Source organism: Agrobacterium sp. RAC06 (assembly GCF_001713475.1).
In the GTDB taxonomy this organism is placed as follows: Bacteria; Pseudomonadota; Alphaproteobacteria; order Rhizobiales; family Rhizobiaceae; genus Allorhizobium.
In genome coordinates, this window is record NZ_CP016500.1 from 229,785 (window position 1) to 287,455 (window position 57,671).

Here is a 57,671-nt window from a genome sequence, read left to right on the forward strand (position 1 = left end):
TTTGACGATCAGGCCGCCGAGTTCGATCTTGTCGCGGGTATCGCGCTTTCTCGCTTCAACTGTCTTTAGCCTTTGCATCCGCTCAGTCCTCGATATCTGGGCTTTGAGCCGGGAAAGCACTGTGTAGCTCGGGCGCTTTGGCTTCGGGGTCTGCTCCTCTTGCTTTGTTCTGGGCCCCTGCCCTTTGCTGGGGCCATCCCATTTGCTCGGGCTCCTGGCATGCGCTGCGAAAACGGTCTGCCAATTCTTCGAAGGCGGCCTGCAATTCGCGTTCGTCGACGACGACCTCACCGAGCCCTGCCTTCAGGGCGATGCGTCCGATCCGCTCGGCGTCTCGCGTTTCTGCCTGTCTCAACTGCTCCTGCAAACGTGCCAGGTCTTCTCTGATTCTAGCGCTGGTCTTCTTCATCGGATGTCATCTCCTCGGGATATCGATGATCACGCAAAGACAGGTTCACGGATTTTCTCGCATGGGGCGAGGTACAAATTTGTACCTCGCCCAAGACCGATATCTGGCCAATGATCCCACCGCTCGACGAGAGCGGTTCCGAAGGGCGCAATTATACGTCGCTGACGCGACGTTGATCCTCGAAACCCAAAGCCTCTGCTTTCGTTTCGGCGAAGCTATTGATTTTTATGGAGGAAGAAGGGGTCTCCGATGGCCGTTCCACATTTTTCCGTCAGCATTGTCGCGCGCGGTTCTGGCCGCAGTGCTGTGATGTCGGCAGCCTATCGGCATTGCGCCCGGATGAACTTCGAGCGGGAAGCCCGACGGATTGACTACACCCGAAAGCAGGGCCTCAGGCACGAGGAATTCGTAATCCCTGCCGATGCACCGGACTGGCTCTGCAAAATGATCGGCGATCGCTCCGTTGCCGGGGCATCGGAAGCCTTTTGGAACCATGTCGAGACCTTTGAAAAACGCGTCGATGCACAGCTTGCCAAGGATGTGACAATTGCGCTCCCGGTCGAGCTATCAACTACTCAGAACATCCAGCTGATGCGGGAATTCGTCGAAGCGTTTATCACCTCGAAGGGCATGGTCGCCGATTGGGTCTATCACGATGTGCCGGGCAATCCGCATGTGCATCTGATGACCACCTTGCGTCCTTTGACCGAGGATGGCTTCGGTGCGAAGAAACGGACTGTTTTGCTGCCGGATGGACGGCCGCTCCGGAACGATGCCGGCAAAATTGTCTATGAGGTATGGGCTGGAGGCACTGAGGACTTCAATGCCCTGCGCGATGGTTGGTTCTCCTGTTTGAACCGGCATTTGATGCTGGCCGGGCTCGACCTGCATGTCGATGGTCGCTCCTTCAAGAAGCAAGGCATCGAGCTTCAGCCGACACTTCACATCGGGGTTGGCGCAACGGCCGTCGACCGGAAGTCGCAAGCAGTTCACGCGCGAGAAACGGTCGCTCTACCCGCTGGTTTGCCCGTGCCTGAGGCAGCGCCTGCGCCGCTCAGTGCTCCAATTAAAGTCGCAGGCTCTGCAGCGCATCGACGGGAGCTTGAGCGCATCGCCTTACAAGAGGAGGTCCGAGCACACAATCTGCGTAGGATCGAGGAGAATCCTCGTTTAGTTCTTGACCGCGTCACCCGTGAAAAGAGCGTCTTTGACGAGCGTGACGTCGCCAAGGTCCTTCATCGCTATCTCGATGACGCCGCACAATTTCAGGGGCTGATGACTCGGATCATGCAGCATCCCGACATTCTGCGGCTCGACCAGGAGCGGATCGATTTTTCCTCCGGCATGAGACGGCCGGCGCGCTTGACCACACGCCAGATGATCCGGCTCGAAGCCCGGATGGCCAACCAGGCGATCTGGTTGTCAGAGAAGTCCGCGTTTGATGTCGGCCGGACACGTCGTGAGAAAGCCCTCTCAAATTTCCCCAGATTGTCAGATGAGCAGAAGGCCGCGATCAGCCATGTCACGGCAGCGTCACGCATTGCCCTTGTTATCGGGCGTGCAGGGGCTGGCAAGACAACGATGATGAAGGCAGCCCGTGAGGTCTGGGAAGCAGCTGGCTATCAGGTCGTGGGAGCGGCACTGGCGGGCAAGGCGGCCGAAGGTCTTGAAAAGGAGGCGGGTATCGTCTCGCGGACCTTGTCGTCGTGGGAATTGCGCTGGGATGGGGGCAAAAACCATCTCGATCAAAAGACGATCATGGTCCTGGATGAAGCCGGGATGGTGTCTTCCAGGCAGATGGCTCTGCTGGTGCAGGAAGCGACACTGCGCGGGGCAAAGCTCGTCCTGATCGGCGACCCTGAGCAACTGCAGCCGATTGAGGCGGGCGCCGCGTTTCGCGCAATCGCTGACCGGATCGGTTATGCTGAACTTGAAACCATCTACCGCCAGTATCAACCCTGGATGCGAGAGGCGTCACTCGATCTTGCCCATGGCCATGTTGAACAAGCGGTAGCTTCTTACGCAAAACAGGGCCGCGTCTTGGGATCTGAGACCAAGGCAGAGGCCGTCAGACGCCTGATTGCCGATTGGGATCGGGACTATGATCCGGGCTGTTCGTCTCTGATCCTTGCCCATCTTCGTCGTGACGTCAGACTTCTCAACCAGCTTGCCCGGGAACGGCTGGTCGAACGCGGGATTGTTGAGCCGGGTTATCGTTTCAAAACAGAAGAGGGGATTCGTCTTTTTGCCGCTGGCGATCAGATCGTCTTTTTGAAAAATGACGCTGTGCTCGGCGTCAAGAATGGCCTGCTGGCCAAGGTCATTGCAGCCGGACCGGGTTTGATCACGGCAGAAATTGGCGCTGGTGCTGATCGTCGGCTCGTCAGGATTGATGAACGTCTCTACGGCAATCTCGATCATGGCTATGCGACCACGATCCACAAGAGCCAGGGGGCAACGGTTGAGCAGGTCAAGGTGCTCGCCTCACTCTCGCTTGATCGCCATCTGACCTATGTGGCGATGACCCGCCACAGACAAGAACTCAGTGTCTACTACGGGAGACGATCCTTCAAAAAGGCAGGTGGGCTTGGGCGAGTGTTGTCGCGCAAGAACGCCAAGGAAACGACACTCGACTACGAGGAAAACAGTTTCTACCGCGCAGCGCTTCGTTTTGCTGAAGCGCGTGGCCTGCATTTGCTTGACGTTGCTCGCATGCTGGTTCGCGATCGCCTGGAATGGACCTGCAGGCAAAAAGAGAGGCTGACGGAGCTTGGCTCACGCCTCATCGCGATTGCGGGCAGGCTTCGCCAAAAGCAATCGGTCATGGCAGCAGTCCAGACACCGTCTGGTCCAGTCAAACCTATGGTGTCAGGCATTACGGCATTTGCAAAATCGATCAGCCAGGCTGTCGAAGAAAAGCTCGCGGTCGATCCCGGCCTGAAGCAGCAATGGCAGGAGGTTCTGGCGCGGTTTGCCAAAGTCTACCGAGATCCTGAGACTGCATTCAGGGCGCTGCAAATCGACGCCATGATGAAAGATCCGGAGGCCGCGCGCTTGAAGCTTGATAGGGTTGCCAAGGCGCCGGAGAGTTTTGGAGAGCTCAATGGCATGTCGGGGCTCTTTGCCAGCACCCGTCAAAAGCAGGCCCGTGACGTGGCGTTCGCCAATGCACCGGCGCTTTCCAGACACCTCGAACGCTATCTGCAAGCCCACGCAGAGGCAGAATTGCGCTTCAAGCAGGATGAACATGCGATACGACAGCGTGCATCGCTCGAGATTCCCGGCCTTTCTACGGCCGCCATGGAGATCCTGTCACGCCTAGAAGCTCGACTGGATCGACAACAATCTCCCAGAGGCCTCGGCGCTCCCGAAATCGCCGGCATTGTCCGCGCTGAGCTTGAACGCTTTGCCGAGGCCGTAGCCACACGCTTCGGCGAGCGGACATTGTTGTCACTGGCAGCCAAAAACGCCGATGGGGAGGTGTTTCACAAGCTGACTGCCGGCATGAACCAGGCGCAGAAAAGCGAAGTGCAAGCTGCATGGATGGCCATGCGCACGAGCCAGCAGCATTCAGTCGCTGAGCGCCTGACAAAGGGGCAGCGGCAGGTGGAGGGGCTGCGCCAGACACAAAGCAAGGGGCTTTCCCTGAAATGAGCGCGATTGCGGAACGTGACAGGATCGTCCGACAACGACGCTTTGCAGGGAAAGCTCTGTCGGCTGCAATGGTAGCCGTTACAGTCATTGCGCTTTTGGGTCTGGTCGGTGGGTTCCGCCTCAATCTGACCCCGAGTGCCGCCCTTGGGCTCTGGAGGATCGCACCGCTTGAACTCCCCATCACGATCGGCCAGAGCGTCTTTGTCTGCCTGCCCAATAGACCTGCCATGCAAGTGGCACGCGAGCGTGGTTACCTTCGGGCTGGCTTGTGTTCAGGGGGCAATGCACCACTCATCAAGAGGGTTATGGCGCTTGCCGGGCAGCGCGTGGTGATTTCGGATCATCTCCTGGTGGATGGTGTCAGGATCGAGGCCTCGCATCTCCTAAAGCATGACGCCAAGGGTCGTCCGCTTCTCCACGACACTGGCGGCATCGTTCCCCCCGGTATGGTCTACCTGTTTTCACCTTATCCAGGATCGTGGGATTCGCGCTACTTCGGGCCGGTGCCGGCATCTGGCATCCTGGGGCTTGCGCAGGAGATCTGGACCTATGCGCCGTGAGAGCTGGATTTCCGCGAGCCATGCTCTCGGGCTCAGCAGCCTTTCGGGAGCAATTGCAGTCTTCGCCTGGAATGGTGATGCTATCTCACTGCCGCTTGCCCTGATCTTTCCGCTCATCTGGTCGCGGGCAAAAACCCGGTTGGCGGCAGCGCTCATCTCTGCCTCTTACATTTTGGTCGCGTCCCGCGCTTTGCCGCTGAGCGTGGCCGAATATTTTAAAGCTGATGTCCTCTTGGGTCTCGGCGTCTGGATTGCCTCCGCCTTCTCCTTTGTCCTTGTGCATATCCTGCTTTGGAGGCAGGCAGCCGATTGGCGCCGCGCCCTATGCTATGCCCTAATCATGGCTCTCACGGGCTTTCCTCCCTTTGGGATCACAGGCTTTGCCCATCCTTTGACGGCGGCTGGGATTGTCTTTCCCGGATGGGGCTGGTTTGGGCTTTTTGCGACTGTGATCCTCGCCTGTTGTCTGGTCACTAGGCACTGCTGGATGGCGGCACTTGTGCTGGGTGCATTCTGGCTGTGGTCGAGTGCCCCGAACTTGTCCAGCAAGATCCACATGGTCTCTACCAAAGCCTCGCCCGAAATCTTGTCCCCCGCTTCGTCTGAAGCGAGGCCCCTCTCATTGCCAACAGCCGGGTCCGCAGCCGGGCAGACGGCGTTGCCCAAAGCTTGGCCCAAAGCTTGGAAAGGCGTCGAGCTTCATATGGGCATGAGCCTTGGCCGTGATCTGTCACTTCGTCACCAAAGTGAGCTTTTAGCGATCGTCGAAATGGCGGCTGGCCGGGATAAATACTTCATTCTCCTGCCGGAGGGTGCCCTTGGGCTCTGGACCCCGGCGCGGGAACGCTTTTGGACGCAATCGCTTGAGTCTCGGGCCTTGACGGTGATCGCGGGCGCAACCGTGATCAATGCCGATGGCTATGACAATGTGATTCTGGCGCTTAATGAGAACGGCAGCCGGGTTATCTATCGCCAACGCATGCCGGTCCCGATTTCCATGTGGCGACCCTGGCATGCATGGACCGGTCAACCAGGCGGCACGCCGGCACGGTTTTTCGAGAACCCGGTGGTCGAGTTTGATGGGATCACGGTCGCACCACTGATCTGCTACGAGCAGCTGCTTCTCTGGCCCGTCCTGCATTCGATGGCTTACGACCCCGATCTTCTCATTGTCATCGGGAATGGGTGGTGGACGGCAGGAGCTAAGATTGTTGCGGTTCAAAGAGCCAGTGCGACTGCTTGGGCGAGGCTCTTTTCCATGCCGCTTGTCATGTCGTTCAACATTTGATTAAAAGACAATTCAGATGCGCGTTCGAAGGCTAGGTCAGCTCGCGGCAAGGGCGGCATGGTTAACAACAATTTAAATATTATGTTACAATACTCGCTGTCTGTTAATCAGTCTCAGTTCTGATTGCAGACAAATGTATCGGGAAAATCGGCGGGGCTAACGTGGTCAAGCGTTACAACTTCAAGACATCCAAATCGGAGGCTGACCGCCCTTCTGATGAAGCGCTTTTGAGCCTTCTTGAGGCGAATATGCAAAGATTGCCTCTAAACGATAACGCATCCTGGACTGCTCGGGCAAAGCCTTTGGGCGTCGTCGCCTCGATTGGCTCCTTTGTCGCTTATGGGGCTATCCTATTGATGGGCGCATTCATTCTGTTGATTTTCAGGCTGGTGCCAGCGTCGAAAGACAGCGATTATTGATTCCAGCGTCCATGACCCCATCGGTGTGGGGCGATTTCATCATGTTGCGCTTCCCAGCGAGATCGATTGCCCTTCACCTGACCTGACCTGACCTGACCTGATCTCAGGCGTCAACGAGAGGGCGCTGGGCGTCGCCAGTTGGCTCGGTTCTCGAAGCGATCATCGCATGCCGGCCTTTGAGGTCGCGGAAGGTCTGACAATGAAGCATCGTTCCTCACGTTCTGAACTCGATCTGACCTGGCATTCCCTGGCGCGAGCGTTTATCTACAAGAATCTGCGTATTGCGGCGCATCGTAGTTGTGCTTAGCATTAATCATTTGTTAACCACGTGAGCTTCGATCGCAGAGGTCCCGGAAATGAGCGATTTTTATGTCGTGCTGAGTCTCTGCATCTACTTGGCAGTCGCGACGGCCTTCCTGACTGAGACCTACGCGGAAGGCGAGCGTGTCGGCGGGTTTTGGGACCGAGATCGGGTCATAGGTCTGCTGATGTGCGCTGTTTGGCCAGCCTTAACATGCGCTGTCGCCGTGGCTGCCATTTGGTCGTCGAAATCCACCGTCGGTCTGAACATTTCTGCCCAATAGAGAATTTCCGGACCTTTGGCGGCGATTGGTTGCATCCATCGTCAGCGCTGATGTGCTCTTCTTTCAGACGGCGCAATTTCCGTCCGGCTTCCACTTTGCAGTTACGATTGGCGGCATGAGTTCATATCAGAACACTGTATCCTGAAGAGTTGGATCTTTATACGCCGAGCTGCGGAAACAGCATGCATAGCCAGTTGTCCCAAGCACGCTCCATCAAGCTGCGGGGACGGTTCACCCCTCGAAGTGCGTGGGGCGCCACCAGATCGGACCCGGTGACCCTTCGTAAGATTGGCCGATACGCAATTTCTGGATCTCCAAAGCGGTGGCCGATGTGTCACGTTCAGAACGCGGCGAGATGAAGGCAGATGACACGCTGCCGCTTAGATAAGCCCTATGCTCCACAATAGCAGCCACCAGATCAATGCCGACAAAAGCATTGTGGTCAATAGAGCTTTCAGCCTTAAGGTAGGACGCAACATGATCCGTACTCGTCACACTTCAAAGAATCAATTTCGTACCAGCCCGAGCCAAAGGTAGAGCTTTTGGCCAGCCATGTCGGCCCCCAGATCTTGGATTGTGAGAGATGGCCACGAACTCGTGATACCCGCCGGGCTGTGCCTAGCCTCTATAGCGCGCTGCGGTGATGGCTTTGTCTGGTCCTGCTCGTGTTGAGTTTTGATAATAATATCAAACGCCTATGGCTCAACATTCTGAGCGTGCAGGTGCGCGCATAGGGTTGTTTCACCACATCGACCATTCGCGATCTGCGTCTTAGCTGAGCTCTCGCTACTTGCGATCATGTTTTCATATGCGTGAATGAGTTTGGCAGAAATGCCTCTTCATGAGACAGGAGGAGCCGCTTTCGGGGGTAGCGCTTCACGGTTTGAACTTTTCAATCAGTTCAAAGGAGGCCTATCCATCGGCAATCTTTTCGAGTGCGCAGGTTGCCCAGGATCGTGCCCAGAGATGGGGAAGCCTACTCGTGCTGTCTGGGCGCGGAGCGTTCATTCATTAGGTATGGCGCGGTTGATTGAGCATGACTCAGCTTGCGACAGCATCTGTCCCAATGCTGCTGCGGACAAGACGCGCATTTGAACCTGGCTCTGACCCGCGGTTGGTGGCACCAGGCTTGCACCATCCCATGATCTTGCGTGAGGTTAATCGATGTTTAACGAAAATCATAGAATGCTAGCGTCTCGTCACGTCGGGACATATCCATGCTTTACTTCGCCCTACTCCTCTACTGCCTTGTCGGCACGATCTTCCTGATGGAGAGTTATCTTGAGGGTGAGCGCGACGGCGGAGAGTGGGATATATGGCGCGTAGTCGGCCTTGTGCTCAGCCTCGTCTGGCCGCTGCATTTGGTGATCTGCCTGCTCGCTGTCATTTGGTCACGTCGCGTTTCGCCGCCAGTCATCACCCCCAGCCATTAGCGGGAATGACGCGATCATTCACGATCTCGATATGGTCGGCAGTCCCATCAAGCGAAGTCAGTAAAGAGTTGCGGTTCAGCGCGGGTCCGGAGCCCCTGAGGTAACTTCGCCAGTCTCGATCGCTCGGATTGTGTCGCTCAGGATCGATGTCACTTCCTCGTGGGTGTAGCCCATCCGTAGAGCTTCATCCACAAGGGCAGCCATGGCCTCTTCGAAAGAGGACACTGATTTTGGGGTACGCGAGGTATGATCAAAAGGCTCAGGCGCGCTTTCCGCAATGTCCAAGGTCCTTGTCAAATCCCTTGCGAAATCTGGAGCTTTTTTGTTTCCCATGGGGGAAGGATAGGCCAAAGGGAGATCTGTTCAACTTGATGTTGAAGACATCGTGTATAAATGTGGTTACTGGCAACTTTCTAAATCTGGCCCAACGCTGTCGTCGCAGGTGACAAGCCTAAATCTGCGTGCCTTCAACCAAAGATCAAAAGCCCGAGAATGCCAGCCACACCGACGGCGATCCGCCACCAGGCGAACGGCGCATATCCCCGCTTCGAGATAAAGTTCAAGAGCCCCCTGACGACAAACAGAGCCGAGATGAAGGCTGCCACGAAGCCGATGCCGATGATCATGGTGTCGTCGACGGTCAGTGCGTTGCGGTTCTTGTAGAGATCGAGCGTGAAGGCGCCGAGCATGGTCGGCATGGCGAGGAAGAAGGAAAACTCGGCTGCCGAGCGCTTGTCAGCACCGAGCAGCAGCGCGCCGACGATCGTCGCACCGGAACGAGATGTGCCCGGGATCATCGCGACGCACTGGCAGAAGCCGATCTTCAAGGCGAGTGACAGCGGATATTCGGTGACGTCGTGATACCGGGGCTTCAGCGGCAGGCGGTCGATCCAGAGCAGGACGAAGCCGCCAAGGATCAGCACCACGCAGATCAGCATCGGCGTCTCGAAAAGAACCGTCTTGATAAAGTCATGCGCGAGGAAGCCGATCACGGCAGCGGGCAGGAAGCCAAGGAGCACCGCGCCAACAAAGCGACGGCTCTCTGCGCTCGTTGGCAAAGACAAAGCAATGTTGAGCAGCTTGGCGAAGTAGACGCTGAGGATGGCCAGGATCGCGCCGAGCTGGATGAGCACCGCAAAGCTGTTTCCCGGCGATTCGAAGCCGAGGAAATGGCCTGCTAACAGCAGGTGCGCGGTGGATGACACCGGCACGAACTCGGTCAGGCCTTCGATCAGGCCGAGCACAAGCGCGCTGATAATGGACTCATTGTTTTCCATGTTCGCATTCCCCTCTTAACGTCTCGACTAAGCATCTCGTGTGAAATCAAACAGGAACGCTTAATGCGGAACGACTAACATTCAATTGTTGAAATCTCATTTGTTTCTCTGTGAAGGCTGCGGGCTCAAAAGAAGGCGCAAGACTGACCAGACTCTTCTTTGCCGGTACAGTTTGACTGTCACGGGGTTCCGACATTGTTTTGTCTGACGTTTCTCAGTCGGCTCCGTGATCCTGATAGTGCGTATTGTAGGGTGTCTTTCGCCTTCAGCTCGGAGGAGGTTCTGGGCCGACGTCAGCAGGTAAGCGCGATGCTAGCAGTTTCAGCGCCTCCCGAGACGATCAGAAACCGTTAACCATGTCACAGCTTTTTCTCGGCAATTACCACGCCGATCATTGACCGAATATTAGTTCATGAAAATACTCGTTGTGGGCTGTGGGGATTGCGTAGCGTATGGAAAGCACGACTTCGTCTGAATTCTTGGATCTCTGTCTTGCGGTCATCGAATACGGGATCCAAGCGCGAACGATCGGCATGTCACAAGAGCAATGCTCAACTGCGGTTGTTCAGCCAGCATCTATGGAGCTCGAGGATGATTGCCTCGAAGATCTATGTCGCTTTGGCTGGGAAGTGGAAGATGCGTTCAGAAGAGCCGGCCTCGATGAATGTGTCGTCTCCGGTGCCGGCATAATGGTTGTTCGTTCGGAGCTTTTGATCCCACGCCAGAACCCAGCAGCATAAACAGATGGGGCTCACGCCAATGCGATCAGCGTTGGATCCGTTCCCTCACGCCGATGATCTCAAAAATCTCGTCCAGCATGAATTGAACCCGCCTGAGCGTTTGGGAAAGGCTGCCGACGCAGTCTTCTTGTTTCGCTGTGAGGCACTGTGAACTGCAACCGTCATTGCTTACCATTTTGCACTGACACCGCTGGGGCCATCACGATCCGCGTGGAAAATGGTTTGCATTGGGCTGAACGTTCCGTTTCTCTCCGATCCGCTTTCGCTCCTCGTTCAGTCCCGTACGAATTCTGCTTCATCAAACCGTCCCATCCGCAACCTCCGGACATTAACGCCGGGCTCCTCCTCGGTCGCAGTGTAGAAAATTTTCGGGCGTTCCGGATCAATCATTCTCCACTCTCGCTCGAGACGTTCAAACGTAGTTCTGGACACAAATCTAGTCATCTTGTTCCTCCGGCTTTTGTTTCATTTACTAGGTTGGAGTGTTTCTGATCAAATGCATCGTTGATTTAAAGTTACCCGGCAAGGTTAATGGCGAAGGTGGTGATACACGCTCCTGCGAACCCAAGTTAAAGCTATCGTATTTTGATCGAATTGCCTGAGACTGGTGTGCGGCAGTATCTCCGGGCGACAACTCGCCGAAAGCTAAAGCAATTCCAGCGCGCGTTGCTGACATTCCGGCAGGCTGCAGGCCGACGTCCACAGTCCCTCGGGTCCAGATCGTCTGCTTTTATGCGGATGGCCTCCACGATGCTGAGGCTCCTATTTAAGAGTTCATATGCTAAATGGAATCGACAGATATGTGAGAACGCCGAAGTGGTGTTTGCGCTCATGGGCGAGCGCATAACCAATCGATGTTTCCGTTTTGCACGGAACCATATTTGGGTCTCATGAAGCAGCAGCAATTGGATGGCCTGGTTATGCGCATAGTGGATATATGCACCACGTCCGCGTTGAAAGGCCAAAGTTGTTTCTTCGCATCCGCAGTGCCGCTGACAATCGAGCTCTGTCCTTACTGTTTTTTATAGAAAGTATTGTAGTTCGGCTCATACAGCCCTTGAGCGAAAACAACAAAAGACCAATTTTGGGGATAAAAGTGGTTAAAGTCGAAAAGACAATACGTATAGCAGTGTTCCCTGTAGCTGGTCTCGGCACGCGTTTTCTTCCCGCCACCAAGGCGGTTCCGAAAGAGATGCTGACAGTCGTCGACAAGCCGGTCATCCAGTATGTGGTTGACGAAGCCATCGAAGCTGGGATCGAGCATTTCGTCTTCGTCACCGGCCGCGGCAAGGCGGTCATACAGGACTATTTCGATATCCAGTTCGAACTCGAACAGACCCTGAAGGCCCGCAATAAGAGCGCAGAACTCTCGCTTCTCCAGACACTTCAGCCGTCAGCGGGTCAGACCAGCTTCACACGGCAACAGGAGCCGCTGGGTCTCGGACATGCCGTCTGGTGTGCCCGCGACATCGTGGGGCACGAACCTTTCGCCCTTCTGCTGCCTGACATGATTATGCGCGGCGAAAAGGCATGCCTCAAGGGGATGGTCGAACTTTATGAGAAGACCGGCGGCAACATTGTGGCTGTCGAGGAATGTGCGCCGGATCAGGCCCACAAATACGGCATCGTTGACGTGGGTGACGCGCTCGAAGGCGGCTTCAAGATCACGCAAATGGTCGAGAAGCCCGCCAAGGGTACAGCACCTTCCAACTTCTTCATTAACGGCCGCTACATCCTGCAGCCTGAGATCTTCGAGATCCTGTCGACCCAGGAGCGTGGCGCCGGCAACGAGATCCAGTTGACCGATGGCATGCTGAAGCTCGCCAATGACCAGCCGTTTGCCGGTTACCACTTCAAGGGCCAGACCTTCGACTGCGGTTCCAAGGACGGCTTCATCCTGGCCAATGTCGCCTTTGCCATCGAACGCGCCGATATTCGTCCGTCAATCGAAGATGAGCTGAAGGCGCTGCTCGCCGCGCTGAAGTGAAATGAAACCCTGACCGCCGGGCTTAACGCTTGGCGGTCAGGCCCACCAATGCCGTCACCGTGCTGTTGTCGGTCCGCTCTTAGGCACGATCGGCCGTTCATCGAGAGATTTGCTCATCTTCGGGATGAGCCTGGCACGGCAAGATAAGAGATCGGCTTCTAAGGCGCGTCGTCCTTCTGTTTGCCGGCTCAGCCCGACTTCTCACCGCAACGAGAGCTTTATAGAGGCCGTGCGACGTCCGGGATGGATAAACTGTCTAAACTCTCCAGGTTGCCCTGACGCTGGCTCTAGACTTCGTATGCTGCAGCCGGGAACATCTGCTTTTGCACGACAATCTTTTTTTACCGGACTCCGGTGGCAGTGTTCTCTGGCGAGAATGGCTGGTCGTATATTGGCAAACTTCCCTGGTGCGTTGGCCTAATGGGGTTCGAACAGCGGGCATAACAGGCGGATCAAGTCCACATCTAGTAGTGCGCAAGTATGCGTCATGCAGCCGTCGAACCTCGGCCGAGTTGCAAATGCAACCAAGATCACGAAATGGTGAACGATAGGTTGAGCGTCGCACCGCGCTCAAAGAGCATTGAGTTTTCAGTGGTTATGAAGAACAAGGATCTGGTCTCGCTTGTGCAATGCGAAAGCACCGGCTGATTTTGACTGGACACATGTCCACTTGCCGGTGGAAATAGGTTACCGAAGCCTTAAAACGGGAGACTTGGCATGAACCGGTCAAAGCTAGCTAGCGGCACCGCCGTCTTGATTGCTCTTTCGCTTGCAGGCCCCGCCAAGGGAGTGGCATGGGCTTCGTCCACTGACACTGATCAAAATCCAAGTGAGTTGGTAAAAATTGTCAAATCGGAGGCCAGCGCGACTGAGCGCTCTGGTGCTTTGACAAGGCTTGAACAGCTTGCGACGACAGACCCCGACGCAAAACGCCGGCTCGCTGAGCTTTATCTTGCTGGTGAAGGTGTAGATGGCGAGGCCGCCAAGGCATTAACGCTTCTGGAAGAAGCGGGTGCCGAGGGCTCTACGGCCGCCCTACGAAAACTCGCTTCCCTTTACAGATCGGGAGAAGTGGTCGAGCAGGACAGGGACAAGGCTCTGGAGCTTACGAGACAGGCAGCAGAACTTAACGATTCGTGGGCGCAATTGTCCCTTTCGGATACCCTCCGAAAGGGTGACGGGGTCGAGCAGGACATTGAGGCCGCGATCTCCTGGCTCGAAAAGTCTGCAGCCGCAGGCAATGCTAGCGCTCAGCTCCGTTTGGGAGGCTTTTTGGCGGATGGGAAGCTGATACCGCAGGATGAGGCTCGAGCGGTTGAACTCCTGCAAAAGTCAGCCGCCAAGGGAAATGTGGGAGCAAAGATCAAGCTTGCTAATTTGCTCATGCGCGCTGATGCTGAAGAAGCTAACCTAGAACTCGGGGCGCAGCTCCTGCGAGAGGCGGCTGAAAGCGGTGATGACAAGGCAAAATTGCGCCTCGCAGAACTCCTGTTGAGCGGAGAACTGATAGAACCTGACGTTGATCAGGGTACGGCCCTGCTCGAAGAGCTGAGTGCCGGTGGCGATACGGCAGCCACCAAGGCATTACTTGCTCTTCATTCGGGGGGTGAGGTGCCAGAGGATGGCGAACGTATAGTTGAGCTCCAAACACGGCTTGCGGACGCAGGCGATGCTGATGCAATGGTCCGGCTGGGGGAAATCTACCGCGACGGGATCATCGTGCCGGCTGACCTTCCGCGATCACTGGAATATTTTAGGGGTGCAGAAGAAAGTGGCAGTTCTCGGGCCTGGAGGCGTGTTGCCGAAGCGGCTTTCCGCGGATTTGGTGAAGACGCGGATTCTGTCAAGGCTGTTACGATTTTGAGGGCGGAAATCGACAAGGGCAATCTCGAAGCTTCGATCTATCTCGCGGGTATACTTGCCGCGGGAGACTATGTTGATGCAGATCTCGATGCGGCACGTGCGCTCTACGAAAGCGCTGCCGAAGGCGGCAAGGTTAGCGCTCATAAGCAACTGGCTCGCTTGTATTTGGCTGGTGCGTTCGGTGCTGCGCAAAAGATCAATGCTCGAGATCACCTGACCGCTGCGATCGACAAGGGTGATGAAGCAAGCCTCGTGACCCTTGCGACCGCGCATCTGAATGGCAGCTTCGGCCAACAGTCCGATGTGCAGCTAGGGTTGAACTTGCTGCAAGAAGGAAGGCAAAAAGGGATTTCCTCCGCAACAACCACGTTGGCCGAAGTCTATTTCCGCGGTCGCGGCGTAGGGCCCGATGCTGAACAGGCCGTTCGGCTTTTGACCGAGGAGGCGGACCGGGGGGATGCAGCCGCTGCCAGAGCTTTGATCCAGGCCTATAGATCAGGCAAGGGGAAGAGTTTTCCAGCATCGGGACCTCGCGCTCGTGCGGCGTTGGAAAAATACGCTGGCCTTCTGAATGAAGCGCAGAAAACCCGTGAGGTCTTTTTGCTTGACGCTCGTCTTGCTGCAAGCCTCGCTCAGTATGAGCAGCTGGAGGAAAAGATCGCGAGCTTGCCCGTTTCGCAGAGGCGCGGATACATCGAGGCGCTGCGATCCGCCAATCAAAACGCCTATGTCTATGTGGTTCAGAAAGGTTTGAAGAAGGCCGGTCGATATGACGGCCCGATTAATGGTCTTCTAACTTCATCGACGATCAGAGCTATACGCGAAATTTGCGATTCTGGACCGTCAGGAGATCGTTGCCGGATGGGGCCCCTACACAGTGCTGCAGCTAAGGTCGTGTCCGCCCGCCTCGAGGCGATCTACTAAACTGCAATATTTTGCCTATGGAGCTCACAGTGAATCGGTATTGTTTTGTCCAAGCTATTTGTCTCAAATGGGTTCGCAGCTTGAATATTCACAAGGGGAGCGGGTGACCAGCTAAGTGACATGTACGCATTCCAGTATGCGCGCTTTGAAACCAACAACGAAGTCGTTACCCGCCGTGCTGTAATCCGCAATGCCGGGGCGTTTGTGCTGGCCGAAGCTAGAGCAGATCCTGTTCAATCCGGGTCATACCCGGCAGCCCTGAAGTAGTTTTCGCATTCTTTCGGCGTGAAGCGGGGCATCAATGTACCGACTGCGTCCCACAAAGCATCGATCTTTCTCTCCGCCCGAGCCCGCAACATAGCCTTCAGCTTTGAGAAGGCGTTTTCGATGGGGTTGAAGTCGGGGCTGTAGGGCGGCAGGAACATGAGCTTGGCACCCATGCGTTCTATGGCATCGCGCACCCCGGCTGCTTTATGTGCGGGCAAATTGTCCATCACGACAATATCCCCGGGCTGGAGGGTCGGCAGCAACACCTGCTCGACATAGGCCAGGAAGACGTTGCCGTTCATTGCTCCGTCGTAGACAAACGGCGCGGTCATTCCGGTCAGGCGCAGAGCACCGGTGAATGTCGTTGTTTTCCAATGGCCGTGCGGCACGCCGGCTCGACAGCGCTCAACTCGAATTGCCCGCCCGCGCAGGCTGGCCATCTTCGTTGAAAGACCGGTCTCGTCTATGAAGACCAGCTTTTGCGGATCGAGATCAAGCTGCTCATCAAACCAGGCGCGTCGACGCTTCAGGACGTCCGGTCGGTCCTGCTCCAATGCGTGTGCGGACTTTTTTTAAATGTCCACCCGCGACCACGCAGCCAGGCACCGAGTGCGCTCCGGCTGATGCTGACCTGCCGTTCAGCCGAGAGGAGCTCGACTATTTCATCAAGCGTTACGTCCCGGCGATCATCGATCATTTCGACAACAAACGCCTCGTGAGCGTCCAGAACGGAAGGGCGTTTCCAACCCCTGCGGCCGTGCTGTTGGCTCGCCCTCTACTGCTCTTGCGACCCAGCGGATCGCCGTGTAAACCCCAACACCGAACCGACCGGCCGCCTGGCGGGCATACCGGTAGCTGACGCTTTTAAGACTCTGATCCGAAGATCATCGCTCAGTGCTCGTGCCATCATCAACCTCCTATTCGTAGAGAAGTTGAATCAGCTTCACTCGCTCCCGTCACATCACGTTTGATTCATCGATCACAGGATTTGCTCTAGGTGGTCAACTACTAGAGAGAACGTAGGCGCAGAACAGATCGGCCAGACGCCCACATTCGGCACTGATCCGGATCAGTGCTGGCTTGCTGACAAATACTTGGTGCAGATCGCTTGTTTGCCACCCTTGGTCGCACGCTTTCGGCGAGGTTGCTGATCCTTGGACGATAGGGCACTGTCCATCGACCGCAGCGAAATTGCTGGAACTATGTGTCCTAAATGCCAGATCTAGGTCCCATCGACACTGCTAGTCGTTTTGAAACACCTACCCATGTCGTCAGTGACTTGTGTTCGCTTCTTTCAAAACCTTCACCGCGATTTCCGTTAGTACGCCCGCGACCTCATCTCGCGTATAACCTGCCGATAGGGCATGCCGTACGAGCAGGTTTACAGCATATCCTAGCGACATATCGACTTCGAGTGGGCGCAGCCAGGTATCTTCGCCGCCAGGTCCTGCCTTGAGGGAGCCGAGTGCAGCTTCGAGTTTCTCGCTAAAACTCATGGTCGTTCCTTTCAACTCTACATGGTGCGAACATAAAGTCTCTAGTTCTATTTTCAATCTGGATCTTAAATGAGGATTAATGCTTATTATTAACACATTTTCAATAATATCGGAACGTTTTTATTAAAAGCACTTTAAAGTGCCGCTACGCGAGAGCTTGCGCTCAGTATAGAGCGGTGGACCTCACGCAGCCTCGGAGCCTGATGTATAAGGGTTTGGCCGTGGCGAGCTGGGCCTACATGTTCGGTGAGACAACCAGTGTCGACGTTTGATTTCATATGGTCGGTCGCAATCGCTCAAAACGTTAATGCTGAAATCTTACGAAGCGTTGGGTCAGTGTGTTTCTTGACAAGCTGCGCGTAAGCGGCCCATGAAAGGGTATGACAAGCGGCGGTCAGTTTTTCCGTGCTATTCCGTCTGAACCGTCAGCGACGCTTCCCCTCTGCATGGACGGGGTATGGCGTAGTCGATCGAATATATCCGCCAGACAAGTAGCCTGTGCATCCTAGGAGCGAGCCCGTTGGCGACGGCATTGAAAGAGTTCACGATTGCTTTAGGCTTGCTTGCGAGTGACCCGGCTGCAGTCGGACCACAACTGGGTCTCTCTGGTTATGTCTGGCACTTGGTTGACACTCAGCACTGCAAGCATGTCCGAGGGACGGACTGCAGGCTTCTAACGACGAAATGGGATTGGAAACGTCCTCAAATCTTTACTGTCAGCCTTCGTCCCAGACAAAAGAAGGGACGCATCGAGCTCGGGCTTGATTTGGATAATCAAGATCGTACCGATACTGACACGGTGTGCATCATGCTGATTGCGCGAAACGAAGAGGGAACAGTCTTGGGGGGCGGGTTCGTCAGCTTTGAGGTGCCCAGTCAACAAAGACGCTTAGAAGATGTGTCCGTCGTCATCGGCGATAATCGTATGCCAAAGCGGCTTGAGATTGGGTCCAAGCAGTGTGACGAGACTTACAAGAGAGATCGCAAGTCCGCTTTACGTGTACTATCAGGGTCGTAGCTCGGGGTGAAGTCCGTCCGGCGTTGTGCCTAAATGGAGAATTACAGCCGACCAGTCGCCATCGTGCTGGCTGTTGCGATCTGATCCGCGTTGGCGTTGCCCCCCTCCAGGGCGCTCACCGCTGCACTGATAATTGCGAACCAGCACGCAATCGAGAAAGAGAGTGCCACCAGCCCTGTTCTCATCCTCAACGTCATTTTGAGACCTCTTGCTCGTTCGGGCAGCTAGCGCGCCAACGGACTACTACACTCAGTCGCTTTAGCCCTGGCCGTCTTTCTTCGAAAATGGCTGCGATCGACTTCGGGCGCCTCTGGAGAACGCCCCAACAGCGGGGCGGCCGCTGTCTGTACAGCTGACCACCCGCCCCTATTGCTTCACTTGCGGTTAACGTGTCCATTTCAGCGGGTTGCCGCTCGAAACGCTGACATATTGGTATCCAGTCGAGTGGCGCTTCACCACGTTCCGGCGAAGATTGTCGAGCACGAAGTCGCCTGCAGTGGTTTTTACGATGAGCACTGCGTGCCCTTCGCCCATGCGTGTGCGAACGACTGCAACACGGAGGGCGGACGCTGGGATACCGGCTCGGATCAGGCGCTGACGCTTGGTCATTACGTAATCGTCACAATCGCCCTGCTTCACATTTACGGACCAGATATCGCGCTTTTCGCGTCGAGGCTTGATCTCGCGATTGACGGCCGCGTTGATGGAGCGGATGGTTTTCTCAATTTTCGGCGAATAGCTGACGACCTTTGCCTTCGAGGGCTTACAGTCTTGCGGGTTCTGCAAGCAAAAAAGTTGCATCTGAAGAGGGGCATTGGCGCGAGAGGCCTTTGCGTCCAACTGCCGCGCAAATCCGCCTATCTGTGAGGCATAGGACTGAGACGCAGTCGTAGCGCCTACTGCCAGTACCGCGGCGAGTATCATCACAGTCTTCTTGATCATCTCTAAAGTCCCTGTTCGGATTCGGTTCTTGTTCTTGTTCGTCCGGGCAGTCCGTCGATGGGATCAACTTACGAGATGAGTTCCTCAGGCCCCTTTAAGTGGAAAGATAAAATTCTAGCGATTGTCGCTTTTTCATTTTGCCTTGCTGCATTTTGCGCAGGTCAGATCAAATTGGGGTGTAACTTGGCATTGCGTATTCTGCACTTGCGAAGAGCGAAATGCTTTGGTATACGAAGTGTAAAGGTAAGGAGTGATCAAATGAAAAAGTCTCTGATTGGTGCAATGATTGTGGTGGCATCTCTAGCTGGAGGCGCAGGCGCGCAGACGGCCTTTGATGCCGAAATCGATGCCGTTGCTGCGGGTTGCGCGGCAGATTCTGCGGCGTGCGTGCCTTTGGTTGAGGCCCTGATAACCCGGGCTCGGGTTGCTGGTGCTCTGACGCCTGAATTCGTGACGCGCATGACCGTTTCACTGTCAAATTTGACTGGGCCAACTGCGACGCCGGCTCTCCGTGCGTCTGTGGTTTCTGCCATTCAGACTGTTGCGGCTGCGTCTCCTGATCCGGTGCAGGCCCAGCAGGTGGCGCAGATCGCCCAGACGGTGGCGACTGGCGGTGGGATTGATACTGCTGCTATTGGTGGCGCTGGGGCAAGCGCGCTCTGAGCGATCAGACGTTGTTCGTTATTGAGGAGGGTGTGGTATCGCGCCCTCCTTATTTGTGGTTGGGCGCATTATTTGTGCTGCGGACGGGTGGGTCGAGGCGGTGCGAACTTTAGGTCCGCTTTTGGTCGGTGTGGTTGCGTTGCTGCTTTCGTTCTATGCCTTGGCTCGAGAGCTCCCTGTGCTGGCTTATGGCGATCAGCGAAGCATAGACACGACCGTGGCGCTGGTGCAGGGTGATCTAGGGGGGGCTTTTTCCTTCTATGGCCAAAAGCGGCTGATGGCATCATGCGTGCAGGGTATGACAGGCGGATGGAGTGTTTTGGCTCCGTTGGAACAGCGCCGCACACTTGCGCGAAACTGCTTGGGCCACGCGTTGTCTTTCGCCGAGGCAACTCCGGTGGAGGCGTTGACATGGGTGGTCGCATCGCGTGCTTCATTTCTGCTAGGTAATAGCGAGGAAATGAACCGCTATTTTCAGTATGCGTGGCACGCAGGACCGAACGAGCAATGGGTTGCAGGTCTGAGAGTTAACCTCGCTCAGGAAGCCATCGGAGTTCTTTCAGACTCAAATCAGCGCCGTCACGATTCGGACCTCTCCGTTATGGTAATGAGCCGGAACGGCATATCTGCAATCGCCGCCAGGTACTGGTCAGATCAAGTTTTTCGGGATCGCATCACCAGAATCGTCGAAGCTATGCCGCCTGAAGATCAGCGCCGTTTCATAACAAGCGTGAGGCGCGCTGCTATGAACTGAGACGATCTACAGTTTAGCCGCCGCCTTTAAGACAAAGAAGCAAAACGGGAACTCATGACGCGAGCTAAAGTGAATACGGTCTCCATGTGGATTGTTTCGGCAACCGTCGCTCTTACACCCCTTGCGCTTGGCGGCAACCGGCCTTTACTTTGGCCTATTCTGCTCGCAGTTCTGTCATCGACGCTGGTTTTTAATGCCGCTTCTCTGATGAGATTGGGAGCGGCGCCAGCGGCAGCCCTCTCTGTTTACAAGCTAGAAATTGCTATAGTTGCGTTATTCTTTTTGTTCGCCATCTACCAGATAGTGCCCACAGGATGGATCGAGCCACTGTCAGATTACGGTCTCCCTGACGCTATGACCGTGAGCGTAGCGCCCAATGAATCCCTTCTGTTTATCATAACCTGGCTGAACGTCTTTATACTCGGCTATCTGGTCATTCAGTTTACCCGCAATGAACAGCGTTCGATCGAATTTCTAACCATCCTCTTTTGGATTGTGGTGGCGCATGCGGCCCTCGGGTTCGTGCTGTTTCACGAGTTCGAAGACTCGACCATATTGGGTCCAAAGTGGGCATATCTTGGCTCAATGACAGGTGCTTTTGTCAATAGAAACACCTTTGCAACTTTCTTGGCGAGTGGCGCAGTTGTTGGAACGGCACTCGTTCTAAGAGACTTTGCGAAAAGTGGTAGTGGTCTGTATGGCGCAACCACGAGCTCAATGTCTTGGCTCATTAAGATAGTTGGAATCTGTTTGATCGTGGCTGTGCTTTTCGGAACGGGGTCGCGTATGGGGCTTTTCGTCGGCTTTCTCGGCATTATCCTCACCATTTCTCTGATTGTTCCGCGTCAGATTGCCGAGGGAAGAAGGCTGCGGAAAGTGTTGTCGATAGTGTTCTTTGCCGTCATCGCCCTCGCTATGTTATTGTGGGCTTACGGCACGCAAACAATTGAGCGACTGGGTACTGTAGAGCGCTCCGCCGACGTTCGTTTTGCGCTTTATGAGCAAACCTGGAAGATGATCATGGCTCGACCTTGGACCGGGTTCGGCGGGGGTGCATACGAACTGGCCTTTCCCCTTTTTCACCAACCTGATGTCAATGTCGATCTCCTGTGGCAAAAGGCTCACAACTCCTACCTTGGTCTCTGGGCGGATTACGGACTGATATTTGGTAGTTTGCCGTGGCTTGTTTTAGTCGTGCTGATTAGCAGGATGCTTGGTGCAGTCTGGATTAGATCGGCGCCAGATTACGCCGCGATTGCCTCAATCGTCGTTGCAATCATAGCAATGATCCATGCGACCGTAGACTTCAGTCTTGAGATCCAAGGTTACGCACTACTATTTGCGGCGATTATGGGGACCGGCGCCGCTCGGATCGCCATGAGTCAACGGCAATCGCGATGAAGCACAGGCTTGGTTCTTTTTTCAGCAAGAGGCTGGGGCGCAAGTCTGCTGCCCTGCCCCGGCTCTCGCTTGTAAGGCCACCTGCGGTAACCTACGCGATCGGTGACATACATGGATGTTTGAACGAACTTGTTGCTCTTGAACGCAAGATCATCGTGGACGGTGGCAGCATTCAGGGTGAAAAGTTGATTGTAATGTTGGGTGACTATGTCGATCGCGGTCCGTCGTCGTCCTCGGTAATCGAGCATCTGCTCCAACCGCTACCTTCAGGGTTTAGTCGCATCTGCTTGATGGGCAATCATGATCAGATGTTCGTCGACTTCTGCCGTTCCCCTTCGACCAGTTCACCTTGGTTGGGACTCGGAGGCGATGAAACTCTGGCATCCTACGGTGTCTACCTCGAAGATCTAAGCCGGCACCCATTGCCATCGCAGTTACGTGCTCTGGTACCTCAGGATCACCTCGACTTTTTAACTAGTCTCCCTGTCATGCTTTCATTTGACCAATATTGCTTTGTTCATGCTGGAATTGATCCTGGCCTTCGGCTCGATATGCAGGCTGATGACGTCTTGCTGAAGAGCCGACCTCATCAGTTCAACTGGGCTAATTTCGGGGAGAGTTTCACGGTGATCCACGGGCACACGCCTGTTGATGAGGTGGATCTTCGTGGTCGACGCATAAATCTTGATCTGAAAGTGTATGAAACTGGGAGACTGGCTGCTTTGAGAATTGCTGAAGAGAATTGTCAGCTTATCCACACCAGTTAACCAAAACGTAATTTTTGCATTGCCGAAAAGCTCCACACTGGTACATCGGCAATCTAATCCTTCGAAAATCATTGGGGTTTCCAAATGGAACAAGAGATCGACCTGAAGTCCATAATCGGTCTGTTCAGGCGTCAGTTGTGGCTGATGGTTTCGATTGTCATTGCTATTGTCATATTGACTGGAGGTGTGCTTTACACCCTGACCCCTAAGTATACAGCGACCAACAAAGTTATGGTCGACCTGTCCAATAAGGATCTCTTGCAACCAGACGAGCGAATGAATGTGTCGGTCAGTGACGCAAACGCCCGCGTTGAGAGTGAAGTGGCAATCCTTCGGTCAGATAACATCTATTTAGAAGTCGTCCGACGCGAGAATTTGCTGTCTGATCCCGAGTTCGGCGTTCAGCCAGGACGTTTCGACTGGATCAAGTCTTATCTCAATCTGAATTCTGGGACTGCTCCCTCTGGCGAGTTTCTGTTAGGACAAACCCTTTCAAGACTTCAATCTGCAGTGTCGGTTCGGCGCCAGGGCTTGACATATATTATTGAGATCTCAGTGACATCTCGAGAGCCGGCAAAGTCGGCAAGATTGGCCAACGCAATTGCCTCGGCCTATATCGATCTGCAACTGCAGTCGAAGATTTCAAGAACGGTTTCATCCCGCAACATCATTCAGGCCCAGATCAGCCAGGCAAACAATAGCCTGATCGAAAGCGAGAGGGGTTTCGACCGATATCTGAGCGAGAACCTTGACCGCATCGAACAGGAATCTGCGTCGCCCAGGATCGCACAGCTCCGTTCGGAGTTTGAGAGAATCCGGACTGAGCGCGAACGCGTAAGCGGGCTCGCACAAGTCGTTGAGCTAAGCTTGAATGCCGGCGACATTTCCGCGTTGACCGCAAACCTGCAGGCGGATGCAATTCGTCAGTTGCAGGAACGCCAGCAGGAAGTGAATGCTGCCCTCGGGCAGGTGGCTGATGGCAGCCAGAGAGCGCTGAATCTTCGCTCGGAGCTTGAGCAGATCCAGGCGCAAATCGTCGAGGAAGCAGGCCGGGAGCTCACAAAGCTTCAGCAGGAAGTGGCATCCTATGATAATCGTGGGGACACGGTTCGGACCGAGATGCGAACTGCGATGCTGAATAGCAATCTTCCTCCTGAAGTTCTAACAGAAATCTATTCTCTGCAGCAGTCTTCTGAAATCGCGAGAAACCAGTACCAGAGTCTACTTCAGCGTCTTCAGGAGCTCGATGTCCAGGCCCAACTGCAAGTCGCCGACGCGCGGATCGTGAATGAAGCCTCGGCTCCGACATCGGCGTCTTTCCCGAACAAGCGCCTGATACTCGCCATTGCGGCTGTCTTCGCGCTAGGTCTCGGCGGCGCAATTGCCGTGTTGCGGGAACTCTTCATCGGTGGTTTCACGTCGGAGGAGCAGGTCGAGCAGGTTTTGCGAACACCGCTTGCGACCACAATTCCGAGACAAACTGGTTCCTCGAACTTAATGAAGATTGGCGTGGCTGACATGGTTGTCTCGGCACCGCTGTCTGTGTTTTCTGAAAGCATCAGGCGGTTGCGCGTGTTGGTCGAGCGTCGCAAGGCAGACCTGGTGAAAGACAGTTCCGATGAGAAGAGCGGCCTCGTAATCATGGTCACTTCGACAGAGCCGAATGAGGGCAAGTCGACAACGGCACTCGCCCTCGCCCGTACTCTAGCAAGGTCTGGAAAAAAAACTTTGATCATTGACTGTGACTTGCGCAAACCCAGTCTCAGTAAACTAACAGGGGTCAATGCCGCACCGTGGTTGAGCGAAGTGCTGCGCGGCCAAGAGCTGCCACCATCTGTCTCAAAACAAGCGCTGACAGATCCGTTGAGTGATCTTTCGATGATCTTTGGATCACGCGTGTCCGACATTGCCACGGACGACCTTCTGATGGGCGATCGCTTCAACCAGATCTTGAGGACAGCGCGGCGGCATTTCGACTACATTGTGATTGATACCCCTCCCGTTGGCGCCGTTGTGGACGCGCTTTACCTCGCGCGGTTCACGGACATGGTCGTGTTTGTCTTGAAATGGGCAAGCACACCCCAGACCATGGCCAAAAAGGCACTCGCAGCGCTTAAGGAGCAGAGCGGACCGGAGACCAAACACGTTCTTGTTCTGAACCAGAAGGAAAAGCCGTCTGGTGGCAAGTATAGTTCCTACGCTGCCTATTACGGTCAGTCAGAAGGCGATTGACATCATTTTTCCACAGGTAGCTGCAGTTCTTCTTCTAAGCCTTGATTGGCGTGGAGGACGAAATCGAAGGGGTTGCCTTCGAAGTCGGCGATCTCTGGTCGAATGTTCGGGACAAGTGACGCGACCATTTATGGGTGCGTTCACATGCTGACTGGAAGCTTCCGACGCTACACTTTAACCATGAGAATAGATCGATATTGCGGCGCAATAAAAATATGCTTAGGCTAACATTTAGTTAATATTGGCGTCTGCCGTGGTGTGGCCGACGATTGGAAATCCCGCTCTGTTTGTTGGGGAACAAGCCGGGCGACATGTGAAGCAGAGTTTACATACAAACGGTCATGCACTTCGAAGCGCCTCACTCCCAGCGGCGTCGAAAAGTAGTTGAGGGGCAAAGAGTAGAACATGCGTATAGTAATGATCGGTTCGGGTTATGTCGGCCTCGTGTCGGGAGCCTGCCTTGCAGATTTCGGTCATGACGTCATGTGCGTCGACAAGTCGGTCGAGAAAATCGAGGCGCTTGAACGGGGTGAGGTGCCGATCTTCGAACCCGGTCTTGATGCCATCATCGAGCACAATCGTGCGGCTGGCCGAATGAGTTTCTCGCTGGATCTTGCCGGCCCAGTGGCCGATGCCGACGTCGTCTTTATCGCCGTCGGTACCCCGTCGCGCCGCGGCGATGGCCATGCTGACCTTTCCTACGTCTATGCCGCGGCTCGCGAAATTGCCGCTGCCGTCAAGGGTTTCACCGTCGTTGTTACGAAGTCCACGGTACCCGTCGGTACCGGCGACGAGATCGAGCGTATCTTCCGCAGCGAATTCCCCGAAAAGGATATCGCTGTGGTCTCAAATCCCGAGTTTCTTCGCGAAGGTGCAGCAATCGCCGACTTCAAGCGTCCGGACCGCATCGTCATCGGCTCGGAGGATGAGCGGGCAATCGAGGTCATGCGCGAGGTCTATCGGCCGCTTTATCTCAATGAAGCACCGCTCTTCATCTGCGAACGCCGCACATCCGAGCTTATCAAGTATGCTGCAAACGCCTTCCTGGCAATGAAGATCACCTTCATCAACGAAATCGCGGATCTTTGCGAGAAAATCGGCGCTGACGTGCAAAAGGTGTCCAAGGGCATCGGCATGGACAAGCGCATCGGAGATAAGTTCCTGCATGCGGGTCCTGGTTATGGTGGCTCCTGCTTCCCGAAGGATACGCTGGCGTTGGTCAAGACTGCGAATGACTTCGACAGCCCCTTGCGACTGATCGAGGCGACCGTGCTCGTTAACGACAATCGCAAGCGCGCGATGGGAAGAAAGGTCGTTGCCGCCTGTGACGGCAATGTGCAGGGCAAGAAGATCTCTGTCCTTGGACTGACGTTTAAGCCAAACACCGACGACATGCGCGACGCGCCGTCGATCGCCATCATCCAAGCGCTGCTTGACGGTGGCGCTGATGTGCACGTCTTCGACCCAGAAGGCATGGAGGCTGCCAAGGCAGTGCTCGGACCAGTCAAGTATGGCAACAACCCCTATGAGATTGCTGCGGATGCAGACGCTCTGGTCGTCGTGACAGAGTGGGACGAGTTCCGTGCACTCGACTTCCGTCGACTTAAGCAAGAGATGAAGGCACCTGTCATCGTTGATTTGCGCAACATCTATAAGGCGGATGAGATGGCGAAGTACGGCTTCAGCCATTTTCCGATCGGTAAGCGCAAATCGAAGGCTTGACCATGCATTACTTCATCACCGGCACCGCCGGCTTTATCGGCTTCCACTTAGCCCGCCGGCTTCTGTCCGACGGGCATCAGGTGACCGGCTTTGACGGCATGACGCCGTATTACAACGTCAAGCTGAAGCAAATGCGTCATGCGGCGCTGGCGCAGTATCCGGCGTTCAAGCCGGTCATTGCGATGCTTGAGGATCGTGAAGCCGTCGAAGAGGCGATGGCAACGGCAAAACCAGATGTGGTGATCCATCTCGCCGCCCAGGCTGGCGTGCGCTACAGCCTGGAGAACCCACAATCCTATCTGACATCCAACGTCACAGGTTCCTACAACATCATCGAGCTTGCCGAGCGCCACAAGGTCAAGCACCTGATGCTCGCCTCGACGTCATCGATCTATGGCGCCAACCCGACTGTCCCTTTCCATGAGACAGACCGGGCGGACGAGCCGCTGACGATTTATGCCGCGACGAAGAAGTCGATGGAGTTGATGGCGCATGCTCATGCGCATCTCTACAAGACGCCGACCACGGCTTTCCGCTTTTTCACGGTCTATGGACCTTGGGGCCGACCGGACATGGCGCTGTTCAAGTTCGTCGATCTCATGCTGAACGACCAGCCGATCGAGATCTATGGTGAGGGCAAGATGAGTCGCGACTTCACCTACATCGACGATTTGGTGGAGGCGATCGTCCGGATCTCGCATATTATCCCTAATGAGTCCAACCGCGTCGCGGACGACAAGATCGAGACCCTCTCACGCCACGCACCGTACCGCTTGGTCAACATCGGCGGTGGTCAGCCTGAGAACCTGATGGACTTCGTCGAAATGGTGGAGAAGGCGCTCGGAAAGGCGTCAATCCGCCAGATGCTCCCTATGCAAAAAGGGGACGTGCCCCGCACTTACGCAGCGCCCAATCTTCTGCAAGCGCTGACTGGCTATACGCCAAGCACCAAACTCGCGGATGGCGTTGAAGCGTTCGTGCAATGGTATCTCGATCTCACCAAGTCAGAGAGGTTATCATGAAGCGGCTCTTAGCTGTGTCGTCCTCTGGTGGACATTTGGAGCAGATGATGCTCCTCCGCGATTCCTTTGAAGAGTACGAGCAGACATACGTAACCACAATGCACAGTCTGGCTAGTATGGCCAGGATTGAGTCAGCATACTTGGTAAGTGACTGTAACCAGAATACTCCTTTTCGGCTCGTGGTTTGCGCTCTTCAGTTGATTAAAATTATTAATAGGCTGAGGCCAGACGTCGTCATCACAACGGGGGCAGCACCCGGGCTGCTAGCACTGATAGTTGCTAAAGGTTATGGCGCTAAAACGATTTGGATAGACAGCGTTGCAAACGCCGACGCAATTTCGCTAAGCGGACGGCTCGCGAACAGGTTCGCTGATCTGTGGGTCACCCAGTGGCAGCATTTGGCGAAGCGTAACGGTCCAAAATTTCTTGGGAGCGTCCTTTGATATTGGTAACCATCGGCACTCAGCTACCGTTCGACCGTTTAATTAGAGAAGTTGATTCTGTCGCTCGGTGCACAGACGAAGAATTTTTCGGCCAAGTTGGCAGTGGAAAATATAAGCCGGAGAACTTTCCTTATGTCGATAAGCTGTTTCCTCATGAGTTCGAAGCTAAAGTCAAAGAAGCGCGGGCCATAATTGGACATGCTGGCATTGGTACCGTGTTGACTGGTCAGAAATACAATAAACCGGTAATTCTTATGCCTCGGATGAGAAAATTTCATGAGCATCGAAATGATCACCAAGTCGCTACGGCATCTCGCTTGACCGATATTGCGGGGGTGTACATTTTCCAAGACGCCAATTCGTTGCTCAAAATCCTGAAATTACAAGAATTAGGGTCCGCAGTGATGGACCTCCGAAACCGAGACAGCTTTGTAACGAATCTTCGCAGAGAACTGAAGCTCATGACCAAAGGGGACTGAAGCCTATGACCCCCAAGTTGGTGGCCCGTATCGCAAAAGGTGGTTTCGTCGTAGGGTCGATCAAGCTTGCCGGGCTGGTTGTGAGTTTTTTATTTTTGCTCACAATTGCCCGTTATCTTGATCCAGTACGGTTTGGAATTTTTGCGTCTGCCTTTTCAGTTTCGCTAATGTTAGGCGCCATCTGCACATTTGGTCAGCATACCGCCGTGTTGCGGTTTTGGCCAGCGTTTGATGAAGTCGAGGATACCACATCGGCAGTCTATTCGGTACAGCGCAGCCTTGTTCTATGCCTACTGTTATGCATTGTCGCAGTCGCGTTTTCTTTGGTACTATGGCAAGCTGAGTATACGTTTATTAGCTTTGGTGACGATCCACGTATTTGGCTCATGATTGCGGCGCTCGGAACTGCGTTGGCTGTCTCCAATGTTCTAATGAGTGTCTTCCGTGCAATGCACTATACGTTGGTCGCTTTTCTGCCGCAAAACGTTTTCTGGCGCGTGCTGGCGATGCCGGTTGCTCTTTTTCCGATGACTTGGGCGGAACCTGGAACTGTCCTGGCAGTCACGTCAGGAGTGCTTTGGCTATTAAATTTTGCTCAATTTGCAATTTTGGTGCTTAAGATGCCTGCGGTTGCAGATTTTAGGCTTAAGAGGAAGGTTCTGGCCGAGACAAGGCATACTTTACGCGCAACCCAACTGGGATTGTGGGGCAACGCCGTGATTGGCCCCCTACAACAACAAGGTTCAACTGTAGTCGTCGGAATGGCCCTTGGCCCCCTTGAGGCGGGTGCTTTCTTTGCTGCCTTGCGTCTCGCAAATCTGCTTTCCATTGTCGAGGTGGCCGCGAACCAGATCACCGGGCCCATGATGTCGAGGTCCTGGCGAAGCGGTAGACTGGAGGAAGTTAAAGACATCGTCTCCACCGCAGTTGTGTTGTCAACCGCGATAGCGATTGTCGGAATGCTTGTATACGTTGGTCTCGGCGGGTGGATGCTGGTTAGTTTCGATCCAAGTTATGGCTTTGCGTATACTGCGCTTATAATTTTGTGCGGTGCGCAAGTCGTTAACACGTTTTGTGGCCCGAATGCGCTTCTGCTGCTCATGTCAGGCCATCAAAATAGCATCCTCATGATAAGGTCAGCTGCCGCTCTATTAGGATTAGGGCTCACTTACGCACTTGGCATGATTGGAGGAGTTTCACTTGCCGCGTTCGGAACTGCGCTCGGTGTTGCGCTGCTTAACGTCCTCGGAATGATTGAATGCTCGCGTGTGACCGGCGTGTCCACCTCGTTCAACGGTGTACTGCGCAGATTTCGAGATACGAAGTGAGGGGCAAGATGCCGAGCTCAAATGACGGTCTGCCATTGCTAGTTAGCGGTGAAACAAGTTGGCGGCATGATAAAGATAACGGTGGAGCGGCTAAACACAGAAGCTCGAATACTTTATCAGCTGCATTGACCGCTCTATGTTGGCTGCTAGTCGTCTCTCAAGCTAGCCACATGATAGCTCCACCTTCACTCAGTGGCGCGATATCGTCGCTTGCGCAATTTGGTCTTATGCTATGTATGATAGTATTTGTTCTGGCCGCGTTCACTGGAACATCGGGGAGGCATCAGGTAGCTGGGCTAATTTCGGTCTTATACCTGATGCATTTTTCTTTTTCTTCTTCGATTTCTGAAACCTTCCAGCTTTCTGAAGCTTTCCGGCGATTCGCTCCTATTTTTGCTCTATTGACGTTCTACATGGTTCCAAAGCGGACGAACTTTGACCGCATTCATTTCACTGCAGTCGCGTTGGTTTGGCTGTCTCTCCTCTATGTTCTCAATAGTCCCGCCTATTTTCACGAAAGTGAGTTTTTCGCAAATGCTGGCGATAGGCAACCGCGCTTGTGGCCGTTCATCGAGGAAAGCCCTCATTCCACAGGCTATTACATCGGCGCCCTCGCGATAATATGTCTTGTGACGATACCTGCGAAGTCGCGGCAGCCGTACACGTGGTTCGTGGCGCTGACATTTTGCATCTCTATCTACATTTTGCTCGGTCTAAGGTCTTCACAGGCTATATTAACTTTCCTAGCGTTCTGCGCGGGAGCTCTTGTGTCTGACCATCGCGTAGCATTGGTGTGGCGAACTGCAACAGTGGTTCTAGGTATCATGTTATCTGCTTATGTTGTTGCTCGTCAGATTCTCTATAATATAGATCTAATGGGTTACGTAGATATTTATCGAATGGGCTCCGGACGAATTGGTACATGGCTTGGGCGAATAGACGATTTTTCTCATCGATCACTTCTCGAGATGTTGATAGGTAGTGGCCCGGGCTCTGACGTATACAGAGGTGCGATGTGGACCTATGAAGCAACGGCACACAATACATTCATTACATATCTTATCGAGTATGGTCTGGTTGGTTTTGTCTTCCTTTTGGTGACTATCGCATATCTTCCACGCCTATTCGGTAAAATAATTATCCCCGTATTGGTCGCAACGATAGCGTCGTCTTTGATTGGAAATGGGCTACTTATGCGGCCGCTTCCGATGCTTCTTTATTTATTTGCTGGCTATCTATGGTATGCCAAATTTATGCGCGGCAGAATGCCTGAAGTTGCCGAACCAAAAAAATGAACTCTTGGGGTAAAGTGATGAAAGTATTAGTTATGGGACACTCTGCTGGCCAGATTGGTGGGGTAAGTAATTTTCTGCGTATGATGCAGGAGAAGGCCGGTGCGCGCCATCAGATCGACCTATTTACGGTGGGGCCTAGAGATACTGAAAGTGGTGCCCTTGCCCGGTCGCTCCGGCTGTTGTCCGATTATTTTGCCTTTATCGGATTTGCAAAGAAGGACTACGACCTCATTCATGTGAATCCGTCACTTGACAAACGCTCATTCGTCAGAACGCTTGTATTCTTGCTGATATGCATCATGTTTCGAAAGAAATCTGTCGTTTTTTTTCGCGGGTGGGATTGGGACGCCTTTCGGTTCTTCTTCGTTAAGTCCAATCCTGTGGGGAAGATCGCCAGGTGGATACTTTCCAACTCAGCCGGATTCATAGTTTTGGCTCCGTCTTTCAAAACTGAACTTAGTCGTTTTTTCCCGACACACCGCATAGATGTATTGACTACCATGTTTGATGGTAAATACATGCCTGTTTCAAATTTCAAGTTTTACGATAGCCCACGAATGCTTTTCATGTCACGTTTCATAGATAGTAAAGGCGGTATTGCTGCTATCGATGCTTACGTCGAGATTGCAAAGGTTTACCCGGATGCAACCTTAGTCATGGCTGGTGATGGACCGAAGCGTGTCGACTGGGAGAACTATGCGGTTTCGCTAGGTCAGGCTGCGCATGGTGTGAATTTCGTTGGATATGTAAAAGCTGAAACAAAATTGGCGGCTCTCTCTGATGCGAATATCTTTCTCATGCCGACAAGCCATCCAGAAGGGATGCCAAATGCTCTAATGGAGGCAATGGGTGCGGGTTTGATACCCGTCGTAACTGAAGCGGGTGGCACGTTCGACGCGATAAAGCATGGCGAGTTGGGTTATATGCTAAGCGAGCCGTCAGCGAAAGAAATGCTTCATGCTGTAACTTCAATTATGTCCAATCCTACTGGATCGACTGAAATGTCCAAAGCCCTGAGACTGCATGCCTGGGAAAATTTCGAGTCGAACGCAGTTACCTCGCGGGTAATTAATATCTACGAGGAAATTGTCTTTGCTGGCTAATCGTAGCGCAAAAAGTGGCAATCCTCGGCTGGAGCGGAATCAGATGTTGAGTAAAGATCGTAGTAAAAGTGTCGTTTGCTATATCTATTTAAAGACAAATTTTTTAAATGTTGGTGATGCCCTTATTAATAAAGAGTTACTCAAAATACTTACAGAATTTTCCGATGTTGTCGTAGACGTATCTGGTGCTCCAACTGCATTTGTAGACAGCTTGAGCATCAATGAGCTGCCAAACGTGGCGGTCCGTCGGATGGGGCCATTTCGACTGTATATGAGTATGGTCAGGGATAAAATGTTAGGAAAGCGGGTAGTTTACGTGTTGATGCCCGGTGGGAACCGAGGTGAAAAAAGCTTTGCCCTTTATCTGTTAAACGTTCTTTACAACGGTTATCTCGCAATTATGCGTATCTCTGGAGTCAGGTTGGTACAATTTGGCGTCAGTTTCGAGCATCTTGGGCCACGATATGTGAAAATACTTCGTGGGCGTTCGAAATTTATAGACGCTATTTTTGTCCGTGATCAGATGAGTCTTCAGTATGCAACGAAACTAGGTATAAAGATTGCAGGTCTTATGCCAGATCTTGCCTTTAATCTAAATTTTGACAGGTTAGGATTTGCTTCGCGCACAGACGTTGTTCCTACCCCTGCGCGAATTGCTCTATCGTTTCGTACGGACGGTAAGCATGCTTCTGAAGAGGAGGTGACGCTTTTCGTTCACGCTGTGAAGAAGCGTTACCCCAAGAATCCGCTGAGGTTCGTTTCGCAAGTAAAGTCAGATGCACGCTTCATGAGACAGCTTGCCGACCGGTTTGGGGCCGACGGAGACGGCGATGTGGATTTTATGGAGATTGTAAACGACCCGTATGACTTCAGAACTGTTTATGCTGATTGTTCAATTATTTTTTCTAACAGACTTCATGCCTTGTTAATGGCGATGGCTAGTGGGTGCATTCCTTTTGCCGTCCTAAATGATGAAAGTGGAGAGAAAGTACGCGGTGTTTTCCAGGAGATACGACTTGAAGGTAATGTTCTCTGCGTTTCTGATGAATTAAGTATGATTGACATGCGAGAAAGCATACCTCAAGAATCTGTGAAAATCGTTGAGGCCTCAAAGCAGATGCTGAGGAGCGTCATATCTTTGGCGGTGTTGCGTAGTTGAATAGGCCTAAATCACATGTTGTGGTCTGGAGAAGGACTTGGAAATGCCCCTTATGAACAGGACAGGGGTAATATGTTGGTTATGGGATGGCCCGCCCTTCCGAGGACATCGAGTATGATGTCCCTTTCTTGAAGGGAAAGGAGCAGAGCCATGCAGATTTCTATCTTGGGCATCGACATCGGGAAGAACAGCTGCAGTGTTGTTGGGGTAGATGATCGCGGCGCCGTAGTTGTCCGCCGGACGATGCGGCGACAGACATTGATTGAACTCGTTGAGAAGCTGCCAGCCTGCGTTATCGCGATGGAGGCCTGCTGTGGTGCTCACCATTTTGGCCGGCTCTTTGCCGCGAGAGGCCATGAGATCAGGCTGATGTCGCCGGAATACGTCCGCCCATATGTAAGGCGCAGAAGAATGATGACAGAGATGCCGAGGGCATTGCCGAGGCGGCATCTCGACCGACGATGCGGTTTGTCGATCTGAAGAGCCAGGAGCAGTTGGATATCCAGACGTTGCATCGGGTTCGATCCCGGCTGGTTGCGGAGCGAACGACCTTGATCAATCAGCTCCGTGCGGTTCTCCTGGAGAGAGGTGTCATATTCGCCGCGGGCCGCATGAAGTTCCAGTGCGCTCTGGACGGTCTCCTTTCCGAAGCTGATGAGATTATGTCACCGCGCATCCGCAGCCTGGTCATCGAATTGCGGGACGAGTGGCGAATGCTTGACAAGAAGATCGAGGCATTGAACGCTGAGTTCGTAGCACTCGCCAGGCAGAACATCGCGATGCGCCGCCTGACATCGATTCCCGGCATCGGCGTACTCAACGCTACGGCACTCGTTGCCGCAATTGGTGACGCCGGTAGTTTTAAGCATGCCCGAGATCTCGGAGCATGGTTGGGGCTTGTGCCACGACAGTTCACCACCGGAGGCAAGGCACGTCTGCTTGGGATAACAAAGCGCGGCAACACTTATCTGCGAACTTTGCTGGTCCATGGCGCTCGAGCGGCAATGCACACGCTCAGTCAAAGTGACACGCCAATCGGGCAATGGCTCCAGACTATGTTGTCCCGAGGCGTTGAACCGCACCGGGTTTGCCGGAGGCTTCAACTTCTGAGAAAGTGGAGCCATCATGAGCAAGACAACGAACAAGTTTTCACCTGAAGTCCGCAACCGTGCCGTCCGTATGGTGCTGGACCACGAGGCAGACCACCCGTCGCGGTGGGCGGCCGTTTCATCTATCGCGGCCAAGATCGGCTGCTCGGCAGCTACGTTGCATGAATGGGTGAAGAAGAGCGAGGTCGATAGCGGCAAACGCGCCGGCTTGCCGAGCGATGTGGCCGAGAAGATGAAGGCTCTTGAGCGGGAGAACCGCGAGCTTCGTCAGGCCAACGAGATTCTGCGCAAGGCGTCGGCCTATTTCGCCATGGCCCCTAACGGCGAATGCAAGCATTCGCCTGTCGGGTAAGAGGAAGCTCGACCGCCCCTTCAAGCGATGATTTCGTTCATCGACGAATACCGTGGTGTGTTCGGGGTCGAGCCGATCTGCAGACTGCTGCCGATCGCCCCATCAACCTACTACGAGAATGTCGCCAAACGCCCGGACGTGGATCGCCTGTCGATCCGCGCCCGCAGCGATATCGGCCTGAAGATCGAGATACGTCGGGTCTTCGAACAGAACTTCCGCGTCTATGGCGTTCGCAAGGTCTGGCGGCAATTTAAGCGTGAAGGCTTTGAGGTCGCCCGCTGCAGTGTCGCCAGACTTATGAAGTCGATGAGCCTGCAGGGGATCATCCGAGGAAAGCCGATCCGCACGACATCCTCGGACAAGTCGGCCCCGAGCCCGCTTGACCGGGTTAACCGCCAGTTCAAAGCCCCTGCACCAAACAGGCTATGGGTTTCGGATTTTACCTATGTCGCCACCTGGCAGGGCTTCGTCTACGTTGCCTTTGTCATCGACGTCTTCGCTCGTCGCATCGTCGGCTGGCGGGCGAGCCGGACGGCGCATGCTGGCTTTCTCCTCGATGCCCTGGAGCAGGCTCTTCATGATCGGCGTCCCGTTCATAGCGGCGGCCTCGTGCATCACTCGGATCGCGGTGTTCAATACGTGTCCATCCGCTATTCCGAGCGGTTGGCAGAAGCAGGTATCGAGCCATCTGTCGGAAGCGTCGGCGACAGTTACGACAACGCCCTCGCAGAAACGATCAACGGTCTTTACAAGGCCGAGGTCATTCATCGACTCGGACCATGGAGGAGCTTCGAAGCGGTCGAGTTCGCTACCTTGGAATGGGTTGACTGGTTCAACCACCGGCGTCTCCTGGAGCCAATCGGGAATATACCGCCAGCCGAAGCTGAAGAGCGACATTACGCCATGCTGGACGAAGCAGCCATGGCCGCATAGCTTAAACGAAATGGCCTCCGGCAAACCCGTTGCGGTTCAATACGTTCCGCCTTCTTGATCTAAGCGAGAGAGTAGTCGGCCAGGATATCGAGCTCGAAGCCAAACTTGCTCACGGGGGAGGATTGCCCGAGCTTCTGCAGGATCAGGTTCCAATACATCTACTTGAAAACCTGGCGCCGGTTGCCCAAAATGTTATCGTCACTTGTTGCAAAGATGTGTAGCGTTGCTGCATTGCAACATTCTGCTGGTGGCTATCGACCAAAGTTAACTATTTGTTAAGTTTGCTAGTGACTGACCGTTTTGACTGCAGTAAGTGTTTTCTTAGAAGAGGCTAGGCGGTCTTTTCTTGTCCCGTTACGATCAATACATTCAGAGTTTGAGATATGGCAGAGCTGGGCGCCGTTGGTCATAGTCATGCGTTTGGATCCTCGATTGGTGGATCCGGCTTCCGCCGACCTAAGTCTATGGACCTTCTCTTGAAGAGGGCGCTTGATGTTGTGGCTTCACTTTCGGTCCTCATTCTACTGATGCCTGCACTTTTATTGATAGCAATCCTTGTGCGGCTTGAGAGCCCCGGCTCGCCGATCTTTTCGCAGTTGCGCTGGGGAATGAATGGCAAGAAGATCCGTATCTATAAATTCCGTTCTATGCGTGCAGATCTTTGTGACTCCTCTGGCGTTGCACAGACCGTGAAAGATGACCCTCGGATTACCAGACTAGGTGCCTTCTTGCGTAAATCTAATCTCGATGAATTGCCGCAGTTGTTCAACGTGTTGATTGGTGACATGTCGCTCGTTGGACCGCGCTGTCATGCAATTGGCATGTTGGCAGGTGGAATGCTCTATGAAGAACTCGTACCGACCTATCATCAGCGTCACAAGATGCGCCCAGGTTTAACTGGCTTGGCACAGATGAGGGGTTTAAGGGGGCCTACCGACAAGGTTTCGAAGGCGAAAGCCCGCGTCCATGCTGATCTACATTATGTTGAAAATTTTTCCTTCATCTTAGACTTGAAGATTATCTTCGGCACGATCTGGTCGGAGTTGAAGGGTGGCAAGGGCTTCTGAGCACGTTCGCTTCTTTCGGCTCGAGACTCGAGTTCCTGTAGGTGACGAACATTTCAGAGAAGGCTACAGGTTTGGCGATACTTTTGGTAGAGTTACCCCCTAACAACCGGACAGGATCAGGTTTCGGTTTGACGGTTTAAGAACTCATGTGGCGAGCGATACCCAATGCCTTGTGCGGGTGAAGGGTATTGTAGTGTTCGAAGCATGAGGTCAGTTGCGCGATAACGGTTTCGGCGTCAGGTCGAGGGTTCACTGAGACGTGGTCGCGCTTGAACGTTTTGACGAAAGCCTCTGCCATCCCGTTGGATTGGGGGCTGAGAATGGGCGCGGAGTACAGCTCCAAGCCGATATCGATAAGTAGTGACCTGTGTTCTTTGCGATGAATCAGGAGCGTTGTCAGTCAGCCATTCGATTGGCTTTGGAAGGGTGTTGATGAGACCGAAGCGGTTTTCCACAGCCGTAATGACCAGGTCCTGGATGTCCTCACTTTTGATACCCTCTATTGTCGCGACATGGGCAATGGCTTCGCGATCACAGCAATCGAGCGCGAACGCAACGCGGACCTTCTCCTTGTTGTCGCAGCCGATCTCGAAGCCGTCTGAACACCAGCGCAGATTGGATTGCTCGACGGCAACGCGGCCATCGTGTCGACGGGTGTCGAGAGCACCGGTGTGGCGCTGAAGAAGCATGCCGTGAACCTTCATCACCCGGTAGACGCGTTTGGCATTTGGCCACGGTCGGCTTTCGCTGCGGGCTTTCCGATAAAGGATGGCGTGGACCCTGCGATATCCGTAGGTGGGCATATCGTCGATGATGGTCTTGATCTCATACACCAGCTCCCGATCAGCAAGCGGCGGACGCCCTCTGGCTTTGGAGGGACGTTGCTTCACAGATTCCGTGATGTTGGATCGGGCGACATCCAAGGTCTCACACATCTTCGTCATCGCGAACCGTCCTTCGGCAACAAGAGCGAGCGCAACAGGTGTTTTTTGACCCTGATGCGATTTCAAGCGCTTCCTTGAGCGTTTCGCCTTCCATCGTCTTCTTGCCGAGGAGGCGCTGCAGCTCTTTCACCTGGTTCTGAAGCGCTCTGTATTCGGATGCATGAACGGCCTCTTCCTGCGATGCTGTATCCGTCAGAGCACCCTGCGCTGCAAGTTTGCGCCAAGCAAACAACTGGTTCGGCTGAATGCCATCCCGTCGCGCCACGATGCTCACCGTGACATCAGGCTCGTAGGTCTCGTGGACTATCGGCAGCCTCTCCGCTGTCGGCCAGCGACGGCGACGCTCACGGCCGGACAGCACTTCTATTTTGGGGATGTGACTGGTCATAATGTGTACATACTCCTAACAATTTACAAGTGGGAGATCGTGTCCGGGATTTAGCATTCAGTTTTATGGCCATCATACACTTGGGCGGGATTCATTGATCGACGCGGGGGGGGGCTATCTCCGCCTTAACGCAATCCTTGCTAGCGGCCAGAGAGTTACGAGACCTTCAGGCGCAGATTGACATGGCATTCTGGGCTCAGGCTATGTTTTGGACAACGCTCGTAAGCCTCTTTCTGACGGTCATCCTAGCCCGCGCGGCATTCGCGTCTTTCAATCAATCTCGAGAAGCCACTAGAGCACGTCCATTGAAAGCGGAAGCGCGTTGTGGATTCCCTTGGCTACCGAATTTCTGATTCCTTCCCTCCCACTGGTGATTTGGTCGGAGGCAATATGATCCGAGCTTTCAGTGATGATCTGCTTAGCCGCGTTCTGGCTGCGTCACGGGGTGGCATGTCGGCACGCTCAGCAGCGGCCCGATTTGGAGTCGGCATTTCAACGGCCATCGCGTGGATCGCCAGCGCACGGGCGGGTCGGTTGACGCCTGCAAAGCAGGGCCGACGCGGCGGCTCGCGCCTGGATGCTGATGAGGACTTCATCATCGGCATGATCGGAGAAGAAAAGGACATCACGCTTATCAATATGGTTCTGCGATTGCATGAGGACAGAGCCGTATCGATCGGCCGCAGTGCGCTTGACGTCTGGCTGCGAAAGCGCGGCTGGACTTTCAAAAAGAGACCTCAAATGCAATGGAGCAGGACCGTCCTGACCTGCTGAAGCGTCGCCGGGATTAGTTCGACTGCCAGCTCGATCTCGATCCAGCGCGCCTCGTCTTCATCCATGAAACCAGCCTGGGCACAAAAATGTCTCGGCTTCGCGGACGAGCCCCTTGCGGAGATCGATGCCGTTCATCGGTCCCGCACGTGCAATGGAAAACAACGACATTTACCGGCGCGCTCAGGCTATCCGGCATGACCGCTACCATGGTCCTCGACGGTGCGATGAATGGCGTCGCGTTCCAGGCCTATGTCGAACAGGTTCTCATTCCAACCTTGGTGCCGGACGACATCGTCATCATGGACAACCTGCAGGCACATAAGGCGGAGGGCGTGCGTCTCGCAATCAAAGGCGAGGGGTGCCGTTTGCTCTACCTTCCTCCCGACATTCCAGACTTCAATCCTATCGAGAAGGCCTTCGCGAAGCTCAAGGCGGTCTTGCGCGCCAAAGCTGAGCGAACGGTCGAGGGCTTATGGAATACCGTCGGCCAGATCGTCACGCTGTTCGAACCACAAGAATGCGCCAACTACTTCAAATCCAGCGGATATGACCCCGAGTAGAGCGGACGCGCTCTAGGTTGGCGCGCGAGGTCGGCAAATACCAGATCGAGCTGTATGTACTCGCAGAGCGCGTCGCCTGTGGGCAGCGCAATAACATACTGATGTATTGCAATAATGGTGGAGCGACCCCGGCGACGCACTTTAGCATTTGCGCAAAACAAAACTGGTCGGTCTTAATGATATCAAAAACTTAATCTCATTCGACGGCGGTGACTAAAAAGCTGGACGTTGATAGCAACTGGGAACTCCGCCCAGCAGGTTTTTTGGAAGACGAACCAGTCGGTAATCAGTTCAGGAGGAACCCGAATAGAAGTCAGAGACTTCTGAACGGTGATCAGATTATCTACTGCTCTGTGTTCAAACATGAACACCTGACGCAATTCGCTTTTTATATAAATCCTCATCAACCGAAGTTCCTGAAGCCGGCGACTAACACGGTGACCTTCCGCCGCGTGGACAGTTCTATACCGAGCAAGTTTTCTCGGGTGACGCTGGATGACACTCGAGAGGCCGGTTCAGCGGACTGACGTTTTAGGCCCGCCGGGCCGGCGAACCACGCCGCGCCTAGCGCCATGCGCCAAGCAGGAGGTGCGCGAGGCGATCGGGCAAAGGTAAAGGGATCTCGATCAATCGCAGGCATTGAATCGGCGAACACGTGAGGACCAGGAATGGAACTGGAGAGGTCGCCGCAGTCTCTACATCCGAAGTCAAACGGTACAGTTCGCCCCCGCCCCCCCCCCCCCCCCCAATATTGCCGTAATCGTGGGGCGGGTGAGCATTGTGAGTTATTCGGATACTGATTCCATGGAAATATTAGCTGAACACACAGTTGCCCAGGTGGAAGCTGATCAACGACTTGGGGGTGGCCCGTTGGTCAACGTGGCGTATGTGCCAAGACCGCGCGCCGAGGAACACGCACCATCGTCGAGGGACTACTACCCAATCTTGAAGCCTTCTGGTCTCTCGACCTCTCGTACTTCCTGGTTAGGGTTAACGATAGGCGTCCACACAGGCGCAGTATCCTTCCAGGACATGCCATATTCTCTCCAGCAATCGATAGACAAAACGAAGTTACGTTTTGAGCTGCGTGATACGGTCATGGACCGCCGTCCAAACGACCCGGAATATAAGCGCAGAGCAGAAGTTTTCTGGTCCACATTGGTGGGTAACGCCTCGTTGCGTTATGGAACCGAGTACTGGACCGCGATGCAGTTCAAGTTTGCAACCCCGACGGACCCCGTCGGCCTCGGCAGCAGGAACATCGTAATTGATCAGATTCCTGATCAGGATCTCCCCGGCTCCCCAATCCTGAGCACACGTTTCGTAGGAGGCAACCTGCGAATTGTTACGCGAGCGGCGAGTGACAAAAATTTCGGTACGGTGCGCTATGACCAGCCAATATTGACAGACGTCGTCCATGATCTGGTGCGACGCGTTGTGCTTGGCGAATCCGGAAAAATTGACGTATGGCTGGATGGCATCCAGATTGTCGGCCTGACCGATATTCCAATCGGTCAATCTGGGGGATCTTTGCCTTTGGTTCCAAAAATGGGGCTTTACGCACCCTCTGGTGTGTCAGGCATCGTCAGTTGCGAGTTTGCGAATTACGCGTTTTGGGGCACAGTCAGCCTCCAATCTCGCATATCATCTCCTCCAGACTGGCCCAAGGACTGAGATCCTTCACCCGTTTACGATCGCCAATTTGTGCGTGTGAGTTCATGCTGAAGCGCGACTTGCGGGCAGAGCGAAGCTATACGGCATGCCTCAGCTGTGCGAGCAGTTTCTTGCGGAAGACTTCTGCCGGTGTCCTGTATCCCAGGCATTTACGCGGAATCTCATTGTGCTGATTGCAGATCGCGATCAGTTCCGCGTCGGTTACGGATAAGGGCTCGACCTCTCTCGAAAGCCATTTTCGCGCTCGCCTGTTGGTGTTTTCGACCGTGCCTTTCTGCCAGGGCGATTGAGGGTCGCAGAACCATGTCTGCGTGCCAATGCTGGCTTGCAGATAAGGCCAGTCTGTGAACTCTGTGCCGCGGTCGAACGTGATCGAGCGGCGGGCGAGGTGGGGCAGCGCCTGTAGCGCTTGCACAAGACCATCCATAACTGGCCGGGACAACAGTGACCCCACGTTCCCTGACCAGTTTCACAGCTTCACGCTTATACTCGCGGCTGAATATTCGTCTTTGCATTCATGCTCTCCGGTTTCAAAAGGGACACCTTAACTGGATGCCCATGAAACCGGTAGCAGGCCATTCGGCTGGTCCGACCTCAAGATGGCGAACCACTACACGCAGAAGGTGGCACGAAAAGACCTCGCAAATCGAGGCGGGAGAACGGCTGGCGAACAAATTCCAGGTCGCACCTTTAACAAATTCATATAGTTAACTGGGGAATGGCGATCCGCTGTAGGTTTGAGATCGGTCACAAACTTGCCTGTGAGGATTGGTTGCTTTCGACTGGCTGGCAGGTCTTAACTTCGGGGCCGCGATAGCGTCCTTGCTATATCAATGATGTCATCGCGTGCTGCCGTCGGATCATCCTTGCTCCAAGCGACACCAAGCCCGATCTTCAGATCGATCCCTGTCACCTTCTTCAGCACGACGTCCCTCCCCGGCAGCTCTCCCGTCCATTCCGGCGCAAAGGCAACTCCCAGGCCTGAGGAGACGAGCGAGATCAGCGAGAAGGTGTCGTCACAGGTATAGGCGACATTGTCATTCAGCCCGTGCTCGTCGAAGGTCTCGGCGAAATAGCGCTCGGTGAAGGACAGGTTCTGTCGTTTGAAGGCGATGATCTTCTCCGCCCTCAAATCCTCGATCGTCACCTCGTGCTTCGAGGCAAGTGGGTTTCCCATCGGCACGGCCAGCAGGTACCGCTCATGGGCGATCGAGAAGAAGCGCAGCGAGCCGATATTCTCGACAGGCCGAATAAAGCCGAGGTTCAGCTTGCCGCATTCGAGCTGCCGGATGATCTCTGATGTCGAGCCGTTCGAGACATGCAGACGGATATCGGGAAACTTCCGCCCGATCCGGGCGAGGAACGCTGGCAGCACGCCTGTCGTTGCCGGATAGATCGTGCCGATCCTGATCTCCCGCATGGTTCTGCCTCCTGCCGCACGCGCCATCTCTGCTGACAGATCCAGTTCTCCCAGCATTCTGACACAGCGATCATAGAACACCTCCCCTGCCCGCGTCAGTTCCACCTTGCGGGTCGAGCGCGTCAGCAGTTGCACACCAAGCCCCTTCTCCAGCGCCTGGACCTGCGTGCTCAGCGCCGGCTGGGCAATGTTCACCCGCATGGCGGCACGACCGAAGTGCAGTTCCTCGGCAACGGCGACAAAATAGGAGAGTTGGCGGAGTTCCATTTGATCCTCTCAACTGAGATCCGGAATATCTGAATTTAAGATAACTGATTTTCAGATATAATGGAAGTGCTCCTCGCAACTTACGATGGGGCAAGCAGTGAAAACACTCGGAACGAAGAGCCACGCAGCGCTTATAAGCACGCTGATATCCATCCGCGAACAGATGGGGTGGACGCAGACAGACTTGGCGAAAAGGATCGGTGAATATCAGTCCTTTGTTGCCAGACTTGAAAGTGGCCAACGTCGTCTGGATGTGATTGAGTTTCTGGAGTTGGCAACGGTAATGCAATTCGATCCATGCCACATCCTGAGGAAGGTTCAATCAGTCAAGGAATAACGGCTGGCCGAATGTCGCAGTCCCTCAATGGACAGCCTTTCGGGACGCTTTCAATCTGTTTTCTAGATCAATCTATCATCTCATGAATTAGACCGGCTGCAGCCATGACGGCACTTTCTCACTGGGAACAACCAGAAGAAAGTGAGAGCTACCATGGATATGCGTATGCGACGGCTGATCGTCGGTCTTTTTCCGTTGCTTGGTTTTGTGGGTGGTGTGGGTGGTGCCGGCTCGGTGACTGCAGAGCAGCTGGTGCTGAACAGCTATGGCGGGCCTTATGAGGAGATTATCCGCTCTCGGATCATTGAGCCGTTTGAGGCTGAGACCGGCATTCGTGTGGTCTATGATGCGGTTGGGTCTTCGTCGCAGGACTATGCGAAGATCAAGGCGACGGGCGGGCGGCCGGGGTTTGATGTCGTCGTCATGACGGCAGCCCAGGCTCTGCAGGGATGTCAGGAAGGTCTGCTTGCGGAACTGCCGGTTGATGTGATTGGTGAGCTTTCGCACTTGTCCCCGCGCCTTAGCTCTGTTGCAGGGCCCTGTGGGGCTGTGCATGAAGTGCAGTACATGTCGCTGCTTTACCGCACCGATCATGTCGAAGGCGTGCCATCCTCCTGGAACCTCTTGCTGGATCCGGCTCTTGACGGCCGGGTGATCCTGCCGACCTTCCAGAATGTTATGGCGGTCAATCTGCTGCAGGTCATGTCGGTGATGAATGGTGGCGGACTGGTCGATGATCTTGACCCTGGTTTTGCTGCCATGGCCTCTGTGGCACGTCAGTCGATTGGCTTTGAGCAGTCCTCGGCCCTTCTTGAAAGCTATATCAGGGACGGTTCCGTCTGGGCCATGCCGTTCTGGAATGGTCGGGCGCAGCTGCTTGTCGATTCCGGTGCACCTGTTGATTACGTCCGCCCTGCGGAGGGTACGATCCCACTGATTGCGACGCTGAGCGTGCCGGTCGGTGCTGAAAACAAGGACGCGGCCTATCGCTTCATCGACTTCTTCCTTCGGAAATCCAGCCAGGAAGCCTGGGTTGAAGGCTACCGTGTCAGCAGTGCACGCAGTGATATTACTGTGCCGGAGGCGCTTCTGTCCCGCCAGATCAGCGCGGAAGAGCTTGATCAGCTTCTCCTGCCTGATCTGACTGTCATGGCGACACGCATGCCCGAATGGTCCGAGCGCTGGGATCGTGACGTCGTGTCAGCGGCGCGGTGAGGATCAGTCATGAGCAGTCTCTCTCTTGTCCTGCCCGCGGCGCTGCCGCGGGCAAAGGGACCGGCGCATCTTTATCTTGCGCTTTCGCCCTCCGTCCTCATGCTCCTGATCTTCTTTGCCCTGCCGATGGGCATGATGATCGGGCTCAGCTTTACCGATCCCGTATCAGGCCTGCCGTCGCTCGCAAGCTACCAACGCTTCTTGACCGATGGTCTGTCATTGCCGGGTATCTTTCGTACGGTTGTGATGTCGCTTTGCGTGGCGGTCTGCGTCACGGTGCTTGGTTATCCCGTCGCCTATTACCTGGCGCGGGCGCGGGGACGGACCAGGGCACTGGTCTTTGCTCTGGCGCTGGCGCCTGAGCTCGCCGGCGTCGTTCTTCGCACCTATGGCTGGCTGATCATTCTCGAGGATCGCGGCTTCATCAATGATGCGCTTTTGCATCTGGGCTTGATTGCCTCGCCCCTGCCCTTGTCGAAGAACATGTTTGCCGTGGTTGTCGGGCTGACCCATGTGGTGCTGCCTTTCGGCATATTGTCCTTGATGACCAGTATTCAAGGCATCGATCCCAATCTGGAGCGGGCAGCCCAGGTTCTGGGAGCATCACGGATCAGCGTCATGCGCCATGTGGTCTTACCGCTTTCCTTGCCCGGTATCATCAGCTCCCTTCTCATTGCCTTCACCATGGCCGCGAGTGCCTATGCCACCCCTGCCCTGCTGGGTGGCGCGGGGTTCAAGGTGCTGGCGACCATGATCGCCGAACAGGTGCTGTTTTATGTCAACTGGCCGTTTGCGGCCGTGATGGCCAATGCCCTCTTTCTGATGATGCTCGGGGTCTCCTTTCTCGGGATCCGCTTCGAGGCACGTCGTCGCATGAGGCTGAGTGGCCGAGGAGGCGCTGCATGATGAACCGTCTCTCCAGTGTTCTGTTCTGGGTATCGCTTGTTGCGGTCCTCGTCTTCATCACCATGCCGATCATCGTGGTTCTCGCTGCATCCTTTAGTCCGACCTCCGAGGTGACGCTCAATCCCCTCAACTGGACACTTCGCTGGTATGGGGATCTCGTGCATCCACGCTGGCTCGAACCCTTCTGGCTCAGCGTCAAGATTGCCGTGATCGTCAGTGTGATCAGTGGATTGGCGGGACTGATGGCGGCCTATGCCATCGTCTTTGAGCGCTTTCCGAAAAGCGATGTCGTCATGTCCTTCCTGCTGTCGCCGCTTTCGGTGCCGCAGATCGTTAAGGGTGTTGCGGTCGTCCTATTCATCTCGCAACTGGGCCTGCAGCAGTTCCTCGGGACGGAGGCCCTGATTGCCGCCCATGTCGTTCTGACCCTGCCATTTGTCACGCGCATGGTCGCCGGTTCGATTGCGAATTTCGACCGGGGGCTCGACCAGGCGGCCCAGATACTAGGGGCCGGTCGCTTTGATCGGTTGCGTTACATACTGCTGCCTCTGATCAAGCCGGGCCTTTTGTCCGGTGTTACCTTCGCCTTCATCATCTCCTTCAACAACATCCCGCTCTCGGTCTTTCTGGTCCGGCCGGGTGATACCACGCTGCCGATCAAGGTGATCAATCACCTCGAATACAGCCTCGATCCGGTCATGGCGGCCGTCAATGTCGCCTCGATGATCTTCATTCTGGCGGCAATCTTCATCTTTGAAAAAATCGGCGGTTTTTCCGCCCAACTCCATGGTGGAAGCAAATGACCCCGCTCGATATCGAACTCCAGTCGGTGACCAAGTCCTATGGCGCAGTGCCTGTTGTGCGTGATCTCAGCCTGTCCGTCCCGTGCGGCGAGTTTGTCAGCATTCTTGGGCCTTCCGGCTGCGGCAAGACAACGACACTAAACATGATTGCCGGTTTTGCCGCACCGTCTTCCGGTGACATCAGGATCCGCGGCAAGAGCCAGGTGCGGGTCTCGCCTGAACACCGCAATATTGGCCTCGTCTTTCAGAACTATGCGCTCTTCCCGCATATGACGGTCTCGGAGAATGTTGGCTTCGGGCTCAAGATGCGCAAGGTGCCCAAAGAGGAGATCGCGGGCCGCATCGCTGAGGCATTGGAAAGCGTTCATCTGTCCGGATTTGCCGAGCGCTATCCGCGCGAGCTCTCCGGTGGCCAACAGCAGCGGGTGGCACTGGCCCGAGCAATCGCACCACGTCCCTCCGTCCTCCTCCTCGATGAGCCACTTTCCAATCTGGACTTGAAGCTTCGCGAGGCCATGCGCATCGAGCTGAAGGAAATCCAGGCAGAGCTTGGCATGACCTTTGTCTATGTCACCCATGACCAGGAAGAGGCCATGGCAATGTCAGACCGGATCATCGTCATGTGGGGTGGCGAGATTGCCCAGGAAGGACGACCAGGCGAGATCTATCGCAATCCGAAGTCCCGCTTTGTTGCGGACTTTATCGGGCGCTCGAACCTTATTCCCTATTCCTCCTGGAAGACGACCGGGCGAGGCACGGAGGTGATGCTGGCCGATAGCGGCATCTCGCTGGTCTCTGCGGGCAAGAAGGTGACACCGGAAACAGGCTTTGTCTGCATTCGTCCCGAACATCTGCATCTTTCGACTGCGGCAGGGGATGGACCGAACCGGCTTACTGGTCGCCTGAGGCGGGTCGTCGATCTCGGGGCTCAACTGGAGCTTTCTGTCGAGCTCGCTGCCGATCTTCTGATCACCCTTGTCTGCAGCGCCTCTCAAGGTCTCGCCCTGCCGGCACCGGGCGGTGAGCTTTGGCTGTCGGTGGCGCCGGAGGATGTCCGGCTGCTTTCTTCCTGAAGGCTTGAGCGATTGGCCGCGCCTATCAATCGCGGCCGATCGCTATTGGAGCGCCGGGCAAGGACCGGCCTAGGGTTTGACAACGGCTGGGTGCCGTATCGGTTGAGGACTTCCTCGCCGCATCTCAAGGAGACAGGACTATGATGCTCAAGGAAAAGATCCACGCGACGCAGAACTCCACAAATGTCTGCGCTGAAGTCGAGGGATTTGACTTTCACGACTATGACGACCGCGATATCGCGGAGCTACGCCGGCTGTGGCTCGAATATGGCGTGCTACGCTTCAAGCGCACTCAAATCAGCGACGCTGACCAAGTGCGCTTCTCGCGGTATTTCGGGGACTTCGTCATTCACCCCAAGCAATTGCAGGAAGGCGGGCACCCCACCCATCCGGAAATCCTCGTCATTTCCAACCAGATGAAGGACGGCAAGCCGAGCGGTGCACTCGGCAATAGCGAAGCGACCTGGCATACCGATACCTGGTTCTACGAGCGTCCGCCGGCTGGCGCCATCTTGCGGGCAATCCAGGTCCCGCCCTCTGGTGGTGACACCTATTTCCTCTCCACCTATCTCGCTTATGAAAGCTTGCCTGAGGCGCTGAAAAAGGCCGTGACCGGCCGACAGATCTTCTTCCAGAATGTCTATGACAAGACCGGCAAGCTCCGGCTCAACAAGCAGGAGCCGAAGTCAAAGGACTTCCGCGAATGGGACGGGGTCGTTCATCCGCTTGTCCGCACCCATGGCGAAACGGGTCGCAAGGCACTTTATCTCGGTGGCACGTTCGAGGGTGCCTGGATCGTCGGCATGCCGCAGGATGAGAGCTTCGGCCTCTTGCAAGAGCTTTGGGCGCACACGACAGGGCAGAGCGACATCTTCGTCCAGTCCTGGGAGGAAGGCGATATCATGATGTGGGACAATCGCTGCACCATGCATCGTCGTGACGGCTTCGATCCCAACACCATCCGCATCATGCATCGCACGACCACGTCGGGCGAACGTCCGGTCTGAGGCGGGGGAATGCGAGAGCAGGAGAAGACGATGCGAACAGACTATCAGGTCGAGCCCAACCAGCCTCCTTTGTCGAAGGCGCTCGTTGACCTGCTCTCGCAGACCGAAACCGCCACGATCGGCCATGTCGAACATTTAGGATTTGTCGGAGACGGCATCTTGCCGATCACGCCTGCACGAGTTTCGGGCCAGGCCTTGACGGTGGCAGCACCCGGTCGCGACGGCGTTGTGATCTACAGGGCCATCGATCTCATTCAGCCCGGCGACATCATGGTCATCTCGCGGGTCGACCGGGATGACATCGCCTGTGTCGGTGGCGGTGTTGCGCTTGCCGCTCAGGCGCGGGGAGCTGCAGCCATTATCATCGACGGGCCGGCAACCGATCTTGAGGAGATCGTTGCGGTCGGCCTGCCCGTCTGGTGCCGCGGTCGTTCATCACGGACCACCAACCGCAAGATCGCCGTCGGCGGCTCGATCAATCTGCCGATTGCCTGTGGCGCTACCGCCGTCCTGCCAGGCTATGCCGTGCTCGCCGATCACGAAGGTGTCTTTGTGGCTGAGCGGCAGCGTATGGAGGCACTCGCCCGTTTTGCCATCGAGCGACAGAAACGTTCGGCACGTCTTCGCGCCCATCTGGCCGAGGGCCTATCCATCTTTGATTTCGAAAGCGATCAACAATCATGAAGATCTCACTCATTCAGATGAATTCGCAGCCGGATCGCACAGCCAACCTCGCCCAGGCTCTGCGTTTGATGCGCGACGCCTGTGCTGTGGCAAAACCGGATCTCCTTGTCCTGCCGGAGCATTTCGACTGGACGGGTGGGACGCCAGAGGACAAGCGCCAGGCGGCCGATCTTGTGCCCGGTGGTGAAGCCTATGAAATGGTGCGTGCCTTTGCTCGCGAGACAGGTGTCGCCGTTCATGCCGGTAGCCTGCTTGAGCGACGCCCTGATGATCCGACGATCTTCAACACCACCATCGTCTTCGATGCCAAGGGGCGTGAAGTCGGCTGCTACAGGAAAATCCACCTCTTCGATATCACCGCACCTGACGGCAAGCGCTATGCTGAATCGGCAGTTGTGGCACCGGGTGATGGGCTGCTTGTCTATGACGTCGGCGGGTTCAGGATCGGCTGTGCCATCTGCTATGATCTGCGTTTCTCGCGCCTCTTCGATCGGCTGGCGAGCCTCGAGGTTGATCTGGTGATCCTGCCAGCCGCTTTCACTGAGCAGACAGGCCGGGACCATTGGGAGATACTATGCCGGGCTCGCGCAATCGAGTTCCAGTGCTTCTTTGCTGCCTGTGGGCAATGCGGCAGCTACAGGGCTCCAGATGGTGGTGACCGCGCGATGTTCGGGCATTCCATGATGGTTGATCCCTGGGGGCGGATCATTGCAAGGGCGGGTCAGGACATCGGCGTCGTCGACGTCGAGATTGACCGAGCAACCGTTGACAAGGTGCGCCGGATGATCCCGATGACTGAACATCGACGTGATCTGAGCCATATGCCGGTCGCGTGTGTCTCGGTTGATCGCGGGCGGCAGGCCATGGGTTGAGCAGGGCAAGGCGCAATTTTACTAGGAGAAATTGAGATGGTCGTTGTGTCTCAGGTCATGCCGGGTCGAAGGGCGCATGGCTACCCTGCATTGGCGGATATTGATCAGCGCTGGTGGAGCTGCGATATCGCAAGCCTGCCAAGATTATAGCTCTTGCGGCTCGGTTGGCTTTCGTCGCTGGCGGCTTTCTTGCCTTGCCGCTGGTATGCGTATTTTTTGTCATGGATTGCCGACCATTCGCAGTTTCGTCCGCTTTGCCGCCGGGACAGGGTTGGCCGTCATCATCTTGTCACGGTAGCACCGATTGGGGCGAGACCCTCGACGATAACCTCGGCAGATCTTGATCGAGCGATTGCTTTCGTCGTGATGTCGGCGCTGTTCGCGATCGCCTATCCGCGCCGGATACTTCCAATTGCCCTCGCGTTGATTCTGGCCGTTTTCTTGATCGAGCTGGCTCAGTATTTTTCCGTAACGCGGCACCCCCAGTTTCATGATGCTCTGGTCAAGGCATTCGGCGTGCTGATTGGTGTCAGTACAGGCAGGTTGATTAACCGCATGTCACGCAGAGGAGAAAAACTGCTTTAGGCCCATCCGGCTGGGCGACGGACAACATCTACAGCCATTAATCGAGCACCAGTGTCTTCACTTACGGTAAGCCGGCCAAGCACTTCACTATAGCTCTTGCCGCTGCGAGTGACCCACCTGGGGAATTCCCGGTAGAATTCGCAATCAATTGAGGTGCTGCGTAAACTGAGCGAACACCCATCAACTATTTCCCCTTTTGCCTTCAGTTTGGCGGTTTGGAGATACGCGGGTTCTCCGCATCGTTCTCAAACAGTGCCGGCGGCCGAGGGCGGCTTTTAAACGCTATGGGTCATGCCGCGCAAATCGCAGAAGTAAGTCGCCTCGGTGTTCAAGGGTCGAGACGTCAGGCTTCGTTTGTAAGACCTGACATACCAGATTGCTCAATCGGCTGGATTTCTTGCCTCGCGCTCTCATATGGGGAAGTTTTCTCGATTGAACAACTTAAGGCTACGCCCAGATTATGCCAATAGGCAGTCGATGGAATGTCTTGCCATCAACACCGTGATCGCAGTTTAAGGTATTCAAACACAAATGCACCTCCACAGGTGCTACATCGCTGTTCGTTCATAAATATGGACGCAAGATAAGTTAAGGTTCATTATAGTGAACGTAGTTTGACAGTGTGATGAGCTCATGTCACGATGTTCGCGATGACGATGACCAAGAGCCCCTGCCTCAGCAAAGTGAACAAGGCGCCACCCCAATGCCGCGCAACAGAAGCTATTCCAGGGTTACGCGAGACGCCCTCCTCGTCCTAGGTAAACTGATCCGTGTCTCTAGAACCGAACGCGGCCTCACGGCTCAGGAACTCGCTGACCGCGCGGGCATCAGTCGGACAACCCTTTTCAACATCGAGAAGGGTTCACCTGGACTTGAAATCGGCATTGTCTTCGAAGTCGCGTCGATCGTCGGAATTCGTCTGTTCGACCATGATGAGCGTAACACGCTCAAGGCGCGCATGACCTATCTCGATGAAAAACTGACCTTGCTTCCCAAGAGTGTTCGTCACAGCGTGAAGGATGTTGACGATGACTTCTAAGGCAGAGGCAAAAGAGGCATTTGTCTGGATATGGCTGCCGGGAGCCACTGAGCCAGTCGTGGCCGGCCGCCTCGATCAGGATGGCGACCAGTTGCTCTTCATCTATGGTGCAAGTTACAGGCGTCGTAACAATGCGATCTCCATCTACCATCCGGAGCTCCCCCTGCAGGAGGGCGTTATCGAGCCTGCCAATGGGCTGAACATGCCAAGCGCAATCCGTGATGGATCGCCTGACGCCTGGGGGCGCCGCGTGATCATGAACAGGCTGACCGCACAAGCGCCCGTCGGAGCGAGTGTGTCGGATCTCAGCGAACTGACATTTTTGCTGCAGTCCGGATCGGACCGGATCGGCGCGCTCGATTTCCAGCAGTCCGCAAGCGAGTACGTTCCTCGCCTCGCCGCGCAGGCATCGCTTGACGAGTTGATGGAAGCTGCGACGCGCATTGAGAGAGGAATGCAGCTTACGCCTGCGCTGGCTCAGGCTCTCAACCATGGCACATCGATTGGCGGCGCGCGGCCCAAGGCGCTCATCGACGACAATGAAAAGAAATTCATCGCAAAATTCTCCGCCAGCAACGACACCTATAGCGTCGTAAAGGCGGAGTTCATCGGAATGCGGCTGGCATCAGCCTGCGGCCTTAATACCGCACCTGTGTCGATAACCCAAGCCGCCCACAAGGACGTGCTGTTGATTGAACGCTTCGATCGGCGACGCTCGGCAACGGGCTGGACACGACGTTCCATGGTGTCGGCACTGACGATGCTCGGGCTCGATGAGATGATGGCGCGCTATGCCTCTTATGAAGATCTGGCAGAACTCATTCGACACCGCTTCAGCGATCCGAAGGAAACGCTTAAAGAACTCTATGGCCGCATCTGCTTCAATGTGCTTTGCGGCAATACTGACGACCACGCCCGCAATCATGCCGCCTTCTGGGACGGCAGACAGCTGACGCTGACGCCTGCATACGACATATGCCCGCAAGGTCGCACCGGCAGCGAGGCCACTCAGGCCATGCTGATCAAGGGCAACCTTCGTGCAAGCACGCTTTCCGCATGCCTCGCAGCGGCGCCCGATTACCATTTGACACATGCACAAGCGTCTAAGCTTATCGAACATCAGCTCACAACCATCGCGCAAAACTGGCGCTCGATTTGCGATGAAGCCGAACTGACCGAGGTGGACCGCAAGCTGTTTTCCAGACGCCAGTTCCTCAACAGCTACGCTCTTGAAGGACTTGATGGGCATGGCTCCTTGCGGGATTCCTATGAAAGTGCACAGGACACGCTGCTTGCCCGCGGAGAGACCTGAATGAGACGCATGAACCCGGCGTGGTTTGATCGGCAGATGCATCAGCTCCAGGAGACAGCCTGACGGGGCGCCGACCTCGCAACCGATTGCGGCGCCTGCCCGACGCAAGGCGCTCCATGCATGCCATGCCGCGTCTAGAGGTTTTCCTTGAGCAGGGTTTGGATGCGGATCTTTTCCTGGGCAGCAAGCGGTTGGCGAGCATCCGAACGGGCACGCATGATGCGCATTGCGCTGCGCACGGCATGGCCTGGGTCCTGCGCGATGACTGTATCGATCCGGTCGTCGCGAAGCGCTTGTTCGCCGAAGGGCGTTCGTTCGTGCACAGCCACGGCAATCTGACTAAACTCGACGTTCCCGGCAGCGGCGAGGATCGGCACCTGGGCCTCTGCGCTCAACACATACCCGCACGCATCACTCAATCTTTGGGCAGCGGTGTCGTCGGCGGCATGGACCAGAGGATCAGTGGATCAGTGGATCAGTGGAGTTCTGGCCGCCAGATACAATCGAGTACCTTCCCCGATGAAAACCGTCTGGGCTTCAAGAAACTTCGAACTGGCTGGCGAGGCAGTTTGTCAATTGTGACGCAAAGCGTGCAGCAGCCACTGGCAAGGTGCGGCCCTTCAACTGACCGAGATAGAGGATGCCGGCGGGCACATCGCGTCCATCAAGCGGCAGTGAGACCATCCGGCCCGTTGAGGTTTGGTCCGAGAGACCGATCGGTATCTGGAAGGTGAGGATGTTCTCCATCACCGCGTGGTTTCGCAGGAATTCAAAATTGTCGGACTGGATAACCGGATCGAGGCGCACACCGGCAATGCGCATGGCAATGTCGAGCAGATGGCGCACACCATAGGCCGTCGTCGGCAGCGCGATCGGGTAATCGACACAATCAGATAGCCTGACCGTCGACCTCGCCGCCAGCGGATGATCGGGGGACATCACGACATGCACCGGTTGGCGCACGCGGATGAGCGTCATGAAATCCGTGAGGCGCACAGGTTCGAAAACGATAGCAAGATCGGCGCTGTGATCGACGAGCGCGTGCTCGGCCGCCTCGCGATCCCGCAAGTGGACACTGAAGGTGACGTTCGGGTGTTCCTTGCGATAGAGCGCGATCTGGCTCGGCAAGAAATAAGGCAAGAGCGCCTGGCTACAGGCAATCGACACATGGCCGCGCCGCACGCCAGAGAGATCGGCGATCTGCGAACGCACCCGCTCCATGTCCGAGAGTTGGTTGCGAATGTGGTGAATATAGATCTCGCCGGCGGCCGATAGGCGCACACCATGGGCCAAGCGTTCGAAGATCGGCACGCCGAGCTCCTCCTCCATGGCGAGAATGCGCCTATTGAGCGCCGTCGAAGTGATCGCGAGCGTATCGGCGGCGGCCCGGATCGAGCCCGCCTTCACCACGGCATCGATGTATCGAATGGAAGCGAGGTAGCGCATGAAGGGCCCTGTATAGGCTGCTGCATTTTTTGCAGCAGGCCGGCCAAAACATAGCACAAGACAGAAGCGCGTCCATCTGGATTACTGCCGTCGAAAGCCAGACGCGGAGCCCTCGAGACCGGGCCACGCCGGCAAAACAAGCAAAAACGGGGAACGTCCACATGTCGAAGATCCTGATGCCCAATCGTCGCCAGTTTCTGATGAACTCAGCCGGTCTCGCCGGCGCAGCTGCCCTTTCGGGTCTGCTGCCGGCTGGAATGGCACATGCGGCGGGCCTCACGGTCGGCTTCATCTATGTCGGACCGAAGGATGATTTCGGCTACAACCAGTCGCATGCTGAGGGCGCCGCTGCGGTCAAGGCTATGGAGGGCGTCACGGTAGTCGAAGAGGAGCAGGTTCCCGAAACGGTCGACGTGCAAAAGACCATGGAGAGCATGATCAGCTTTGATGGTGCAACACTCCTTTTCCCGACCTCCTTCGGCTATTTCGATCCCCACATCCTGGCTCTGGCACCGAAGAATCCGGAGGTGCGCTTCCAGCATTGCGGCGGCCTCTGGACGCCGGACAATCCGGCAAATGTCGGCTCTTATTTCGGCTATATCGGCATGGGCCAGTATCTGAACGGCATTGCGGCCGGCTATGCCACGAAGTCGAAAAAGATAGGTTTCGTGGCAGCGAAGCCCATTCCGCAGGTGCTGTTGAACATCAATTCCTTCCTGCTCGGCGCGCGTGCCGTAGATCCCTCGATCACCTGCCAGGTCATTTTCACCGGCGAATGGTCGCTGGCGGTCAAGGAGGCGGAGGCCACCAATGCGCTGGCCGATCAGGGCATCGACGTCATCACCTGCCATGTGGACGGCCCGAAAGTGGCGATGGAGACCGCGGCTGGTCGCGGGATGTATCTGTGTGGCTATCATGCCAACCAGAGCGCGCTCGCGCCGGACAAGTATCTGACCGGAGCGGAGTGGAACTGGGCCAAGGTCTACACCGACATGGTCAAGACCACGCTTGCGGGCGGCACGATCGACAACTTTGTCCGCGGAGGACTGGCAGACGGCTTCATCAAGATGAGCCCGCTCGGACCGGCCGTCAGTGAGGAGGCGCGCACCCGCTTCGAGGCAGTCCAGGGTGAGATCATGAAGGGCGGCTTCGCGGCGATCACCGGGCCCCTCAAGGACAACAAGGGCAATGTGGTGGCAACCGCCGGGCAGGCTCTGGTTGAGACCGATGTTGCGCTTGAGAGCATGAACTACCTCGTGGAAGGCGTCGTCGGCTCCACCTCATGACAGAACAGCGCGAACAGGAGGCCAGTTCATGAGCCTGCAGGTCGATCAGATGGCGCCACTTGACCGACGGACCGGCTTCCTGAACGAGGCCGGTGCCCGCCGTATCGAAGCGGTCCTTCTGCCCATGGCAGCCCTGCTTGCGGGAATGCTGGCCTTCGCAATCTTCCTTCTTCTGCTAGGCAAGTCACCGGTCGAATTCTATGGGCTTGTCTTGAAGGCGGGCTTCGGCACCGCCTTCTCCTGGACGAACACCCTGACGCGCGCAGCACCGCTGCTTCTGGCAGCGCTCTGCGTTGCACTGCCGGCCCGCCTCGGGCTCGTCATCATCGGTGGCGAGGGCGCGATCGTGCTTGGGGGCGTCGCGGCAGGCGCCGTCGCCATGCTGATGCCGGGCCTTCCGGCTGTTATCGGCATCACCCTCATGGCGGTTGCCGGCATGGCGGTCGGCGGCTTCTGGATTGGCACGGTCGGTGCACTTCGCCACCTGCGCGGTGTGAATGAGACGATCTCAAGCCTGCTGATGGCCTATATCGCAATTGCCCTGATGAACCACCTGATCGAGGGCCCCTTTCGTGATCCAGCAAGCCTCAACAAGCCTTCCACTGCACCGCTGCCCGAAACCTGGCAGATCGGCGAGATGCCAGGCATCGGCGTCCACTGGGGGCTTGCCCTTGGCATTCTCGCCTGTATCCTCGCCTGGATACTGATTGAGCGGACCACCATCGGATTTGCGGCACGCATCGTTGGAGGCAACGTCCGTGCGGCAGAAATCCAGGGGCTTCCGGCGGGCACTCTCGCCATCGGCTTCACGGCGCTTGGCGGCGCCTTCGCAGGGCTGGCCGGCATGATCGAGGTCGCAGCGATCCACGGCTCGGCCAATGCCTCGCTTGCGGCGGGCTACGGCTATACGGGCATCCTCATTGCCTTTCTCGCCCGCCACAACGGGCTCGCCATCATCCCGGCCGCCATTCTGTTTGCCGGCATCGAGGCGTCGAGTGGTCTCATACAGAGACGGATGGATTTGCCGGATGCGACTGTACTGGTCCTTGAGGGCATGGTCTTCATCGCCATCCTCTTGACTGACACGCTGCAGGGTCGCGTCCGCTTCCTCACTTTCCTCGAAAGGAGGCAGACATGACTGACGATATCGGCCTGTGGGGCGTGCCTCTTGCAATCCTTGGCGGCGCGATCCGTGTCTCCACGCCGTTCATATTCGTCTCCATCGGCGAGTGCCTGACGGAACGATCGGGGCGTATCAATCTTGGACTCGAGGGCACTCTGGTCTTCGGCGCCATGAGTGGATATGCGGTCGCCTATCACACGGGATCGCCCTGGCTCGGCACCTTGGCCGCCGCCTTCTCCGGCCTGCTCTTCGGCCTTCTGCATGGCTGGCTTTGCCGCCTGCCGCGCGTCAACGACATCGCCATCGGCATCGCGCTGATGATCTTCGGCACGGGCCTCGCCTTCTTGTTCGGCAAGCCCTACGTGCAGCCCGTCGCACCGGACCTGCCGGCCATCCCGCTCGGCTTCTGGTCAAGCCTGCCGCAGGTGCAAGCGGCACTGAATGTCAATGTGCTGTTCCTCGCGGGCATCGTGCTCGCATTCGCCACGGCCTGGATGCTGAAGAATACCCGCGTTGGGCTGACGATCCGCGTGACCGGCGACAGCGCAGATGCAGCGCGCGCACTTGGCATCGACGTCAACCGGGTGCGGCTCTGGAGTACAGCGGCCGGCGGTGCGCTTGCCGGTGTGGGTGGCGCCTATCTCTCGCTCTATTATCCCGGCAGCTGGAACGAAGGCATCTCCTCCGGCCAGGGGCTGATGGCGGTGGCACTGGTGATCTTTGCCCGCTGGAATCCGGTCAACTGCCTCTATGCCTCACTGCTGTTTGGCGGCGCCGGCGCGCTCGGTCCGGCGTTGCAATCCGTCGGCATCACCAGCGGCTACTATCTCTTTTATGCGGCCCCTTACGTGCTCACCCTGGGGCTTCTGGTTGCGACCAGCTCGCGCGGCCGCGCCATGCCATCAGCACCCGGCGAGCTCAGCATCGTCAAGTAAACAGTGCCGCAGCTGCGGCAAGCGACAAGCGAATGGAGACCGAGATGACCACCATTCAGGCCGATCCTTATCTCTGGCCCTACAATGGAGATCTGAGACCGGACAACACGGCTCTGATCATCATCGACATGCAGACGGATTTCTGCGGACCAGGCGGCTATGTCGACAAAATGGGCTATGATATTGGGCTCACCCGCGCACCGATCGAGCCGATCAAGGCCGTGCTTCAGGCTATGCGTGACAAGGGCTACCACGTCATACACACCCGCGAGGGTCACCGGCCGGACCTTTCCGACCTGCCGCCGAACAAGCGCTGGCGTTCACAACAAAT

Annotated in this window: 48 protein-coding genes, 6 pseudogenes and 1 other annotated feature (2 of these 55 cut by a window edge); of the genes and pseudogenes, 42 read left to right on the forward strand and 12 right to left on the reverse strand. The window is 55.5% G+C overall.

Annotated elements, in window-relative coordinates; all coding sequences use genetic code 11:
* Positions 1–78 carry the 5' end (the start) of a type IV conjugative transfer system coupling protein TraD gene (gene traD / locus BSY240_RS23075; protein ID WP_069044272.1) on the reverse strand. It extends 138 nt beyond the left edge of the window, so the window shows 78 of its 216 coding nt (coding positions 1–78); the start codon lies at positions 76–78; the stop codon falls past the left edge of the window.
* A 4-nt stretch (positions 79–82) separates the two neighbouring features.
* Complete coding sequence (locus BSY240_RS23840) at positions 83–409, reverse strand: TraC family protein (protein WP_083229787.1); 327 nt, start codon at positions 407–409, stop codon at positions 83–85.
* Between the two features lie 249 nt (positions 410–658).
* Between BSY240_RS23840 and traA the strand changes: the two genes are divergently transcribed.
* The 5 genes from traA to BSY240_RS23110 all read left to right on the forward strand — a co-directional run bounded on the left by traA (position 659) and on the right by BSY240_RS23110 (position 8,347).
* Positions 659–4,063 carry a Ti-type conjugative transfer relaxase TraA gene (traA, locus tag BSY240_RS23085; protein ID WP_069044273.1) on the forward strand — a complete coding sequence of 1,135 codons (3,405 nt, stop codon included), beginning with the start codon at positions 659–661 and terminating at the stop codon, positions 4,061–4,063.
* Between the two features lie 68 nt (positions 4,064–4,131).
* Positions 4,132–4,623: a conjugative transfer signal peptidase TraF gene (gene traF, locus BSY240_RS23090; protein WP_236759402.1), complete on the forward strand. Its 492-nt coding sequence runs from the start codon at positions 4,132–4,134 to the stop codon at positions 4,621–4,623.
* Entirely contained in the window at positions 4,613–5,911 is a 1,299-nt protein-coding gene (locus tag BSY240_RS23095) for a conjugal transfer protein TraB (protein ID WP_069044275.1), read from the forward strand. The genes traF and BSY240_RS23095 overlap by 11 nt, the downstream gene beginning before the upstream one ends.
* Positions 5,912–6,072: 161 nt before the next feature.
* Positions 6,073–6,330, forward strand: a complete 258-nt coding sequence (locus tag BSY240_RS23100) for a hypothetical protein (RefSeq protein ID WP_069044276.1) — start codon at positions 6,073–6,075, stop codon at positions 6,328–6,330.
* Between the two features lie 1,801 nt (positions 6,331–8,131).
* A complete protein-coding gene (locus BSY240_RS23110; RefSeq protein WP_069044278.1) occupies positions 8,132–8,347 on the forward strand; it encodes a hypothetical protein in 216 nt (71 codons plus the stop codon).
* A gap of 75 nt (positions 8,348–8,422) precedes the next feature.
* Here BSY240_RS23110 and BSY240_RS24520 read toward each other — a convergent pair whose 3' ends face one another.
* On the reverse strand, positions 8,423–8,551 hold the full coding sequence (locus BSY240_RS24520) for a hypothetical protein (protein ID WP_257785433.1): 129 nt from the start codon (positions 8,549–8,551) through the stop codon (positions 8,423–8,425).
* A 263-nt stretch (positions 8,552–8,814) separates the two neighbouring features.
* Positions 8,815–9,624: an undecaprenyl-diphosphate phosphatase gene (locus BSY240_RS23115; protein WP_069044279.1), complete on the reverse strand. Its 810-nt coding sequence runs from the start codon at positions 9,622–9,624 to the stop codon at positions 8,815–8,817.
* A 452-nt stretch (positions 9,625–10,076) separates the two neighbouring features.
* On the opposite strand from BSY240_RS23115, the gene BSY240_RS24040 reads away from it, so the two are divergent.
* From BSY240_RS24040 to BSY240_RS23125, 3 genes are all read left to right on the forward strand, one after another.
* Complete coding sequence (locus tag BSY240_RS24040; RefSeq protein WP_150127582.1) at positions 10,077–10,364, forward strand: hypothetical protein; 288 nt, start codon at positions 10,077–10,079, stop codon at positions 10,362–10,364.
* A gap of 1,096 nt (positions 10,365–11,460) precedes the next feature.
* Positions 11,461–12,351 carry a UTP--glucose-1-phosphate uridylyltransferase GalU gene (gene galU, locus BSY240_RS23120; RefSeq protein WP_069044280.1) on the forward strand — a complete coding sequence of 297 codons (891 nt, stop codon included), beginning with the start codon at positions 11,461–11,463 and terminating at the stop codon, positions 12,349–12,351.
* Positions 12,352–13,068: 717 nt separating this feature from the next.
* A complete protein-coding gene (locus BSY240_RS23125) occupies positions 13,069–15,138 on the forward strand; it encodes a tetratricopeptide repeat protein (protein WP_069044281.1) in 2,070 nt (689 codons plus the stop codon).
* Between the two features lie 233 nt (positions 15,139–15,371).
* Here BSY240_RS23125 and BSY240_RS23845 read toward each other — a convergent pair.
* Positions 15,372–16,312, reverse strand: a pseudogene (locus tag BSY240_RS23845) (IS630 family transposase).
* Between the two features lie 364 nt (positions 16,313–16,676).
* Positions 16,677–16,901: a hypothetical protein gene (locus tag BSY240_RS23135; RefSeq protein WP_069044283.1), complete on the reverse strand. Its 225-nt coding sequence runs from the start codon at positions 16,899–16,901 to the stop codon at positions 16,677–16,679.
* A 520-nt stretch (positions 16,902–17,421) separates the two neighbouring features.
* Between BSY240_RS23135 and BSY240_RS23140 the strand changes: the two genes are divergently transcribed.
* Positions 17,422–17,919 carry a hypothetical protein gene (locus tag BSY240_RS23140; RefSeq protein ID WP_069044284.1) on the forward strand — a complete coding sequence of 166 codons (498 nt, stop codon included), beginning with the start codon at positions 17,422–17,424 and terminating at the stop codon, positions 17,917–17,919.
* Positions 17,920–18,303: 384 nt separating this feature from the next.
* Here the strand turns inward: BSY240_RS23140 and BSY240_RS23145 are convergent, their stop codons facing one another.
* Positions 18,304–18,861, reverse strand: coding sequence for a transglutaminase-like cysteine peptidase (locus BSY240_RS23145; protein ID WP_069044285.1), 558 nt, complete (start codon positions 18,859–18,861; stop codon positions 18,304–18,306).
* 75 nt (positions 18,862–18,936) lie between these two features.
* Here BSY240_RS23145 and BSY240_RS23150 point away from each other — a divergent pair, with 75 nt between their 5' ends.
* From BSY240_RS23150 to BSY240_RS23230, 16 genes and pseudogenes are all read left to right on the forward strand, one after another.
* Complete coding sequence (locus BSY240_RS23150; protein ID WP_150127583.1) at positions 18,937–19,524, forward strand: hypothetical protein; 588 nt, start codon at positions 18,937–18,939, stop codon at positions 19,522–19,524.
* Positions 19,525–19,663: 139 nt separating this feature from the next.
* Positions 19,664–20,278 carry a hypothetical protein gene (locus tag BSY240_RS23155; RefSeq protein ID WP_150127584.1) on the forward strand — a complete coding sequence of 205 codons (615 nt, stop codon included), beginning with the start codon at positions 19,664–19,666 and terminating at the stop codon, positions 20,276–20,278.
* Positions 20,279–20,362: 84 nt separating this feature from the next.
* A complete protein-coding gene (locus BSY240_RS23160; protein ID WP_171901634.1) occupies positions 20,363–21,679 on the forward strand; it encodes an O-antigen ligase family protein in 1,317 nt (438 codons plus the stop codon).
* The gene (locus BSY240_RS23850) at positions 21,676–22,446 is read left to right on the forward strand and encodes a metallophosphoesterase family protein (RefSeq protein ID WP_083229788.1); all 771 of its coding nucleotides are present in this window, start codon (positions 21,676–21,678) and stop codon (positions 22,444–22,446) included. The genes BSY240_RS23160 and BSY240_RS23850 overlap by 4 nt, the downstream gene beginning before the upstream one ends.
* Before the next feature lie 84 nt (positions 22,447–22,530).
* The gene (locus BSY240_RS23170; protein ID WP_069044290.1) at positions 22,531–24,678 is read left to right on the forward strand and encodes a GumC family protein; all 2,148 of its coding nucleotides are present in this window, start codon (positions 22,531–22,533) and stop codon (positions 24,676–24,678) included.
* Positions 24,679–25,083: 405 nt separating this feature from the next.
* A complete protein-coding gene (locus BSY240_RS23175) occupies positions 25,084–26,400 on the forward strand; it encodes a UDP-glucose dehydrogenase family protein (protein WP_069044291.1) in 1,317 nt (438 codons plus the stop codon).
* 2 nt (positions 26,401–26,402) lie between these two features.
* Positions 26,403–27,422, forward strand: coding sequence for an NAD-dependent epimerase/dehydratase family protein (locus BSY240_RS23180; RefSeq protein WP_069044292.1), 1,020 nt, complete (start codon positions 26,403–26,405; stop codon positions 27,420–27,422).
* A 116-nt stretch (positions 27,423–27,538) separates the two neighbouring features.
* Positions 27,539–27,865 carry a glucuronosyltransferase gene (locus BSY240_RS23185; RefSeq protein ID WP_236759420.1) on the forward strand — a complete coding sequence of 109 codons (327 nt, stop codon included), beginning with the start codon at positions 27,539–27,541 and terminating at the stop codon, positions 27,863–27,865.
* The gene (locus BSY240_RS23190) at positions 27,862–28,344 is read left to right on the forward strand and encodes a glycosyltransferase (RefSeq protein WP_069044294.1); all 483 of its coding nucleotides are present in this window, start codon (positions 27,862–27,864) and stop codon (positions 28,342–28,344) included. The genes BSY240_RS23185 and BSY240_RS23190 overlap by 4 nt, the downstream gene beginning before the upstream one ends.
* Positions 28,345–28,349: 5 nt before the next feature.
* Positions 28,350–29,672 (forward strand): lipopolysaccharide biosynthesis protein, encoded by a 1,323-nt coding sequence (locus tag BSY240_RS23195; RefSeq protein WP_069044295.1) that lies wholly within the window; start codon positions 28,350–28,352, stop codon positions 29,670–29,672.
* Between the two features lie 317 nt (positions 29,673–29,989).
* Positions 29,990–30,967 (forward strand): hypothetical protein, encoded by a 978-nt coding sequence (locus BSY240_RS23200; RefSeq protein WP_150127585.1) that lies wholly within the window; start codon positions 29,990–29,992, stop codon positions 30,965–30,967.
* A 17-nt stretch (positions 30,968–30,984) separates the two neighbouring features.
* A complete protein-coding gene (locus tag BSY240_RS23205) occupies positions 30,985–32,070 on the forward strand; it encodes a glycosyltransferase family 4 protein (protein ID WP_069044297.1) in 1,086 nt (361 codons plus the stop codon).
* Positions 32,071–32,113: 43 nt separating this feature from the next.
* A complete protein-coding gene (locus BSY240_RS23210; RefSeq protein WP_069044298.1) occupies positions 32,114–33,229 on the forward strand; it encodes a polysaccharide pyruvyl transferase family protein in 1,116 nt (371 codons plus the stop codon).
* Between the two features lie 150 nt (positions 33,230–33,379).
* Positions 33,380–34,386 (forward strand): annotated as a pseudogene (locus BSY240_RS23215) (IS110 family transposase).
* Positions 34,355–35,623 (forward strand): annotated as a pseudogene (locus BSY240_RS23225) (IS3 family transposase). Before BSY240_RS23215 ends, BSY240_RS23225 begins: the two co-directional pseudogenes overlap by 32 nt.
* Positions 34,636–34,792 (forward strand) — a sequence feature (AL1L pseudoknot). It overlaps the preceding pseudogene by 157 nt.
* 383 nt (positions 35,624–36,006) lie before the next feature.
* Entirely contained in the window at positions 36,007–36,690 is a 684-nt protein-coding gene (locus tag BSY240_RS23230; protein ID WP_069044301.1) for a sugar transferase, read from the forward strand.
* A 116-nt stretch (positions 36,691–36,806) separates the two neighbouring features.
* Here BSY240_RS23230 and BSY240_RS23235 read toward each other — a convergent pair.
* Positions 36,807–38,022: pseudogene (locus tag BSY240_RS23235) on the reverse strand (IS3 family transposase).
* Between the two features lie 390 nt (positions 38,023–38,412).
* On the opposite strand from BSY240_RS23235, the pseudogene BSY240_RS23855 reads away from it, so the two are divergent.
* Positions 38,413–39,356 (forward strand): annotated as a pseudogene (locus tag BSY240_RS23855) (IS630 family transposase).
* Positions 39,357–40,160: 804 nt separating this feature from the next.
* Positions 40,161–41,030, forward strand: coding sequence for a heparin lyase I family protein (locus BSY240_RS23260; RefSeq protein WP_083229792.1), 870 nt, complete (start codon positions 40,161–40,163; stop codon positions 41,028–41,030).
* Positions 41,031–41,106: 76 nt separating this feature from the next.
* Here the strand turns inward: BSY240_RS23260 and BSY240_RS23265 are convergent.
* Together BSY240_RS23265 and BSY240_RS23270 are read right to left on the reverse strand one after the other, a co-directional pair.
* Positions 41,107–41,469: pseudogene (locus tag BSY240_RS23265) on the reverse strand (IS30 family transposase); the annotation flags it as partial.
* A 357-nt stretch (positions 41,470–41,826) separates the two neighbouring features.
* Positions 41,827–42,717, reverse strand: coding sequence for a LysR family transcriptional regulator (locus BSY240_RS23270; protein ID WP_069044306.1), 891 nt, complete (start codon positions 42,715–42,717; stop codon positions 41,827–41,829).
* A gap of 163 nt (positions 42,718–42,880) precedes the next feature.
* On the opposite strand from BSY240_RS23270, the gene BSY240_RS23275 reads away from it, so the two are divergent.
* The 11 genes from BSY240_RS23275 to BSY240_RS23325 all read left to right on the forward strand — a co-directional run bounded on the left by BSY240_RS23275 (position 42,881) and on the right by BSY240_RS23325 (position 52,550).
* Positions 42,881–43,054 carry a helix-turn-helix domain-containing protein gene (locus tag BSY240_RS23275; RefSeq protein WP_442856023.1) on the forward strand — a complete coding sequence of 58 codons (174 nt, stop codon included), beginning with the start codon at positions 42,881–42,883 and terminating at the stop codon, positions 43,052–43,054.
* Positions 43,055–43,213: 159 nt separating this feature from the next.
* A complete protein-coding gene (locus tag BSY240_RS23280) occupies positions 43,214–44,269 on the forward strand; it encodes an ABC transporter substrate-binding protein (RefSeq protein WP_083229801.1) in 1,056 nt (351 codons plus the stop codon).
* A gap of 9 nt (positions 44,270–44,278) precedes the next feature.
* Positions 44,279–45,175, forward strand: coding sequence for an ABC transporter permease (locus tag BSY240_RS23285; protein ID WP_069044309.1), 897 nt, complete (start codon positions 44,279–44,281; stop codon positions 45,173–45,175).
* Positions 45,175–45,978, forward strand: a complete 804-nt coding sequence (locus tag BSY240_RS23290; RefSeq protein ID WP_069044370.1) for an ABC transporter permease — start codon at positions 45,175–45,177, stop codon at positions 45,976–45,978. Before BSY240_RS23285 ends, BSY240_RS23290 begins: the two co-directional genes overlap by 1 nt.
* The gene (locus tag BSY240_RS23295; protein WP_069044310.1) at positions 45,975–47,051 is read left to right on the forward strand and encodes an ABC transporter ATP-binding protein; all 1,077 of its coding nucleotides are present in this window, start codon (positions 45,975–45,977) and stop codon (positions 47,049–47,051) included. Before BSY240_RS23290 ends, BSY240_RS23295 begins: the two co-directional genes overlap by 4 nt.
* 140 nt (positions 47,052–47,191) lie before the next feature.
* The gene (locus BSY240_RS23300) at positions 47,192–48,058 is read left to right on the forward strand and encodes a TauD/TfdA dioxygenase family protein (protein WP_069044311.1); all 867 of its coding nucleotides are present in this window, start codon (positions 47,192–47,194) and stop codon (positions 48,056–48,058) included.
* 30 nt (positions 48,059–48,088) lie between these two features.
* Positions 48,089–48,742 (forward strand): RraA family protein, encoded by a 654-nt coding sequence (locus BSY240_RS23305; RefSeq protein ID WP_069044312.1) that lies wholly within the window; start codon positions 48,089–48,091, stop codon positions 48,740–48,742.
* Positions 48,739–49,614: a carbon-nitrogen hydrolase family protein gene (locus BSY240_RS23310; RefSeq protein ID WP_069044313.1), complete on the forward strand. Its 876-nt coding sequence runs from the start codon at positions 48,739–48,741 to the stop codon at positions 49,612–49,614. Before BSY240_RS23305 ends, BSY240_RS23310 begins: the two co-directional genes overlap by 4 nt.
* Before the next feature lie 153 nt (positions 49,615–49,767).
* Positions 49,768–50,199: a VanZ family protein gene (locus BSY240_RS23315; protein WP_236759403.1), complete on the forward strand. Its 432-nt coding sequence runs from the start codon at positions 49,768–49,770 to the stop codon at positions 50,197–50,199.
* A 703-nt stretch (positions 50,200–50,902) separates the two neighbouring features.
* Positions 50,903–51,238, forward strand: a complete 336-nt coding sequence (locus tag BSY240_RS23320) for a helix-turn-helix transcriptional regulator (RefSeq protein WP_069044314.1) — start codon at positions 50,903–50,905, stop codon at positions 51,236–51,238.
* Positions 51,228–52,550 (forward strand): type II toxin-antitoxin system HipA family toxin, encoded by a 1,323-nt coding sequence (locus BSY240_RS23325; protein ID WP_069044315.1) that lies wholly within the window; start codon positions 51,228–51,230, stop codon positions 52,548–52,550. Before BSY240_RS23320 ends, BSY240_RS23325 begins: the two co-directional genes overlap by 11 nt.
* Before the next feature lie 134 nt (positions 52,551–52,684).
* Here the strand turns inward: BSY240_RS23325 and BSY240_RS23330 are convergent, their stop codons facing one another.
* Positions 52,685–52,945 (reverse strand): hypothetical protein, encoded by a 261-nt coding sequence (locus BSY240_RS23330; RefSeq protein ID WP_069044316.1) that lies wholly within the window; start codon positions 52,943–52,945, stop codon positions 52,685–52,687.
* Positions 52,946–53,087: 142 nt separating this feature from the next.
* Positions 53,088–53,996, reverse strand: coding sequence for a LysR family transcriptional regulator (locus tag BSY240_RS23335; RefSeq protein WP_069044317.1), 909 nt, complete (start codon positions 53,994–53,996; stop codon positions 53,088–53,090).
* A 161-nt stretch (positions 53,997–54,157) separates the two neighbouring features.
* On the opposite strand from BSY240_RS23335, the gene BSY240_RS23340 reads away from it, so the two are divergent.
* The 4 genes in view from BSY240_RS23340 to biuH are tightly spaced (at most 44 nt apart) and all read left to right on the forward strand, a layout consistent with a single transcriptional unit that may run on beyond the window.
* Positions 54,158–55,282, forward strand: a complete 1,125-nt coding sequence (locus BSY240_RS23340) for a BMP family ABC transporter substrate-binding protein (RefSeq protein ID WP_069044318.1) — start codon at positions 54,158–54,160, stop codon at positions 55,280–55,282.
* Positions 55,283–55,310: 28 nt separating this feature from the next.
* Complete coding sequence (locus BSY240_RS23345) at positions 55,311–56,420, forward strand: ABC transporter permease (RefSeq protein WP_069044319.1); 1,110 nt, start codon at positions 55,311–55,313, stop codon at positions 56,418–56,420.
* Positions 56,417–57,340, forward strand: coding sequence for an ABC transporter permease (locus BSY240_RS23350; RefSeq protein ID WP_069044320.1), 924 nt, complete (start codon positions 56,417–56,419; stop codon positions 57,338–57,340). The genes BSY240_RS23345 and BSY240_RS23350 overlap by 4 nt, the downstream gene beginning before the upstream one ends.
* 44 nt (positions 57,341–57,384) lie before the next feature.
* A protein-coding gene (gene biuH / locus BSY240_RS23355) for a biuret amidohydrolase (RefSeq protein WP_069044321.1) crosses the window boundary here: on the forward strand, positions 57,385–57,671 show its 5' portion. Its footprint extends 391 nt past the window's final position; 287 of the gene's 678 nt are visible here — the first part of the coding sequence; its start codon is at positions 57,385–57,387; the stop codon falls past the right edge of the window.

What these genes read in the sequence shown, in the direction of transcription:
- BSY240_RS23150 (WP_150127583.1), top strand. Translation starts at nt 18,937, where the DNA reads ATGAGTTCCTCAGGCCCCTTTAAGTGGAAAGATAAAATTCTAGCGATT.
- BSY240_RS23325 (WP_069044315.1), top strand. Translation starts at nt 51,228, where the DNA reads ATGACTTCTAAGGCAGAGGCAAAAGAGGCATTTGTCTGGATATGGCTG.
- BSY240_RS23145 (WP_069044285.1), bottom strand. Translation starts at nt 18,861, where the DNA reads ATGATCAAGAAGACTGTGATGATACTCGCCGCGGTACTGGCAGTAGGC.
- BSY240_RS23285 (WP_069044309.1), top strand. Translation starts at nt 44,279, where the DNA reads ATGAGCAGTCTCTCTCTTGTCCTGCCCGCGGCGCTGCCGCGGGCAAAG.
- BSY240_RS23160 (WP_171901634.1), top strand. Translation starts at nt 20,363, where the DNA reads ATGTGGATTGTTTCGGCAACCGTCGCTCTTACACCCCTTGCGCTTGGC.
- BSY240_RS23275 (WP_442856023.1), top strand. Translation starts at nt 42,881, where the DNA reads ATGGGGTGGACGCAGACAGACTTGGCGAAAAGGATCGGTGAATATCAG.
- BSY240_RS23305 (WP_069044312.1), top strand. Translation starts at nt 48,089, where the DNA reads ATGCGAACAGACTATCAGGTCGAGCCCAACCAGCCTCCTTTGTCGAAG.
- BSY240_RS23350 (WP_069044320.1), top strand. Translation starts at nt 56,417, where the DNA reads ATGACTGACGATATCGGCCTGTGGGGCGTGCCTCTTGCAATCCTTGGC.
- BSY240_RS23840 (WP_083229787.1), bottom strand. Translation starts at nt 409, where the DNA reads ATGAAGAAGACCAGCGCTAGAATCAGAGAAGACCTGGCACGTTTGCAG.
- BSY240_RS23135 (WP_069044283.1), bottom strand. Translation starts at nt 16,901, where the DNA reads ATGAGTTTTAGCGAGAAACTCGAAGCTGCACTCGGCTCCCTCAAGGCA.
- BSY240_RS23320 (WP_069044314.1), top strand. Translation starts at nt 50,903, where the DNA reads ATGCCGCGCAACAGAAGCTATTCCAGGGTTACGCGAGACGCCCTCCTC.
- BSY240_RS23230 (WP_069044301.1), top strand. Translation starts at nt 36,007, where the DNA reads ATGGCAGAGCTGGGCGCCGTTGGTCATAGTCATGCGTTTGGATCCTCG.
- BSY240_RS23310 (WP_069044313.1), top strand. Translation starts at nt 48,739, where the DNA reads ATGAAGATCTCACTCATTCAGATGAATTCGCAGCCGGATCGCACAGCC.
- BSY240_RS23280 (WP_083229801.1), top strand. Translation starts at nt 43,214, where the DNA reads ATGCGTATGCGACGGCTGATCGTCGGTCTTTTTCCGTTGCTTGGTTTT.
- BSY240_RS23175 (WP_069044291.1), top strand. Translation starts at nt 25,084, where the DNA reads ATGCGTATAGTAATGATCGGTTCGGGTTATGTCGGCCTCGTGTCGGGA.
- BSY240_RS23345 (WP_069044319.1), top strand. Translation starts at nt 55,311, where the DNA reads ATGAGCCTGCAGGTCGATCAGATGGCGCCACTTGACCGACGGACCGGC.
- traF (WP_236759402.1), top strand. Translation starts at nt 4,132, where the DNA reads ATGGTAGCCGTTACAGTCATTGCGCTTTTGGGTCTGGTCGGTGGGTTC.
- BSY240_RS23260 (WP_083229792.1), top strand. Translation starts at nt 40,161, where the DNA reads ATGGAAATATTAGCTGAACACACAGTTGCCCAGGTGGAAGCTGATCAA.
- BSY240_RS23200 (WP_150127585.1), top strand. Translation starts at nt 29,990, where the DNA reads ATGCATTTTTCTTTTTCTTCTTCGATTTCTGAAACCTTCCAGCTTTCT.
- BSY240_RS23210 (WP_069044298.1), top strand. Translation starts at nt 32,114, where the DNA reads ATGTTGAGTAAAGATCGTAGTAAAAGTGTCGTTTGCTATATCTATTTA.
- BSY240_RS23295 (WP_069044310.1), top strand. Translation starts at nt 45,975, where the DNA reads ATGACCCCGCTCGATATCGAACTCCAGTCGGTGACCAAGTCCTATGGC.
- BSY240_RS23185 (WP_236759420.1), top strand. Translation starts at nt 27,539, where the DNA reads ATGGCCAGGATTGAGTCAGCATACTTGGTAAGTGACTGTAACCAGAAT.
- BSY240_RS23850 (WP_083229788.1), top strand. Translation starts at nt 21,676, where the DNA reads ATGAAGCACAGGCTTGGTTCTTTTTTCAGCAAGAGGCTGGGGCGCAAG.
- BSY240_RS23195 (WP_069044295.1), top strand. Translation starts at nt 28,350, where the DNA reads ATGACCCCCAAGTTGGTGGCCCGTATCGCAAAAGGTGGTTTCGTCGTA.
- BSY240_RS23110 (WP_069044278.1), top strand. Translation starts at nt 8,132, where the DNA reads ATGCTTTACTTCGCCCTACTCCTCTACTGCCTTGTCGGCACGATCTTC.
- BSY240_RS23115 (WP_069044279.1), bottom strand. Translation starts at nt 9,624, where the DNA reads ATGGAAAACAATGAGTCCATTATCAGCGCGCTTGTGCTCGGCCTGATC.
- BSY240_RS23340 (WP_069044318.1), top strand. Translation starts at nt 54,158, where the DNA reads ATGTCGAAGATCCTGATGCCCAATCGTCGCCAGTTTCTGATGAACTCA.
- traA (WP_069044273.1), top strand. Translation starts at nt 659, where the DNA reads ATGGCCGTTCCACATTTTTCCGTCAGCATTGTCGCGCGCGGTTCTGGC.
- BSY240_RS23270 (WP_069044306.1), bottom strand. Translation starts at nt 42,717, where the DNA reads ATGGAACTCCGCCAACTCTCCTATTTTGTCGCCGTTGCCGAGGAACTG.
- BSY240_RS23180 (WP_069044292.1), top strand. Translation starts at nt 26,403, where the DNA reads ATGCATTACTTCATCACCGGCACCGCCGGCTTTATCGGCTTCCACTTA.
- BSY240_RS24520 (WP_257785433.1), bottom strand. Translation starts at nt 8,551, where the DNA reads ATGGCTGCCCTTGTGGATGAAGCTCTACGGATGGGCTACACCCACGAG.
- BSY240_RS24040 (WP_150127582.1), top strand. Translation starts at nt 10,077, where the DNA reads ATGGAAAGCACGACTTCGTCTGAATTCTTGGATCTCTGTCTTGCGGTC.
- BSY240_RS23125 (WP_069044281.1), top strand. Translation starts at nt 13,069, where the DNA reads ATGAACCGGTCAAAGCTAGCTAGCGGCACCGCCGTCTTGATTGCTCTT.
- BSY240_RS23095 (WP_069044275.1), top strand. Translation starts at nt 4,613, where the DNA reads ATGCGCCGTGAGAGCTGGATTTCCGCGAGCCATGCTCTCGGGCTCAGC.
- BSY240_RS23300 (WP_069044311.1), top strand. Translation starts at nt 47,192, where the DNA reads ATGATGCTCAAGGAAAAGATCCACGCGACGCAGAACTCCACAAATGTC.
- BSY240_RS23170 (WP_069044290.1), top strand. Translation starts at nt 22,531, where the DNA reads ATGGAACAAGAGATCGACCTGAAGTCCATAATCGGTCTGTTCAGGCGT.
- BSY240_RS23290 (WP_069044370.1), top strand. Translation starts at nt 45,175, where the DNA reads ATGAACCGTCTCTCCAGTGTTCTGTTCTGGGTATCGCTTGTTGCGGTC.
- BSY240_RS23205 (WP_069044297.1), top strand. Translation starts at nt 30,985, where the DNA reads ATGAAAGTATTAGTTATGGGACACTCTGCTGGCCAGATTGGTGGGGTA.
- BSY240_RS23335 (WP_069044317.1), bottom strand. Translation starts at nt 53,996, where the DNA reads ATGCGCTACCTCGCTTCCATTCGATACATCGATGCCGTGGTGAAGGCG.